Below are 55184 nucleotides of genomic sequence, written 5' to 3' on the forward strand. Positions count from 1 at the left end.
TAGTGTGGGGTTTCCCCATGTGAGAGTAGGTCATCGTCAAGATTAAATTCCGAAACCCCTATCTGCGCATGCAGGTAGGGGTTTTGTTTTTGTCCGCAGGAAAATCCGACCCCCAGGTTTTCTATGCAACGGCTCGGGGCATGGCTATCATGCAGGCCTCATTGTGAGGCGAGACTTGCATGCTGACGTTGTTAGAGCTTCTTAAAGATGGGCGGTTTCATTCCGGCCAGGCCCTGGGCATCGCCTTGGGTATCAGTCGTAGCGCGGTATGGAAGCAGCTTCAGCATCTGGAGGCTGAACTTGGCTTGTCCATTCACAAGGTGCGCGGGCGCGGGTATCAGCTGGCTGCACCCTTGACGCTGCTTGATCCTCTCGCCATCAGAGAGCAGGCCCCTTCCTGCGACTGGCCTGTTCTGGTCTTCGACTCAATTGACTCCACCAACGCCGAAGCCTTGCGCGCCATAGAGTGCGGCCAGGCTGCGCCATTCCTGGTGCTTGCCGAGCGGCAAACTGCCGGGCGAGGGCGACGCGGGCGAAAGTGGGCCAGTCCTTTTGCGGAAAACGTCTATTACAGCCTGGTGTTGCGCATCGAGGGTGGAATGCGCCAGCTCGAGGGCTTGAGTCTGGTCGTCGGGCTTGCGGTAATGCAGGCCTTGCGAGAGCTTGGTATTCCCGCAGCGGGGCTGAAGTGGCCCAATGATGTTCTGGTGGGGCAAAAAAAGATCGCAGGGATATTGCTCGAGCTGGTTGGGGATCCTGCCGATGTCTGCCATGTGGTCCTGGGTGTAGGGATTAATGTGAACATGCAGATGACCGATGAGGTTGATCAGCAGTGGACGTCCATGCGGCTTGAATCGGGCAAGGCCTTTGATCGCAATTACCTCGTCGCCGTCTTGGGGGAGAAACTCCAGGCCTATTTGAGTCGTCATCAAGTCGGCGGATTTTCAGCTATCCAGGCGGAGTGGGAGCAAAATCATCTTTGGCAGGGGCGCGCTGTGTCGCTGATTGCTGGTGTTAACCAAATAGATGGCGAAGTACTGGGAATTGATAGTCAGGGTGCCTTGCGCTTGAAGGTGGATGGTGTGGAAAAAGTCTTTAGTGGTGGTGAGCTCAGCCTGAGGTTGCGTGATGATTCTTGAGCTGGACTGCGGAAACAGTTTCATCAAGTGGCGGGTGCTCGATGCGGATGTCCGTCGGGTGGTGGGCGAGGGCGTCGTTGATTCGGACCTCGCTCTGCTGGAGAGCCTGAAGGCGCTCAAGGGGCTCGCGCTCAAGTTTTGCCGATTGGTCAGTGTCAGGACCCCTGAAGAAACCCATGCATTGATTGCGCTGCTGACGCAGGCTTTCGGTATATCGGTAGCTTGCGCAGCGCCAGCTCGCGAAATGTCCGATGTTCGTAACGGGTATGAGGAGTTCGAGCGGCTGGGGCTCGATCGTTGGCTGGCGATGCTGGGCGGCTATCACCTGGCGTCGGGTGCTTGCCTGGTGCTCGATTTCGGTACCGCGGTCACTGCTGACTTCATTGCCGCCGATGGGGAGCATCTCGGCGGATTCATATGCCCGGGAATTCCCCTGATGCGCAATCAGCTGCGGACCCATACCCGTAGAATCCGCTACGGGGATCTCGCTGCCGAGCGTGCGCTGGAAAGTCTTGTCCCGGGTCGCACCACTGTCGAAGCGGTGGAGCGAGGGTGCTCACTGATGCTCAGGGGCTTTGTCCTGACCCAGCTGGAGATGGCGCGCAGCTATTGGGGGGATGATTTTACTTTGTTCCTCACTGGGGGGGATGCAGACCTGGTCTCCGGGATCGTGCCAGAGGCCAGGGTGGTTCCGGACCTGGTGTTCGTAGGCTTGGCTATGGCATGTCCCTTGTCCTGAGGTATTTATGCGTTGGTTGTTCCTGCTGCTGCTCGTTCTCAATGTGTTCTATTACATCTGGCATCAACAAGAGGCGCCTCTGCGTGCCAAAGATGTTACGCCGTTGAGCTTGTATCGAGGTTCGCAGCAGGATATCCGCCTGTTGAGCGAGACGACCGAGGCGATACGAGACAAAGAAAAATCGCCCCGGCCAAATGACGGTTGCCTGTATCTGGGAGGTTTTACGCGCCAGGAACCCGCTCAAGCGGTCGAGCGGCGATTGAATGGCATGGAAATCAAATTCCAGTCATTGCCGAAGGATTCTGCCGAATCCGCGGGTTACTGGGTGCGTGTGGCGCCCGAAAGCCGGCGCTGGCTGGATGATTCGCAGCTGAAAAACCTTTCCAGAGAATTCAATGAGTTAAAACATAAAATAATGCCCTGTGAGGGGGTTGCACCGACTCAATAGTTTGCATAGAATGGCGCCCGCTCCGCAGTGAACACCTTTAACGGTTAACGCTACGGAGCGAGGTCAACGCAGCTAACCTCAGGTTTTTAATGAGAAAATGCTTGACAGAAGGCCGGCGTAGTATAGAATGCCGGCTCGCTTAGGAGGGGTTCCCGAGCGGCCAAAGGGATCAGACTGTAAATCTGACGTCTACGACTTCGAAGGTTCGAATCCTTCCCCCTCCACCATTTTTAGCGAGAGCTGCAAGCCTCGCGGGTATAGTTTAGTGGTAGAACCTCAGCCTTCCAAGCTGATGATGCGGGTTCGATTCCCGCTACCCGCTCCAAGTTTGCAGATTTTGCAAAGTGTTACGCTCTTGTAGCTCAGTTGGTAGAGCACACCCTTGGTAAGGGTGAGGTCAGCGGTTCAAATCCGCTCAAGAGCTCCATATAACAAGGCAGATATGAAAATATCTGCCTTTGTTTTAAGTGGTCAGGGTTGCCGTTAGTTGTTCGCGGTGACGGCCGTGCCGCCAGAATGGGTGTCGCAGCCAGGGCTGCTGAGTAAATTGTTGTAAAGTCTTCTTCAGGCCGGCATAATGGTCGGCCTGATTTTGTTTTAGGTCAGTAGCTCAATTGGCAGAGCGACGGTCTCCAAAACCGTAGGTTGGGGGTTCGATTCCCTCCTGACCTGCCAGATTCACTTGGTGGGTTTGGCTTTCTTTTCACAGGATCTTCATAGATGACTCCTAAAGCTGAAGCTCAAGGCTCTCGCTTCGATCTGCTCAAGTGGCTAGCAGTAGCTGCTTTGGTGGTTGTTGGCGTTGTTGGCAATCAGTATTACTCTGCTTCGCCGATCCTGTACCGCGTACTTGCATTGCTTGTCATTGCTGCTGTAGCTGCCTTTGTAGGCCTGCAGACAGCCAAGGGCAAGTCTTTCTTTGTGCTGGTGAAGGAAGCTCGCACCGAGATTCGTAAAGTCGTATGGCCAACTCGCCAAGAAACCACGCAGACCACGTTGATCGTTGTGGCTGTTGTCCTGGTTATGGCGTTGCTGTTGTGGGGGCTTGATTCCCTGCTCGGCTGGCTTGTTTCCTTGATTGTCGGCTAAGGGTGTCCCGTGGCTAAGCGTTGGTACGTTGTGCATGCTTACTCCGGTTACGAGAAGCATGTCATGCGCTCGCTGGTAGAGCGCGTAAAGCTGGCTGGCATGGAAGATGGCTTTGGCGAAATTCTGGTTCCCACTGAAGAAGTGGTTGAAATGCGTAATGGCCAGAAACGCAAAAGCGAGCGCAAGTTCTTCCCAGGTTATGTGCTGGTCCAGATGGACATGAACGAGGGTACTTGGCACTTGGTCAAGGATACGCCTCGGGTGATGGGTTTCATCGGCGGTACTGCTGATAAGCCTGCACCGATCACAGACAAAGAGGCAGAAGCGATTCTGCGTCGTGTTGCTGACGGTAGCGACAAGCCGAAGCCGAAGACATTGTTCGAGCCAGGTGAGTCGGTACGGGTCAACGACGGACCGTTTGCCGATTTTACCGGCACGGTTGAAGAAGTTAACTACGAAAAAAGCCGGATCCAAGTGGCAGTGCTTATTTTCGGACGCTCTACTCCGGTAGAGCTTGAGTTCAGTCAGGTCGAAAAGGTCTAGCTGAGCAAGCATCCCAACCCCGCAGCCTCAGGCTGTGGGGTTTTGTCGTCACTGGGATAAACGCGCAAGTAACCGGGGAGCCTTTCGAGGCGTTTGAACCCGTAATTGGAGTGCCTCATGGCCAAGAAAATTACCGCTTACATCAAGCTGCAAGTGAAGGCCGCTCAGGCTAACCCAAGCCCACCTGTTGGTCCTGCCCTGGGTCAGCACGGCGTGAACATCATGGAATTCTGCAAGGCTTTCAACGCCCGTACCCAAGGTATTGAACCAGGCCTGCCGACTCCAGTGATCATCACTGTCTACAGCGACCGTAGCTTCACTTTCGAAACCAAATCCACCCCTGCTTCGGTTCTGCTGAAGAAGGCGGCTGGTCTGACTAGCGGTTCCGCTCGTCCGAACACCGTTAAGGTTGGCACCGTGACCCGTGCTCAGCTGGAAGAAATCGCGAAAACCAAAAACGCGGATCTGACTGCAGCTGATATGGATGCAGCCGTGCGTACTATCGCCGGTTCTGCTCGTAGCATGGGCCTTAACGTGGAGGGTGTGTAATGGCTAAGCTGACCAAGCGTCAAAAGGCTATCGCCGGCAAAATCGAAGCAGGCAAGGCCTACAACTTTGTAGACGCTGCTGCCCTGCTGGCCGAGCTGTCGACTGTCAAGTTCAGCGAGTCGTTCGACGTTGCTGTAAACCTGGGCGTTGACCCGCGTAAATCCGACCAGGTCGTTCGTAGCGCTACTGTGCTGCCACACGGCACTGGCAAGACCGTTCGCGTTGCCGTGTTCACCCAGGGTCCAGCTGCCGAGGCCGCTCTGGCTGCCGGCGCTGACCGTGTAGGCATGGACGACCTGGCTGCCGAAATGAAAGGCGGCGACCTGAACTATGACGTAGTGATCGCATCCCCGGATGCCATGCGCGTTGTAGGCCAGTTGGGTCAGATCCTCGGTCCACGTGGCCTGATGCCTAACCCTAAAGTCGGCACCGTAACCCCAGACGTAGCTACCGCGGTTAAAAACGCCAAGGCTGGTCAGGTTCGTTATCGCACCGACAAAAACGGCATCATCCACACCTCCGTTGGCAAAGTCGGCTTCGATGCCGTCAAGCTGAAGGAAAACGTTGAAGCCCTGATCGCTGATCTGAAGCGTATCAAGCCTGCTTCCTCGAAAGGTATTTACGTCAAGCGCGTTACCCTGAGCACCACCATGGGTCCAGGCCTGGTCATCGACCAAGGTTCGCTCGACGCGTAAGACACAGGTTGGCGCAAGCGATTGCGCCAATTGAAAGATTGGGGTCCCTGCCTGGCGGGGGCTATCCAAGACCGTAGGCGACGCAAGTCTTAAACCTCAAGCCTACGCAGATGGTGCTCCCGGTTCCTTACCGAATCAGACACCAAAACGACATCCGGCTTCGGTTGGATGAAACGGTAACAAGCAGGAGTTTTTCCCGTGGCAATTAAACTTGAAGACAAGAAGGCCATCGTCGCTGAAGTCAACAAGGCTGCCCAAGTTGCTCTGTCCGCTGTCGTGGCTGATGCCCGTGGCGTAACAGTAGGCGCTATGACCGGACTCCGTAAAGAGGCTCGTGAAGCTGGCGTTTACGTACGTGTTGTACGTAACACCCTGCTCAAGCGCGCCGTTGCTGGCACTCAATATGACGTGCTCAACGACGTGTTCACCGGCCCGACCTTGATTGCATTCTCCAAAGACCATCCGGGCGCTGCTGCCCGTATTTTCAAAGAGTTCGCAAAAGGTCAGGACAAGTTCGAGATCAAGGCAGCTGCGTTCGAGGGCAAGTACCTCGCAGCTAATCAGATCGACGTACTGGCAAGCCTGCCGACCCGTGACGAAGCAATTTCTCAGCTGATGAGCGTGATTCAAGGCGCAACCAGCAAGTTGGCTCGTACTCTGGCGGCTCTTCGCGACCAGAAAGAAGCTGCTGCAGCCTAAGGCTGAGCGTCTCCTTTCAGCGTTTATTGTTTATTTCGATGGCCGCGTAGGCTGTCACCCCAATACAGGAATTTATAGTCATGTCTCTGACTAACGACCAAATCATCGAAGCAATCGGCGAAAAATCCGTTCTGGAAATCGTTGAGCTGATCAAGGCCATGGAAGAGAAGTTCGGCGTTTCCGCTGCCGCTGCTTCCGCAGGTCCAGCCGCTGTTGCTGCCGTTGTTGAAGAACAAACTGAATTCAACGTCATGCTGCTGGAAGCTGGCGAGAAGAAAGTTAACGTGATCAAGGCAGTACGTGAACTGACCGGTCTGGGCCTGAAAGAAGCCAAGGCTGTAGTTGACGGCGCTCCTGGCATGGTTCTGGAAGCTGTTTCGAAAGACGCAGCTGACAAAGCCAAGGCCACTCTGGAAGAAGCAGGCGCTAAAGTCGAGCTGAAGTAAGCATCGACCTTGCGTCTCCAGCCCGAGCGTTAAGCGAAAGGCTGATGGCTGGTGGCTCTTGCCACCGGCCTTTTTCCGTTATTGGCAGCCGACTGGGTCGGTGCTGGTAACGAGCTGTAACCACCCGATGCGGTGGCGCAAACCATGGGGTTTGCACGATTTTCTGGCTGCTCCCGTCGGGAGGGGCCAAACAAGCAGGTGACCAAGCTGGGGAACGCTGATGGCTTACTCATATACTGAGAAAAAACGTATCCGCAAGGACTTTAGCAAGTTGCCGGACGTCATGGATGTGCCGTATCTCCTGGCAATCCAGCTGGATTCGTATCGTGAATTCTTGCAGGCGGGAGCGACTAAAGATCAGTTCCGCGACGTGGGCCTGCATGCGGCCTTCAAATCCGTTTTCCCGATCATCAGCTACTCCGGCAATGCTGCGCTGGAGTACGTCGGTTATCGCCTGGGCGAACCGGCATTTGATGTCAAAGAATGCGTATTGCGCGGTGTAACTTACGCCGTACCTTTGCGGGTAAAAGTGCGCCTGATCATTTTCGACAAAGAATCGTCGAACAAAGCGATCAAGGACATCAAAGAGCAAGAAGTCTACATGGGTGAAATCCCCCTGATGACTGAAAACGGTACCTTCGTAATCAACGGTACCGAGCGAGTAATCGTTTCCCAGCTGCACCGTTCCCCGGGCGTGTTCTTCGACCACGACCGTGGCAAGACGCACAGCTCCGGCAAACTGCTGTACTCCGCGCGCATCATTCCTTACCGCGGTTCGTGGCTGGACTTCGAGTTCGACCCGAAAGACTGCGTGTTCGTGCGTATCGACCGTCGTCGCAAGCTGCCTGCATCGGTACTGCTGCGTGCGCTCGGCTATACCACCGAAGAAGTGCTCGACGCGTTCTACACCACCAACGTTTTCCACCTGAGCGGCGAAACCCTCAGTCTGGAACTGATTGCTTCGCGTCTGCGTGGTGAAATCGCGGTTCTTGATATTCAGGACGAGAAGGGCAAGGTCATCGTTGAGGCTGGTCGCCGTATTACTGCGCGCCACATCAACCAGATCGAAAAAGCCGGTCTCAAGACCCTGGAAGTGCCTCTGGACTACGTCCTGGGTCGCACTACCGCCAAGGCCATCGTGCATCCGGCAACCGGCGAAATCCTGGCAGAGTGCAACACCGAGCTGAACACCGAGATCCTGGCAAAAATCGCCAAGGCCCAGGTTGTTCGCATCGAAACTCTGTACACCAACGATATCGACTGCGGTCCGTTCGTCTCCGACACCCTGAAGATCGACTCCACCAGCAACCAATTGGAAGCGCTGGTCGAGATCTATCGCATGATGCGTCCAGGCGAGCCGCCAACCAAAGACGCTGCCGAGACTCTGTTCAACAACCTGTTCTTCAGCCCTGAGCGCTATGACCTGTCTGCGGTCGGCCGGATGAAGTTCAACCGTCGTATCGGTCGTACCGAGATCGAAGGTTCGGGCGTGTTGTGCAAGGAAGACATCGTCGCGGTACTGAAGACTCTGGTCGACATCCGTAACGGCAAAGGCATCGTCGATGACATCGACCACCTGGGTAACCGTCGTGTTCGCTGTGTAGGCGAAATGGCCGAGAACCAGTTCCGCGTTGGCCTGGTACGTGTTGAGCGTGCGGTCAAAGAGCGTCTGTCGATGGCTGAAAGCGAAGGCCTGATGCCGCAAGACCTGATCAACGCCAAGCCAGTGGCTGCGGCGGTGAAAGAGTTCTTCGGTTCCAGCCAGCTGTCCCAGTTCATGGACCAGAACAACCCGCTGTCCGAGATCACCCACAAGCGTCGTGTGTCTGCACTCGGCCCTGGCGGTCTGACTCGTGAGCGTGCCGGCTTTGAAGTTCGTGACGTACACCCGACTCACTACGGTCGTGTATGCCCGATTGAAACGCCGGAAGGTCCGAACATCGGTCTGATCAACTCCCTGGCTGCTTATGCGCGCACCAACCAGTACGGCTTCCTCGAGAGCCCGTACCGTGTGGTGAAAGACGCTCTGGTCACCGACGAGATCGTGTTCCTGTCCGCCATCGAAGAAGCTGATCACGTGATCGCCCAGGCTTCGGCCACGATGAACGACAAGAAAGTCCTGATCGACGAGCTGGTAGCTGTTCGTCACTTGAACGAGTTCACCGTCAAGGCGCCGGAAGACGTGACCTTGATGGACGTTTCGCCGAAGCAGGTAGTGTCGGTTGCAGCGTCGCTGATCCCGTTCCTCGAGCACGATGACGCCAACCGTGCGTTGATGGGTTCGAACATGCAGCGTCAAGCTGTACCTACCCTGCGCGCTGACAAGCCGCTGGTCGGTACCGGCATGGAGCGTAACGTAGCCCGTGACTCCGGCGTTTGCGTCGTGGCTCGTCGTGGCGGCGTGATCGACTCCGTCGACGCCAGCCGTATCGTGGTTCGTGTTGCCGATGACGAAGTTGAAACCGGCGAAGCCGGTGTCGACATCTACAACCTGACCAAATACACCCGCTCCAACCAGAACACCTGCATCAACCAGCGTCCGCTGGTGCGTAAAGGTGATCGGGTTCAGCGCAGCGATATCATGGCCGACGGCCCGTCCACCGACATGGGTGAACTGGCGCTGGGTCAGAACATGCGCATCGCGTTCATGGCGTGGAACGGCTTCAACTTCGAAGACTCCATCTGCCTGTCCGAGCGTGTGGTTCAGGAAGACCGCTTCACCACGATCCACATCCAGGAACTGACCTGTGTGGCACGTGACACCAAGCTTGGGCCAGAGGAAATCACTGCCGACATCCCGAACGTGGGTGAAGCGGCACTGAACAAGCTGGACGAAGCCGGTATCGTTTACGTAGGTGCCGAAGTAGGCGCAGGCGACATTCTGGTCGGCAAGGTCACTCCGAAAGGCGAGACCCAACTGACGCCGGAAGAAAAGCTGTTGCGTGCCATCTTCGGTGAAAAAGCCAGCGACGTTAAAGACACCTCCCTGCGCGTGCCTACCGGCACCAAGGGTACTGTCATCGACGTACAGGTCTTCACCCGTGACGGCGTCGAGCGTGATGCTCGTGCACTGTCGATCGAGAAGACTCAACTCGACGAGATCCGCAAGGACCTGAACGAAGAGTTCCGTATCGTTGAAGGCGCGACTTTCGAACGTCTGCGTTCCGCTCTGGTCGGCCACAAAGCCGAAGGCGGCGCCGGCCTGAAGAAAGGTCAGGACATCACCGACGAAGTGCTCGACGGTCTTGAGCATGGCCAGTGGTTCAAACTGCGCATGGCTGAAGATGCTCTGAACGAGCAGCTCGAGAAGGCTCAGGCCTACATCGTCGATCGTCGCCGTCTGCTGGACGACAAGTTCGAAGACAAGAAGCGCAAACTGCAGCAGGGCGATGACCTGGCTCCAGGCGTGCTGAAAATCGTCAAGGTTTACCTGGCAATCCGTCGCCGCATCCAGCCGGGCGACAAGATGGCCGGTCGTCACGGTAACAAAGGTGTGGTCTCCGTGATCATGCCGGTTGAAGACATGCCGCACGATGCCAATGGCACCCCGGTCGACGTCGTCCTCAACCCGTTGGGCGTACCTTCGCGTATGAACGTTGGTCAGATCCTTGAAACCCACCTGGGCCTCGCAGCCAAGGGCCTGGGCGAGAAGATCAACCGCATGATCGAAGAGCAGCGTAAAGTTGCCGATCTGCGCAAGTTCCTGCACGAGATCTACAACGAGATCGGCGGTCGCAACGAAGATCTGGACAGCTTCTCCGACCAGGAAATCCTGGATCTGGCGAAGAACCTGCGTGGCGGCGTTCCAATGGCCACTCCAGTGTTCGACGGTGCCAAGGAAAGCGAAATCAAGGCCATGCTGAAACTGGCGGACCTGCCGGAAAGTGGCCAGATGCAGCTGACCGACGGCCGTACCGGCAACAAGTTCGAGCGCCCGGTGACTGTTGGCTACATGTACATGCTGAAGCTGAACCACTTGGTAGACGACAAGATGCACGCTCGTTCTACCGGTTCGTACAGCCTGGTTACCCAGCAGCCGCTGGGTGGTAAGGCGCAGTTCGGTGGTCAGCGTTTCGGGGAGATGGAGGTCTGGGCACTGGAAGCATACGGTGCTGCTTACACTCTGCAAGAAATGCTCACAGTGAAGTCGGACGATGTGAACGGCCGGACCAAGATGTACAAAAACATCGTGGACGGCGATCACCGTATGGAGCCGGGCATGCCCGAGTCCTTCAACGTGTTGATCAAGGAAATTCGTTCCCTCGGCATCGATATCGATCTGGAAACCGAATAACACGTGACGCGAATCGAGAGCGGGGCAGGATTGCCCGCTCTCTGCTCCGCCAGGAGGAAAGGCCTTGAAAGACCTACTGAATTTGCTGAAAAACCAGGGTCAAGTCGAAGAGTTCGACGCCATCCGTATTGGATTGGCATCGCCTGAGATGATCCGTTCGTGGTCGTTCGGTGAAGTTAAAAAGCCGGAAACCATCAACTACCGTACGTTCAAACCTGAACGTGACGGCCTGTTCTGCGCCAAGATCTTTGGCCCGGTAAAGGATTACGAGTGCCTGTGCGGTAAGTACAAGCGCTTGAAGCACCGTGGTGTGATCTGCGAGAAGTGCGGCGTTGAAGTCGCGCTGGCCAAGGTTCGTCGTGAGCGCATGGCGCACATCGAACTGGCTTCGCCGGTTGCCCACATCTGGTTCCTGAAATCGCTGCCGTCGCGTATCGGCTTGCTGATGGACATGACCCTGCGTGATATCGAACGCGTTCTCTACTTCGAGAGCTATGTCGTTATCGATCCAGGCATGACCACCCTTGAAAAAGGTCAGCTGCTCAACGACGAGCAGTACTTCGAAGCGCTGGAAGAGTTCGGCGACGATTTCGATGCCCGCATGGGTGCCGAAGCTGTCCGTGAACTGTTGCACGCTATCGACCTGGAACACGAGATTGGCCGTCTGCGTGAAGAAATTCCGCAAACCAACTCCGAAACCAAGATCAAGAAGCTGTCCAAGCGTCTGAAGTTGATGGAAGCCTTTCAGGGTTCCGGCAACCTTCCAGAATGGATGGTGCTGACCGTTCTGCCGGTTCTGCCGCCAGATCTGCGTCCACTGGTCCCGCTGGATGGCGGTCGCTTCGCGACTTCCGACCTCAACGATCTGTATCGTCGAGTGATCAACCGTAACAACCGCTTGAAGCGTCTGCTCGATCTGTCCGCTCCGGACATCATCGTGCGCAACGAAAAGCGTATGTTGCAGGAAGCTGTCGATGCACTGCTCGACAACGGTCGTCGTGGCCGCGCTATCACCGGTTCCAACAAGCGTCCTCTGAAATCCCTGGCTGACATGATCAAGGGTAAGCAGGGTCGTTTCCGTCAGAACTTGCTCGGTAAGCGTGTTGACTACTCCGGTCGTTCGGTAATTACCGTAGGTCCGACCCTGCGTCTGCACCAGTGCGGTCTGCCGAAGAAGATGGCTCTGGAGCTGTTCAAGCCGTTCATTTTCGGCAAGCTGGAAATGCGTGGTCTCGCGACCACCATCAAAGCCGCCAAGAAGATGGTCGAGCGCGAGCTGCCAGAGGTTTGGGACGTTCTCGCTGAAGTGATCCGTGAACACCCGGTTCTCCTCAACCGTGCACCGACCCTTCACCGTCTGGGTATCCAGGCGTTTGAACCGGTTCTGATCGAAGGTAAGGCTATCCAGCTGCACCCTCTGGTCTGTGCTGCGTACAACGCCGACTTCGACGGCGACCAAATGGCCGTGCACGTACCGCTGACACTGGAAGCCCAGTTGGAAGCGCGTGCGTTGATGATGTCGACCAACAACATTCTGTCGCCAGCCAACGGTGAGCCAATCATCGTTCCGTCGCAGGACGTTGTATTGGGTCTGTACTACATGACACGTGAAGCGATCAACGCCAAGGGCGAAGGTCGTGTGTTCGCGGATCTGCAGGAAGTTGACCGTGTGTTCCGTGCCGGCGAAGCCGCACTGCACGCCAAGGTCAAAGTGCGGATCAACGAAACCGTCAACGATCGTGATGGTGGCAGCGTCAAGAACACCCGTATCGTCGACACCACTGTTGGCCGTGCGCTGTTGTTCCAGGTTGTTCCACCTGGCCTGTCGTACGACGTCGTCAACCAGCCGATGAAGAAAAAGGCGATCTCCAAGCTGATCAACCAGTGCTATCGCGTGGTTGGTTTGAAAGAGACCGTGATCTTCGCTGACCAGTTGATGTACACCGGTTTTGCCTATTCGACCATCTCCGGCGTTTCCATCGGTGTTAACGACTTCGTTATCCCGGATGAAAAAGCCCGCATCATCAATGCTGCTACTGATGAAGTGAAAGAGATCGAAAGTCAGTACGCCTCCGGCCTGGTAACCCAGGGCGAGAAGTACAACAAAGTGATCGACCTTTGGTCCAAGGCGAACGACGAAGTTTCCAAGGCGATGATGGCCAACCTCTCGAAAGAGAAAGTCATCGACCGTCATGGCGTCGAAGTCGACCAGGAGTCCTTCAACTCGATGTACATGATGGCCGACTCGGGCGCACGGGGTTCTGCTGCGCAGATCCGTCAGCTCGCCGGTATGCGTGGCCTGATGGCCAAGCCGGACGGTTCCATCATCGAAACGCCGATTACTGCGAACTTCCGTGAAGGTTTGAGCGTACTTCAGTACTTCATCTCCACTCACGGTGCTCGTAAAGGTTTGGCGGATACCGCGTTGAAAACGGCGAACTCCGGTTACCTGACTCGTCGTCTGGTAGACGTGGCGCAGGATCTGGTCGTGACCGAGATCGATTGCGGCACCGAGCATGGCCTGGTCATGACGCCGCACATTGAAGGCGGTGACGTTGTCGAGCCGCTGGGTGAGCGCGTATTGGGTCGAGTCATTGCCCGTGACGTATTCAAGCCGGGTACCGAGGAAGTTATCGTTCCTGGCGGCACTCTGGTAGACGAGAAGTGGGTCGAGTTCATCGAGCTGAACAGCATCGACGAAGTGATCGTGCGTTCGCCGATCAGCTGCGAAACCCGCTACGGCATTTGCGCCAAGTGCTACGGCCGTGATTTGGCTCGTGGTCACCAGGTGAACATCGGTGAAGCGGTCGGCGTTATCGCTGCCCAGTCCATCGGTGAGCCGGGTACCCAGCTGACCATGCGTACGTTCCACATCGGTGGTGCGGCAAGCCGGACCTCCGCAGCCGACAGCGTTCAGGTGAAGAATGGCGGTACCGTCCGTCTGCATAACCTGAAGCACGTTGAGCGAGTGGATGGTTGCCTGGTTGCCGTGTCCCGTTCCGGTGAGCTGGCGATCGCTGATGACTTCGGTCGTGAGCGCGAGCGCTACAAGCTGCCGTACGGTGCCGTGATTTCGGTTAAAGAAGGTGACAAGGTCGACGCTGGCGCAATCGTGGCCAAGTGGGATCCGCACACTCACCCGATCGTTACCGAAATGAAAGGTACCGTGACCTACGTGGGCATGGAAGAAGGCATCACGATCAAGCGTCAGACTGACGAATTGACCGGTATGACCAACATTGAAGTACTCGACGCCAAAGACCGTCCAGCCGCCGGTAAAGATATCCGTCCTGCTGTGAAGATGGTTGATGACAACGGCAAGGATCTGTTGCTGCCAGGCACTGACGTTATCGCTCAGTACTTCCTGCCAGCCAACGCCCTGGTCGGTGTTGCGGATGGTGCGAAGATTGCGATCGGTGATGTTATCGCTCGTATCCCGCAAGAGACTTCGAAGACCCGTGACATCACCGGTGGTCTGCCGCGTGTTGCCGACTTGTTCGAAGCGCGTCGTCCGAAAGAAGCCTCGATTCTGGCTGAAGTCAGCGGCACCATCGCGTTCGGTAAAGAGACCAAAGGCAAGCGCCGTCTGGTTATTACCCCGAACGACGGTACCGATCCGTACGAAGAGCTGATTCCGAAGTGGCGTCACCTGAACGTCTTCGAAGGCGAACAGGTAAACCGCGGCGAAGTTATCTCCGACGGCCCGAGCGATCCACACGACATCCTGCGTCTGCTGGGTGTGAGTGCGCTGGCCAAGTACATCGTGAACGAGATCCAGGACGTTTACCGTCTGCAAGGCGTGAAGATCAACGACAAGCACATCGAGACCATCCTGCGTCAGATGCTGCGTAAAGTTGAAATCGCTGAATCCGGCGATTCCAGTTTCATCAAGGGCGACCAGATGGAATTGACTCACGTTCTGGTAGAGAACGAGCGTCTGGCTGGCGACGAGAAATTCGTTTCCAAGTTCACTCGTGTGTTGCTGGGTATTACCAAGGCGTCGCTGTCCACCGAATCGTTCATCTCGGCGGCTTCCTTCCAGGAAACCACCCGCGTACTGACCGAAGCGGCGGTAACCGGCAAGCGCGATTACCTGCGCGGCCTGAAAGAAAACGTGGTCGTGGGTCGTCTGATCCCGGCCGGTACCGGTCTGGCTTACCACAGCGAGCGCAAGCGCCGCCGTGATGCTGACAAACCGTTGCGCGTAAGCGCCAGTGAAGTGGAAGCTGCACTGACCGAAGCGCTGAACTCGAGCGGTAACTGAGTTCTGCGATAAATGAGCATGGGCCCTGGCCGTTCCGTTCATCGAATCGAGACAATTTGTCGAGGTTGGATGAGCGGGGAGGTCGGGGCCTTGCCTTGACTGGGGACAAGATCCTCTTTAGACTCTTGTACCCCTAAATTTGGCGGGAATTCGTTCCTGCCATTTTGCTTTTCTTGCAAGACAATAGCGTCGCAAGACAACAGTGGAGCTAGTAGATGGCAACTATCAACCAGCTGGTACGTCAGCCGCGTAAGCGTATCGTCGAGAAATCCGACGTGCCTGCGCTGCAGAACTGCCCGCAACGTCGTGGCGTATGCACCCGTGTGTATACCACCACGCCGAAAAAACCTAACTCGGCACTGCGTAAAGTATGCCGTGTGCGCCTGACCAACGGTTTCGAGGTTTCCTCGTACATCGGCGGTGAAGGCCACAACCTGCAAGAGCACAGCGTGGTACTGATCCGCGGCGGTCGTGTAAAAGACTTGCCAGGTGTTCGTTATCACACCGTACGCGGTTCTCTGGATACTTCCGGCGTTAAAGGTCGTAACCAGGGTCGTTCGAAGTACGGTACCAAGAAGCCTAAGTAGTAGCGGCTTTTTGTAAAACTGATTCTCCATTTTTCTGAGTCGATAAGAGTAAGGTCGGAGGCGTCCCGAAAGGGCACCGATTCCGAGCGAACCTGAAGACCGTTTGAGGGCTTATCCATGCCAAGAAGACGCGTAGCAGCCAAGCGCGAAGTGCTTGACGATCCAAAATACGGCAGCCAGATCCTGGCCAAGTTCATGAACCACGTAATGGAAAGCGGCAAGAAAGCCGTTGCCGAACGTATCGTTTATGGCGCGCTGGAAAAGGTTAAAGAACGCAAGAACAGCGACCCCCTGGAAATCTTCGAGAAAGCTCTCGACGCCATCGCTCCGCTGGTCGAAGTAAAGTCGCGCCGTGTAGGCGGTGCTACTTACCAGGTTCCGGTTGAAGTTCGTCCGTCCCGTCGTAACGCTCTGGCAATGCGCTGGTTGGTAGACTTCGCCCGCAAGCGCGGCGAGAAGTCTATGGCTCTGCGTTTGGCTGGCGAACTGCTGGACGCTGCCGAAGGCAAAGGTGCTGCAGTTAAGAAGCGTGAAGACGTGCACCGTATGGCTGAAGCCAACAAGGCTTTCTCGCACTACCGCTTCTAATTTTAGCGTCACTAATTTTGCGAGGGCTTTATGGCTCGTACTACACCGATTAACCGCTACCGTAACATTGGTATCGTTGCTCACGTGGATGCTGGTAAAACCACCACCACCGAGCGCGTCCTTTTTTACACTGGCAAAAGTCACAAAATGGGCGAGGTGCATGACGGCGCCGCGACCACAGACTGGATGGTGCAGGAGCAGGAGCGTGGTATTACCATTACTTCTGCTGCCATCACCGCCTTCTGGCAGGGTTCCGAGAAGCAGCACAAGGACCAATACCGCTTCAACGTCATCGACACCCCGGGCCACGTTGACTTCACTATTGAAGTTGAACGTTCCCTGCGTGTTCTCGACGGCGCGGTCGTTGTGTTCTGCGGCACCTCGGGCGTTGAGCCTCAGTCGGAAACCGTATGGCGTCAAGCCAACAAGTACGGCGTTCCACGTCTTGTTTACGTAAACAAGATGGACCGTGCCGGTGCGAACTTCCTGCGCGTGATCGGTCAGATCAAGCAGCGTCTGGGTCACACTCCGGTGCCAATCCAGTTGGCTATCGGTTCCGAAGACAACTTCCAGGGTCAGATCGATCTGATGGCCATGGAAGCTGTTTACTGGAATGATTCTGACAAAGGCATGGTTCCAGTTCGCAAGCCTATCCCTGCTGAACTGCAGGAACTGGCTGACGAATGGCGCGGCAACATGGTGGAGGCTGCGGCCGAAGCCAGCGAAGAGCTGATGAACAAGTACCTCGAAGGTGAAGAACTCACCAACGCGGAAATCAAGGCCGCTCTGCGTCAGCGTACTATCGCTGGCGAAATCGTCCTGGCTGTTTGCGGTTCTTCCTTCAAGAACAAGGGTGTTCCCCTGGTTCTCGACGCCGTTATCGATTACCTGCCTGCTCCAACCGACATTCCTGCCATCAAGGGTACTGACCCGGATGACGAGGAAAAGCAAATGGAGCGTCACGCAGATGACAGCGAGCCGTTCTCGGCTCTGGCTTTCAAAATCGCTACCGACCCATTCGTGGGTACCTTGACCTTCGTCCGCGTTTACTCGGGCGTGTTGGCCTCCGGCGACGGCGTGATCAACTCGGTTAAGGGCAAGAAAGAGCGCGTGGGTCGTATGGTGCAAATGCACGCAAACGCCCGTGAAGAAATCAAGGAAGTACGCGCTGGTGACATCGCGGCCTTGATCGGCATGAAGGACGTCACCACTGGCGAAACCTTGTGCAGCGCTGACAAGCCAATCATCCTGGTTCGCATGGACTTCCCGGAGCCGGTTATTTCGGTTGCCGTAGAGCCTAAGACCAAGGACGACCAGGAAAAAATGGGTATCGCTCTGGGCAAGCTTGCTCAGGAAGATCCATCTTTCCGCGTTAAAACCGACGAAGAGACTGGTCAAACGATCATCTCTGGCATGGGCGAGTTGCACCTGGACATCCTGGTTGACCGGATGCGCCGTGAGTTCAACGTCGAAGCCAACATCGGTAAGCCTCAAGTTTCGTACCGTGAGCGCATCACGAAGAACTGCGAAATTGAAGGCAAGTTCGTTCGCCAGTCCGGCGGTCGTGGCCAGTTCGGTCACTGCTGGATTCGCTTTGCTCCTGCTGACGAAGGTCAGGAAGGTCTGCAATTCGTGAACGAAGTAGTGGGTGGTGTGGTTCCTAAGGAATACATCCCGGCTATCCAGAAGGGTATCGAAGAGCAGATGAAGAACGGCGTTGTCGCCGGCTATCCGCTGATCGGCCTGAAGGCTACCGTGTTCGATGGTTCCTACCACGACGTCGACTCCAACGAGATGGCGTTCAAGGTGGCTGCTTCCATGGCGACCAAGCAACTGGCCCAGAAGGGCGGTGGTGAGTTGCTTGAGCCGATCATGGCGGTAGAGGTTGTTACACCTGAAGACTATATGGGTGACGTGATGGGCGACCTTAACCGTCGTCGCGGCATGATCCTGGGTATGGAAGACACGGTCTCCGGCAAAGTAATTCGTGCCGAAGTTCCGTTGGGTGAGATGTTCGGTTATGCGACCGACGTCCGTTCCATGTCCCAAGGTCGCGCAAGCTACTCTATGGAATTCAAAAAATACAATACAGCTCCGTCGCACATCGTCGAAACTGTTACCAAAAAACAAGGCTGATTCAGCCCCCTTTAGGCTAGGAGTTAATTGTCGTGGCTAAAGAAAAATTTGACCGTACCCTCCCGCACGTCAACGTTGGCACCATCGGTCACGTCGACCACGGTAAAACCACGCTGACCGCTGCTCTGACTCGCGTCTGCTCCGAAGTTTTCGGTTCGGCCGTTGTTGCTTTCGACAAGATCGACAGCGCTCCGGAAGAAAAGGCTCGTGGTATCACCATCAACACCGCGCACGTTGAATACAACTCGCTGATCCGTCACTACGCTCACGTTGACTGCCCAGGTCACGCTGACTATGTGAAGAACATGATCACCGGTGCTGCTCAGATGGACGGCGCTATCCTGGTTTGCTCGGCCGCTGATGGTCCGATGCCACAAACCCGTGAGCACATCCTGCTGTCCCGCCAGGTTGGCGTACCGTACATCGTTGTCTTCCTGAACAAGGCTGACATGGTTGACGACGCTGAGCTGCTGGAACTGGTTGAGATGGAAGTGCGCGATCTGCTGAGCACTTACGACTTCCCAGGCGACGACACCCCGATCATCATCGGTTCGGCTCTGATGGCTCTGAACGGCCAAGACGACAACGAAATGGGCACCACTGCCGTTCGTAAACTGGTTGAGACTCTGGACAGCTACATTCCAGATCCAGTCCGTGTTATCGACAAGCCGTTCCTGATGCCAATCGAAGACGTATTCTCGATCTCCGGTCGCGGTACTGTTGTAACTGGCCGTATCGAGCGCGGTATCGTCAAGGTTCAGGATCCACTGGAAATCGTTGGTCTGCGTGACACTACCGTCACCACCTGCACCGGTGTTGAAATGTTCCGTAAGCTGCTCGACGAAGGTCGTGCTGGCGAGAACTGCGGCGTTCTGCTGCGTGGTACCAAGCGTGACGACGTTGAGCGTGGCCAGGTTCTGGTCAAGCCAGGTTCGGTCAAGCCGCACACCAAGTTCGAAGCTGAAGTGTACGTTCTGAGCAAAGAAGAAGGCGGTCGCCACACTCCGTTCTTCAAAGGCTACCGTCCACAGTTCTACTTCCGTACTACTGACGTGACTGGTAACTGCGAACTGCCGGAAGGCGTTGAAATGGTAATGCCAGGCGACAACATCAAAATGGTTGTCACCCTGATCAAGACCATCGCAATGGAAGACGGTCTGCGTTTCGCTATCCGTGAAGGCGGTCGTACCGTCGGCGCTGGCGTCGTAGCCAAAATCATCGAGTAAGCTCTTTTTTGAGTTGGCTTCGATGAGTTGAAGAGGCCCCCGCTCAGCGGGGGCTTTTTTATTGGGTTGACACCCATATGGGGCGTCTATAGAATTGCGCCTCCTTTTAACGGGCGTATTGCGCTCGGTGGGAATAGCAGCCGGAGTCTGAAATCCAATGCAAAATCAGCAAATCCGTATCAGGTTGAAGGCTTTTGACCATCGCCTGATCGACCAATCCACCCAGGAAATCGTGGAAACCGCGAAACGTACTGGTGCTCAAGTGCGTGGTCCAATTCCACTGCCTACCCGTAAAGAGCGGTTCACCGTTCTGGTCTCCCCGCACGTCAACAAAGACGCGCGTGACCAGTACGAGATCCGTACTCATAAGCGCGTACTGGACATCGTCCAGCCAACGGATAAAACCGTTGATGCTCTTATGAAGCTTGATCTTGCGGCCGGTGTGGAAGTGCAGATCAGCCTCGGCTAAGACTCGGTCTTAGTCGTGTAACGCTCTGAAATGGGCGGCCATAGCGGGTGAAAGCCCCGTACACTCATGAGGTTTACAACATGACTATTGGTGTAGTCGGTCGTAAATGCGGTATGACCCGTATTTTCACCGAAGAAGGTGTCTCCATTCCGGTCACGGTCATTGAGATCGAGCCGAATCGCGTCACCCAGTTCAAAACTGAAGAGACCGATGGCTATCGTGCAGTGCAAGTCACTGTCGGCGAGCGTCGTGCTTCGCGTGTAACAGCAGCTCAGGCTGGCCACTTCGCTAAAGCGAACGTTGCCGCTGGTCGTACCGTAATGGAATTCCGCCTTGAAGAAGGCGAGTACCAGGCCGGCGATCTGATCAACGCTGAAATCTTCGCCGCTGGCCAACTGGTTGATGTAACCGGTCAGTCCAAGGGTAAAGGCTTCCAGGGTACGATCAAGCGTTGGAATTTCCGCGGGCAAGATAACACCCACGGTAACTCCGTATCCCACCGCGTTCCAGGCTCTATCGGCCAGTGCCAGACTCCTGGTCGTGTATTCAAGGGCAAAAAAATGTCCGGTCATATGGGCGCTGAGCGCGTGACCGTGCAGTCCCTCGAAGTAGTGCGCGTGGACGCTGAACGCAATCTGTTGTTGGTCAAGGGTGCTGTTCCTGGCGCTACTGGCGGCAACTTGGTTGTACGTCCAGCAGCCAAGGCTCGCGGTTAAGGGGAAGCTGACATGCAATTAAATGTAAATGACGCTCAAGCGATCGAAGTTTCCGAACTGACATTTGGCGGCGAATTCAACGAGACGCTGGTTCACCAAGCAGTCGTGGCCTACATGGCCGGCGGCCGTCAAGGTAGCAAGCAGCAAAAGACCCGTTCCGACGTTCGTGGTGGCGGTAAGCGCCCATGGCGTCAGAAAGGTACTGGCCGTGCTCGTGCCGGTACTATCCGTAGCCCAATCTGGCGTGGCGGCGGTACCACTTTCGCAGCTCGTCCTCAGGATCACACCCAGAAGCTGAACAAGAAGATGTACCGCGCAGCAATGCGTTCCATCCTTGCTGAGCTGGTGCGTACTGATCGTCTGGTAGTGGTTCAGGACTTCGCTGTTGATGCACCGAAGACCAAAGATCTGCTGAACAAACTGACCGGCATGGGCCTGACTGACGTCTTGATCGTGTCTGAAGTTGTTGATCAGAACCTGTACCTGGCTGCTCGTAACCTGCCACACGTTGATGTACGTGACGTGCAAGGTTCCGATCCAGTTAGTCTGATCGCATACGACAAGGTGTTGATCACCGTGTCGGCCGTGAAGAAATTCGAGGAGCTGCTGGGATGAACCAGGAACGCGTATTTAAAGTTCTGCTTGGCCCGCACGTTTCCGAAAAGGCTACGGTTCTGGCTGACAAGAAAGGCCAGTTCGTTTTCAAGGTTGCAACTGACGCAACCAAGCTGGAAATCAAGAAGGCCGTCGAAAGCCTGTTCAGCGTGAAAGTAGAGCGTGTTACTACCCTGAACGTTCTGGGTAAGAGCAAGCGCACTGCTCGCGGTCTGGGCAAGCGTAATGACTGGAAGAAGGCAGTTATCTCCCTTCAGCCAGGCCAAGATCTCGATTTCAGCAGCAGTGCTGAGTAAGGAAGGGGTGCATCATGGCAATCGTTAAATGCAAACCGACTTCCCCTGGCCGCCGTTTTGTGGTCAAGGTGGTCAACCAGGAGCTGCATAAAGGCGCTCCTCACGCACCGCTGCTCGAGAAAAAATCGAAGACTGGTGGTCGTAACAACAATGGTCGCATTACCACTCGTCACATCGGTGGTGGCCATAAGCAGCATTATCGTCTGGTCGATTTCCGTCGCAACGACAAAGATGGCATCGCTGCCACTGTCGAGCGTATCGAATACGATCCAAACCGTACTGCTCACATCGCTCTGCTGCTGTACGCAGATGGCGAGCGTCGCTACATCATCGCCCCTAAAGGCGTGAGTGCTGGCGACCAGCTGATCGCAGGTGCCCTGGCACCGATCAAGCCGGGCAACGCTCTGCAACTGCGTAACATTCCAGTTGGTAGCACCGTACACGGCATCGAATTGAAGCCAGGTAAAGGCGCACAGATCGCTCGTTCCGCTGGTGCTTCGGCTCAGCTGATCGCTCGTGAAGGTGTCTACGTGACCCTGCGTCTGCGTTCTGGTGAGATGCGTAAAGTGCTGGCTGAATGCCGCGCGACCCTGGGTGAAGTCTCGAACTCCGAGCACAGCCTGCGTTCGCTGGGTAAAGCTGGTGCCAAACGCTGGCGTGGCGTTCGCCCAACCGTTCGTGGTGTTGCCATGAACCCGGTTGACCACCCACATGGTGGTGGTGAAGGTCGTACCTCTGGTGGTCGTCATCCGGTATCGCCATGGGGCTTCCCGACTAAGGGCGCGAAGACTCGTGGTAATAAGCGTACCGACAAAATGATCGTCCGTCGTCGCAAGTAAATAGAGGGATACGACAGTGCCACGTTCTCTGAAAAAAGGTCCTTTTATTGATCTTCACCTACTGAAGAAGATCGAAGTGGCGGCGGAAAAGAACGATCGCAAACCGGTGAAAACCTGGTCGCGTCGTTCGATGATCCTGCCACAAATGGTCGGTCTGACCATTGCAGTGCATAACGGTCGTCAACATGTTCCAGTTCTCGTGAACGAAGACATGGTCGGCCACAAACTGGGCGAGTTTGCCGGTACCCGCACATATCGTGGGCACGTGGCAGACAAGAAAGCCAAGCGTTAAGGGGTAAGGAACGATGGAAGTAGCCGCTAAGTTGTCGGGCGCTCGAATCTCCGCCCAGAAAGCCCGCTTGGTCGCCGACCAGATCCGCGGGAAGAAGGTGGGCGAAGCGCTCAACCTGTTGGCTTTCAGCAGTAAGAAAGCCGCCGAGATCATGAAGAAAGTGCTGGAGTCGGCCGTAGCCAACGCCGAGCATAACGAAGGCGCAGACGTTGATGACCTTAAAGTCAGCACCGTTTTCGTCAACGAAGGGCGTTCGCTGAAGCGAATCATGCCACGTGCCAAAGGCCGTGCTGATCGCATCGTCAAGCGGTCTTGCCATATCACTGTCAAGGTTGCTGACAAGTAACGGAGTCGAAGAGATGGGTCAGAAAGTACATCCCATTGGCATTCGCCTGGGAATCGTCAAGGAGCACACCTCCGTCTGGTACGCAGACGGTCGGACTTATGCGGACTATTTGTTCGCTGATCTGAAGGTGCGTGAGTATCTCCAAGACAAACTAAAAAGCGCGTCCGTAAGCCGTATCGATATCCATCGTCCGGCTCAAACTGCACGTATCACCATCCACACCGCTCGTCCAGGTATCGTTATCGGGAAGAAAGGTGAAGATGTTGAGAAACTGCGTCAGGACCTGACCAAGCAAATGGGTGTGCCTGTGCACATCAATATCGAAGAAATCCGCAAGCCGGAACTCGACGGTATGTTGGTTGCGCAGAGCGTAGCTCAGCAGCTGGAGCGTCGCGTAATGTTCCGTCGCGCTATGAAGCGCGCTGTACAGAACGCCATGCGCATTGGTGCCAAAGGCATCAAAATCCAAGTGAGCGGTCGTCTCGGCGGTGCTGAAATCGCACGTACTGAATGGTATCGCGAAGGTCGTGTGCCACTGCACACCCTGCGTGCCGACATCGACTATGCCAACTACGAAGCTCACACCACTTACGGTGTGATCGGTGTAAAGGTTTGGATCTTCAAAGGCGAAGTAATTGGTGGTCGCCAAGAAGAACTGAAACCACAAGCACCAGCGCCTCGTAAAAAAGCTGCTAAGTAAGGGGTACGCCAAATGTTGCAACCAAAGCGTACGAAGTTCCGCAAGCAGATGACTGGCCACAACCGTGGCTTGGCTCAGCGCGGTAGCAAAGTCAGCTTCGGCGAATATGCGCTGAAGTCTGTAGCTCGTGGTCGTCTCACCGCTCGTCAGATCGAGTCAGCGCGTCGTGCACTGACCCGTCACGTTAAACGTGGCGGCAAGATCTGGATCCGTGTATTCCCGGACAAGCCGATCTCCAAAAAGCCCCTCGAAGTTCGGATGGGTAAAGGTAAGGGTTCTGTGGAGTACTGGGTTGCCCAGATTCAGCCAGGCAAAGTCCTGTATGAAATCGAGGGCGTTTCTGAAGAGCTGGCGCGTGAGGCTTTTGCCCTGGCTGCTGCAAAGCTGCCGCTCGCCACCGCTTTTGTTAAACGGACGGTGATGTGATGAAAGCGAACGAACTTCGTGAAAAAGACGCGCCGCAGCTTAACGAGCAACTGCTCGGCCTGCTGCGCGACCAGTTCAATCTGCGCATGCAGAAAGCAACTGGCCAGTTGGGGCAGTCTCACCTGCTCCGGCAAGTTAAGCGTGACATCGCTCGCGTGAAGACTGTGCTCAAACAGCAGGCAGGTAAGTAATCATGGCTGAAGCCGAAAAAACCGTCCGTACGCTGACTGGCCGTGTTGTCAGCGACAAAATGGACAAGACCATCACCGTTCTGATCGAGCGTCGCGTAAAGCACCCGATCTACGGTAAATACGTTAAGCGTTCGACTAAGCTGCACGCGCACGACGAAACCAATCAGTGCCACATCGGCGACAAAGTCACTATTCGTGAAACTCGTCCTTTGGCCAAGACCAAGTCTTGGGCGCTGGTTGATGTTCTCGAACGCGCTGTGGAAGTCTAAGGACTAGGGGTCGGAGAAATTATATGATTCAGACTCAATCCATGCTCGATGTGGCCGATAACAGCGGCGCACGCCGCGTTATGTGCATCAAGGTGCTGGGTGGCTCCCATCGTCGTTACGCTGGTATCGGTGACATCATCAAGGTTACCGTGAAGGAAGCAATTCCTCGCGGTAAAGTGAAAAAAGGCCAAGTGATGACTGCTGTTGTAGTCCGCACTCGTCACGGCGTACGTCGTGCTGATGGCTCCATTATCCGCTTTGATGGCAACGCTGCTGTTCTTCTGAACAACAAGCAAGAGCCGATCGGCACCCGTATCTTTGGGCCAGTGACCCGTGAACTTCGTACTGAGAAGTTCATGAAGATCGTCTCGCTCGCCCCAGAAGTGCTGTAAGGAGATCCGACATGCAAAAGATTCGTCGTGACGACGAGATCATCGTGATCGCCGGCAAAGACAAAGGTAAGCGCGGTAAGGTGCTTAAGGTTCTCGCTAACAACCGTCTGGTTATTGGCGGTCTGAACCTGGTAAAGCGTCATACCAAGCCTAACCCTATGTCGGGCGTGCAAGGCGGTATCGTCGAAAAAGAAGCTCCACTGGATGCTTCTAACGTCGCCATTTTCAACGGCGAAACCAACAAGGCTGATCGCGTTGGTTTCAAAGTAGAAGACGGCAAGAAAATTCGTGTCTTCAAGTCGACCCAAAAAGCGGTTGATGCTTGAACACTGCTAGGTAGATGAGACCATGGCACGACTAAAAGAGATTTACTGGAAGGAAATCGCACCGAAGCTTAAGGAAGAACTTAAGCTTTCGAACGTGATGGAAGTTCCACGCGTTACAAAAATCACCCTGAACATGGGTCTGGGCGAAGCGGTCGGTGACAAAAAAGTCATCGAGCACGCTGTTGCCGACCTGGAAAAGATCACCGGTCAGAAAGTCGTTGTGACTTACGCTCGGAAATCCATCGCTGGCTTTAAAGTCCGTGAAGGTTGGCCGATCGGCGTCAAAGTGACCCTGCGCCGTGAGCGTATGTACGAATTCCTGGATCGTCTGCTGTCGATCTCCCTGCCTCGGGTTCGCGACTTCCGCGGCCTGAATGCCAAGTCCTTCGATGGTCGTGGTAACTACAGCATGGGCGTTAAAGAGCAGATCATCTTCCCGGAAATCGACTACGACAAGATCGATGCTCTCCGCGGTCTGGACATTACCCTGACCACCACTGCCAAGAACGATGATGAAGGTCGCGCCCTGTTGCGTGCTTTCAAATTCCCGTTCCGCAACTGATTGGAGTAGGAAAATGGCCAAGATGAGCATGAAAAACCGCGAGCTGAAGCGTCAGCTCACGGTTGCCAAGTACGCCAAGAAGCGTGCAGCACTGAAAGCTATCATCGTGGATCTGAACGCAAGTCCAGAAGCACGTTGGGAAGCTACAGTTGCTCTGCAGAAGCAGCCACGTGACGCAAGCGCTTCGCGCATGCGTAACCGCTGCCGCCTGACCGGTCGTCCACACGGCGTTTACCGCAAGTTCGGCCTCGGCCGTAACAAACTGCGTGAAGCTGCAATGCGTGGTGACGTACCTGGTCTGGTTAAAGCCAGCTGGTAAGCACTGTCAAAGTCTCGGTGTCCAGGATCGCAAGATCCTGACCACCGGTGACCTTGAACTTGAATCAAGCCCCTTTTGGGGCTTGATTCATTTGTGGGGTGTGTCTAGAATACCCGGCTCGCCTGAGCCCGTGCTTTTTTCGCATGGATGTACTCGGCGACACGTAGTAGCCGCAAGGCTAATTTTTTGTGTATTAGGAGCGTCTAGCCCATGAGTATGCAGGACCCGTTAGCGGACATGCTAACTCGAATCCGTAATGCCCAGATGGCTGAAAAGTCCGTCGTAAGCATGCCATCTTCTACTTTGAAGGTAGCTGTTGCCAAAGTCCTGAAGGACGAAGGTTACATTGCGGGTTATCAGATCAGCAGCGAAATCAAGCCACTGCTGTCTATCGAGCTGAAATATTTCGAAGGCCGTCCGGTCATCGAAGAAGTGAAGCGCGTTAGCCGTCCAGGCCTGCGTCAGTACAAGTCCGTCGATGATCTGCCGAAAGTTCGTGGCGGTCTCGGTGTGTCTATCGTCTCCACCAACAAAGGTGTGATGACGGATCGTGCTGCGCGCGCTGCCGGTGTCGGCGGCGAAGTTCTTTGCACTGTGTTCTAAGGGGGGATAAGCATGTCACGCGTCGCTAAGAACCCCGTTAAGCTGCCAGCCGGTGTCGAAGTCAAATTCGCAGGCCAACAGCTTTCGGTGAAGGGTGCCAAGGGCACTCTCGAACTGAACATCCATTCGTCCGTTGAGATTGTTGAAGAAGCCGGTGAGCTGCGTTTCGCTGCTCGCAATGGCGATCAACAGACTCGCGCAATGGCTGGTACCACTCGTGCGTTGGTAAACAACATGGTCCAAGGCGTAAGCCAAGGCTTCGAGCGCAAGCTCCAGCTGGTCGGTGTTGGTTACAAAGCGCAAGCAAAAGGCACAGTGCTGAACCTGGCTCTTGGCTTCTCGCACCCAGTGGATTATGAACTGCCGGAAGGCATCACCGCTGAGACTCCTAGCCAGACCGATATCCTGATCAAGGGCATCGATAAGCAGCTGGTAGGTCAAGTGGCCGCCGAGATCCGCGACTTCCGTCCACCAGAGCCGTACAAAGGCAAAGGTGTGCGCTACGCGGACGAAGTCGTCCGTCGTAAAGAAGCCAAGAAGAAGTAGGGCATAGCAAATGACCGACAAAAAAGTTACTCGACTGCGTCGCGCTCGCAAAGCACGCCTGAAAATGCACGAACTCGAAGTCGTGCGTCTCTGCGTGTTCCGCTCGTCGCAGCACATCTACGCCCAGGTCATTTCGGCCGACGGCAACAAAGTCCTGGCATCTGCCTCGACTTTGGATAAAGAACTGCGTGATGGCGCCACTGGCAACATCGACGCGGCCACTAAGGTTGGCCAGCTGGTCGCTACGCGTGCAAAAGCCGCTGGCGTCTCGCAGGTGGCTTTCGACCGCTCTGGCTTCAAGTACCACGGCCGCGTCAAGGCGCTGGCTGATGCTGCTCGTGAAGCTGGGCTGGAGTTCTAAGTTATGTCAAATAACGACCAAAAGCGCGACGAAGGCTACATCGAGAAGCTGGTTCAAGTTAACCGCGTAGCCAAAACCGTTAAAGGCGGCCGTATCTTCACTTTCACCGCGTTGACCGTGGTGGGTGATGGTAAAGGGCGTGTTGGCTTCGGCCGTGGCAAGTCACGTGAAGTGCCTGCCGCGATCCAGAAGGCAATGGAAGCTGCTCGCCGCAACATGATCCAAGTTGATCTGAACGGCACCACGCTGCAGTACGCAATGAAGTCCGGTCACGGCGCTTCGAAGGTGTACATGCAGCCTGCTTCTGAAGGTACCGGTATCATCGCTGGCGGCGCTATGCGTGCTGTCCTCGAGGTTGCTGGCGTTCAGAACGTTCTGGCCAAGTGCTACGGCTCGACTAACCCGGTAAACGTGGTTCACGCCACTTTCAAAGGTTTGAAGGCCATGCAGTCTCCTGAATCCATTGCCGCCAAGCGTGGCAAAAGCGTCAAGGAGATCTTCTGATCATGGCTACCGTTAAAGTTACGCTGATCAAAAGCATGACCGGCCGCATCCCTAACCACAAACTGTGCGTTAAGGGTCTGGGTCTGCGTCGCATCGGTCACACTGTAGAAGTACTTGATACTCCCGAGAATCGCGGGATGATCAACAAGGCTTACTACATGCTGCGTGTCGAGGGTTAATCGATGAAACTCAATGATCTGAGTCCAGCGCCGGGTTCCCGTCGCGAAAAGCATCGTCCGGGCCGTGGTATCGGTAGTGGTTTGGGCAAGACCGGTGGCCGTGGCCACAAAGGTCAGTCCTCCCGCTCCGGTGGCACCATTGCTCCAGGCTTTGAAGGCGGTCAACAGCCGCTGCATCGTCGCCTGCCGAAATTCGGTTTCGTTTCCCTGAAGGCCATGGACCGCGCAGAAGTGCGTCTGTCCGAGCTGGCTAAAGTGGAAGGTGACATCGTCTCCGTGCAGTCCCTGAAAGATGCCAACGTGATCAACGTCAACGTACAGCGTGTGAAAATCATGCTGTCCGGCGAAGTTACTCGCGCTGTCACCATCGGAAAGGGAATCGGCGCCACCAAAGGTGCGCGTGCGGCTATCGAAGCAGCTGGCGGCAAGTTCGAGGAATAAATGGCTAAGCAAGGTGCTCTCTCTGCGCTCGGCAAAGGCGGTATGTCTGAACTCTGGGCTCGTCTGCGTTTTCTGTTCCTGGCGATTATCGTCTACCGAATAGGCGCACACATCCCGGTTCCAGGTATCAACCCGGACCGACTCGCGGACCTGTTTCGACAGAATGAGGGGACCATTCTTAGCTTGTTCAACATGTTTTCCGGCGGTGCGCTGGAACGGATGAGCATCTTTGCACTGGGGATCATGCCGTACATTTCGGCATCTATCATCATGCAACTGATGTCCGCCGTCAGCCCGCAGCTGGAGCAGTTGAAGAAGGAAGGTGAAGCTGGGCGTCGCAAGATCGCCCAGTACACCCGCTACGGCACTGTCGTCCTCGCTCTTGTTCAGGCCATTGGCATGTCCATTGGGCTGGCGGGGCAGGGCGTATCGTTCACTGGTGACTTTGGCTTCCATTTCGTCGCGGTATCCACTTTTGTGGCTGGTGCGATGTTCATGATGTGGCTGGGTGAGCAGATTACTGAGCGTGGTGTTGGCAACGGTATCTCGATGTTGATTTTCGCAGGTATCGTCGCCGGTCTTCCGAGAGCGATCGGGCAGTCTTTCGAGTCTGCGCGTCAGGGTGATATCAACATTTTCGCCCTGGTTGCCATCGGTTTGCTGGCAGTAGCGATTATCGGTTTCGTGGTGTTCATTGAGCGTGGTCAGCGTCGTATTGCTGTTCACTACGCCAAGCGCCAGCAGGGCCGCAAGGTCTTCGCTGCGCAGACCAGCCACTTGCCGCTGAAGGTGAACATGGCCGGTGTTATTCCGGCCATTTTCGCGAGCAGCATCTTGCTGTTCCCGGCTTCGTTGGGTACCTGGTTCGGCCAGTCCGAAGGTTTGGGCTGGTTGCAGGACATCTCGCAGTCGATCGCTCCTGGTCAGCCGTTGAATATTCTGCTGTTTAGTGCAGGGATTATTTTCTTCTGCTTCTTCTATACGGCGTTGATGTTCAATCCGAAAGACGTAGCGGAAAACCTGAAGAAGTCCGGTGCCTTTATTCCGGGCATCCGTCCAGGCGAGCAGTCTGCGCGCTACATTGATGGCGTTCTGACTCGTTTGACCCTGTTCGGTGCTCTTTACATGACGGCCGTCTGCTTGCTTCCCCAGTTTCTGGTGGTTGCGGCAAACGTACCGTTCTACCTTGGCGGGACCTCGTTGCTGATCGTGGTCGTGGTTGTGATGGACTTCATGTCCCAAGTACAATCGCACCTCGTTTCGCACCAGTACGAATCCCTGATGAAGAAAGCCAACCTGAAGGGCTACGGCAGCGGCATGTTGCGCTGAGTAGCGTCCATAAGGTTCGAGGAGTTGGTGATGAAAGTTCGTGCATCGGTGAAAAAGCTGTGCCGTAACTGCAAGATTATTCGCCGCGAAGGTGTTGTTCGAGTAATTTGCAGCGCGGAACCGCGTCACAAACAGCGCCAAGGCTGAGTGTGATCCGCTTGAAGCCCGGCAGCTAGTGCGCTGCCGGGTTGATTATTTGTTATTACAGCGATATTATCTCGCGCCCTATTTCTTGGCTTCCGGGGCGTAGGTAGCTGTCAATTGGAGTCCCACTGAATGGCCCGTATTGCAGGCGTTAACATTCCAGATAACAAGCACACTGTTATCTCGCTGACCTACATCTATGGTGTTGGTCGCACTACTGCACAGAAAATTTGTGCAGTGACTGGGGTAAACCCAGCCGCAAAGATCAAGGATCTGAGCGACGAGCAGATTGAACAGCTGCGTGGCGAAGTGGCGAAGTTCACCACTGAAGGTGACCTGCGTCGCGAAATCAACATGAAAATCAAGCGTTTGATGGACCTCGGTTGCTATCGCGGTCTGCGTCATCGTCGTGGTCTTCCAGTACGCGGTCAGCGTACCAAGACTAACGCGCGTACCCGTAAAGGTCCGCGTAAGCCGATCCGCAAGTAATCGCCCCAGCGAATCGACAGGAAATTAATCATGGCAAAACCTGCTGCTCGTCCTCGTAAAAAAGTTAAAAAGACAGTGGTTGATGGCATCGCCCACATCCATGCTTCTTTTAACAACACAATCGTGACCATCACCGACCGTCAAGGTAACGCGCTTTCTTGGGCTACCTCCGGTGGTTCGGGTTTCCGCGGTTCCCGCAAGTCCACCCCGTTCGCTGCTCAAGTAGCTGCTGAACGTGCTGGTCAAGCTGCGCTGGAATACGGCCTGAAAAACCTCGACGTTAACGTCAAGGGTCCAGGTCCAGGTCGTGAGTCTGCTGTCCGTGCTTTGAACGGCTGTGGCTATAAGATCGCCAGCATCACCGACGTGACGCCAATCCCGCACAACGGGTGCCGTCCGCCGAAGAAGCGCCGCGTGTAATCCAGGAGATTGTAAAGAATGGCTCGTTACATTGGTCCAAAATGCAAACTCGCTCGTCGCGAAGGCACCGATCTCTTCCTGAAGAGCGGCGTGCGCGCGATCGAATCGAAGTGCAACATTGAAGCAGCACCTGGTATCCACGGCCAACGCCGCGGTCGCCAGTCCGATTACGGCACCCAACTGCGTGAAAAGCAGAAGGTCCGTCGTATCTACGGCGTTCTCGAGCGTCAATTCAGCGGCTACTACAAAGAAGCTGCTGGCAAGAAAGGTGCAACCGGCGAAAACCTGTTGCAACTGCTCGAATGCCGTCTGGACAACGTTGTATACCGTATGGGTTTTGGCTCTACTCGTGCCGAATCCCGTCAGCTGGTATCGCACAAATCCGTCAGCGTTAACGGTCAGACCGTAAACGTACCGTCGTACCAGGTTCGTGCTGGTGACGTGGTCGCGATTCGCGAGAAAGCAAAGAACCAACTTCGCATTGTCCAAGCTCTCGATCTGTGTGCCCAACGTGGCCGCGTAGAATGGGTAGAAGTAGACACTGAGAAGAAGTCGGGCGTTTTCAAGAACGTTCCAGCTCGCAGTGATCTGTCCGCCGACATCAACGAAAGCCTGATTGTCGAGCTCTACTCCAAGTAAGGGCTAGAAAATAGGTGCATCCATGCAGATTTCGGTAAATGAGTTCCTGACACCCCGCCATATTGATGTGCAGGTTGTCAGTCCAACCCGCGCCAAAATCACTCTCGAGCCTCTCGAGCGTGGTTTTGGCCACACCCTGGGCAACGCGCTGCGACGCATCCTGTTGTCCTCAATGCCCGGCTGTGCAGTAGTCGAGGCCGAGATTGACGGTGTGCTCCACGAGTACAGCGCCATCGAAGGTGTACAGGAAGACGTAATTGAAATCCTGTTGAACCTTAAAGGTCTGGCTATCAAGCTGCACGGCCGTGACGAAGTTACGCTGACCTTGTCGAAGAAGGGTTCGGGGGTGGTTACCGCTGCCGATATTCAGCTGGATCATGATGTCGAGATCGTTAACCCCGATCACGTAATCGCTAACCTGGCGTCTAACGGCGCCCTGAACATGAAGCTCACCGTAGCTCGTGGTCGTGGTTATGAACCGGCAGACTCGCGTCAGAGCGATGAAGACGAAAGCCGCAGCATCGGTCGCTTGCAGCTTGATTCTTCGTTCAGCCCGGTTCGCCGTATCGCATACGTGGTGGAAAACGCCCGTGTCGAGCAGCGTACTAACCTGGACAAGCTGGTTATTGATCTGGAAACCAACGGTACCCTGGATCCTGAAGAGGCTATCCGTCGTGCTGCAACCATCCTGCAACAGCAGTTGGCTGCGTTCGTCGACCTCAAAGGTGACAGTGAGCCAGTGGTTGTCGAGCAGGAAGACGAGATCGATCCGATCCTGCTTCGCCCGGTTGACGATCTGGAACTGACTGTACGTTCGGCTAACTGCCTTAAGGCGGAAAACATCTACTACATCGGTGACCTGATTCAGCGTACCGAAGTAGAGCTGTTGAAGACTCCGAACCTTGGCAAGAAATCCTTGACTGAAATCAAGGACGTTCTGGCCTCCCGCGGTCTGTCCCTCGGCATGCGCCTCGACAACTGGCCGCCTGCAAGTCTTAAGAAGGACGACAAGGCGACTGCCTGATCGTCGTAATCACCGAACGTTGTGTTTGGTAAGGAATGAACCATGCGTCATCGTAAAAGTGGTCGTCACCTGAGCCGCACTAGCTCGCACCGCAAGGCCATGTTTCAAAACATGGCAGTGTCGCTGTTCGAGCACGAGCTGATCAAAACTACACTGCCAAAAGCTAAAGAACTGCGTCGCGTTGCTGAGCCGCTGATCACTTTGGCCAAGACAGACAGCCTGGCTAACCGCCGTCTGGCTTTCGACCGTACTCGTTCGAAAGCTATCGTTGGTAAGCTCTTCAACGACCTGGGCAAGCGTTACGCTACCCGTGAGGGTGGCTACCTGCGCATCCTCAAGTGCGGCTTCCGCACTGGCGACAACGCGCCTATGGCGTACGTCGAGTTGGTTGATCGTCCTGCCGGTGGTGAAGCTGTATCCGCTGAGTAAGACGTCAGTCTGAAACAAAGAACCGGGCCTCGCGCCCGGTTTTTTGTGTCTGCAGGAAACGCGCTTTTTGTACAAGCGTCCCTGCGGATCATGCCGTCATGATGCGAACGGGAATGTTGGTAGTATTTTTCTATTGATCTCCACAGCTTAATGAATTTGTAGCTTTACTGATCAATGGTCAATACTCCGTCCCAAGCCGATTAGCCGGCAGTTCAAGACTGACAAAGGATGAGATCGCATGAGCCAAAGTAAAACGCTTACCACCGCCAGTGGCGCTCCTGTCGCCGATAACCAGAATTCCCGTTCCGCCGGCCCTCGTGGCCCGCTGCTGCTCGACGACTTTCACTTGATCGAGAAGCTTGCCCATTTCAACCGTGAAAACATCCCTGAGCGCCGTGTACACGCCAAAGGCTCGGGTGCTTACGGTACGTTCACCGTGACACGCGACATCACCGAGTACACCAGCGCCAAGCTGTTTGAGTCCGTTGGCAAGCAAACCCCGACCTTCCTGCGGTTCTCCACCGTCGGCGGTGAGCGCGGCTCGGCCGACACTGAGCGCGACCCACGCGGCTTCGCCCTGAAGTTCTATACCGAGGAAGGTAACTGGGACATTGTCGGCAACAACACGCCGGTATTCTTCATCCGTGACCCACTCAAATTCCCCGACTTCATCCACACCCAAAAGCGCCTGCCGCAAAGCAACCTGAAAAGTGCGCAGATGATGTGGGACTTCTGGTCGCATTCGCCTGAGGCGCTGCACCAGGTGACTATCCTGTTCTCGGACCGGGGCATTCCTGACGGCTATCGTCACATGCACGGCTTCGGTAGCCACACCTACAGCCTGATCAGCGCCAATGGCGAGCGGCACTGGGTGAAATGGCACTACAAGACCCAACAAGGGATCAAGAACCTGGCGCCGGCAGAGGCGGCACGCTTGGCCGGTACCGATCCGGATTACGCACAGCGTGACCTGTTCGAAGCCATCGAGCGCGGTGATTTTCCTAAATGGCGCGTATGCATTCAGATCATGACCGAGGCCCAAGCTGCGGCGCACTATGAGAATCCTTTCGACGTGACCAAGACCTGGTCGCAGAAAGAGTTTCCGCTGATCGAAGTCGGAGAGCTGGAACTCAACCGCAATCCGCTGAATTACTTCGCTGAAGTGGAGCAGGCTGCGTTCGGTCCGAGCAACATGGTACCCGGCGTCGGGCTGTCGCCAGACCGTATGCTGCAAGGTCGGGTGTTCGCTTACGCAGATGCTCACCGCTACCGTATCGGCACCAACCACCAGCAACTGCCGGTGAACGCGCCTCGCAGTCCGGTGAACAGCTACCAGCGTGATGGGTCGATGGCGTTCGGCACCAATGGCGGTGCGGCACCTAACTATGAGCCCAACAGCTACGTCGAGTCGCCCAAGCAGGCACCTCGTTATGCCGAGCCCGCTCTGCCCCTGAACGGCGCGGCGGATCGTTACGATCACCGCGAAGATACCGATTACTACAGCCACGCCGGTGCGCTGTTCCGTCTGATGAGTGCCGAGCAGCGAACTCTGCTGGTCAACAACATAGCCGGTGCCATGGCAGGTGTTTCCGGTGATCTTATTGACCGCCAGTTGCAGCATTTCTTCAGGGCCGACCAGGCGTATGGAGAAGCAATCGCAAAGGCCTTGGGTGTACAGCTTAACGAAGTCTAAACGAGAAGCAGAACCGCCCTCATTTGGGCGGTTTTTGCGTTATTTAAGCTGCTTTTCTCAGAATATCTTCGCTTTTATAGCGTCAAGTGAGTGACCTTGCGCTCAGGTTGGTTCAAACTACAGACTTTAAAGCAGGGAGATGTAGGGCGATGCAAGGCCACCCAGACGTAATCGATTACCTCAACACGTTGCTGACCGGCGAGCTGGCGGCGCGTGATCAATATTTCATCCATTCGCGGATGTACGAGGACTGGGGTTTCACCGAGCTCTACGAACGTATCAACCACGAGATGGAAGAAGAAGCAGGGCACGCCGATGCCTTGATGCGCCGAATCCTGATGTTGGAAGGCACGCCACGTATGCGTCCGGATGACCTGGATGTCGGTACCACCGTGCCCGACATGCTCGCTGCCGACCTGCGCCTGGAATACAAAGTGCGCGCGGCACTCTGCAAGGGCATTGAGCTCTGCGAGCAACACAAAGACTACGTCAGCCGCGAGATGCTGCGTATTCAGCTCAATGACACCGAAGAAGATCACACCTACTGGCTTGAGAAGCAGCTGGGTCTGATCAAGCTGATCGGACTGGAGAATTACCTGCAATCGCAGTTCTGAATTTCCGGAACCTGAAGATCGCCTGTACCTGTAGGAGCGAGCTTGCTCGCGATGGACTACAGAACGCCGCGTATATTCATGGATCACGCATTATCGTCAACCACCATCGCGAGCAAGCTCGCTCCTACAGTCGATACAAAAAAGCCCCTGTCACTGTTAAAGTGACAGGGGCTTTTTCATCGGCCTGATTCAGGCCCTGTCGCGCTCCAGCAGCGGCTTGAGGTAGAAGCCGGTATGCGATTGCTTCATCTCGGACACTTCCTCCGGTGTACCGACGGCAATGATCTGCCCGCCCTTGGAGCCGCCTTCCGGCCCCAAGTCCACCAACCAGTCGGCTGTCTTGATAACGTCAAGGTTGTGCTCGATGACGACCACGGTATTACCGTGATCGCGCAGACGATGCAGGACGTCCAGCAGTTGCTGGATATCCGCGAAGTGCAGGCCGGTGGTCGGCTCATCAAGGATGTACAGCGTCTTGCCAGTATCACGCTTGGACAATTCCCGGGACAATTTCACCCGCTGGGCTTCGCCGCCCGACAGCGTTGTCGCCGATTGCCCCAGCTTGATGTACGACAGGCCCACGTCCATCAGCGTCTGAAGCTTGCGCGCCAACGCCGGCACCGCGTCGAAGAACACCCGGGCTTCCTCGATGGTCATCTCCAGGGTTTCGTGAATGCTCTTGCCCTTGTACTTGATCTCCAGCGTTTCGCGGTTGTAGCGCTTGCTCTTGCAGACGTCGCACGGGACGTAGATGTCCGGCAGGAAGTGCATTTCTACCTTGATCAGGCCATCGCCCTGGCAGGCCTCGCAGCGCCCACCCTTCACGTTGAAAGAGAATCGCCCTGGACCGTATCCACGGGAGCGGGATTCCGGCACGCCGGCGAACAGTTCGCGAATCGGCGTGAACAGCCCGGTATAGGTCGCCGGGTTGGAGCGCGGCGTGCGACCGATCGGGCTCTGGTCGATGTCGACCACCTTGTCCAGATGCTCGAGGCCCTTGATGCTGTCGTGGGCGGCAGCCTCCAGGGTCGTGGCACCGTTGAGTGCCGTGGCGCTCAACGGAAACAGCGTGTTGTTGATCAGCGTCGACTTGCCCGAACCGGACACGCCGGTCACGCAGGTGAGCAGGCCGATCGGGATGTCCAGGTCGACATCGCGCAAGTTGTTGCCGCGAGCGCCCTTGAGCGACAGCGACAATTTTTTATTTCGTGGAGTGCGTTTGGCTGGGACGGCGATCTTCACCCGTCCCGACAGATACTTGCCCGTCAGCGAGTCAGGGTGAGCCATGACCTCGGCCGGCGTGCCTTCGGCGACGATATGCCCGCCGTGCACGCCAGCGCCAGGGCCAATGTCGACCACGTAGTCGGCCAGGCGAATCGCATCTTCGTCGTGCTCGACCACAATGACCGTGTTGCCGATATCCCGAAGGTGCTTGAGCGTACCGAGCAACCGGTCATTGTCCCGCTGGTGCAGGCCAATCGACGGCTCATCGAGGATGTACAGAACCCCCACCAGGCCGGCACCGATCTGGCTGGCCAAGCGAATCCGCTGGGCCTCACCGCCAGACAGCGTATCCGCACTGCGATCCAGCGATAGATAATCAAGGCCCACGTTAACCAGGAACTGCAGGCGCTCGCGGATTTCCTTGAGAATCTTGTCGGCAATTTCGCCGCGGCGACCGGTCAGCTTCAGCACGCCAAAATATTCGCACGCATCGCCGATCGGCAGATTGGTCACCGCCGGCAGCGTTTTCTCGCCGACCCAAACGTGCCGCGCTTCACGACGCAGACGGGTGCCACGGCAGTCCGGGCAGGGCTGGGTGCTGAGGAACTTGGCCAGTTCCTCACGGACCGAAGCCGACTCGGTTTCGCGGTAGCGACGCTCGAGGTTCGGCACGATGCCTTCGAACGGGTGCGAACGTTTGACGATGTCGCCACGGTCGTTCAGGTACTTGAAATCGACGTTTTGCGAGCCACTGCCATGCAGGATGAATTTCTGCTGGTCGGCCGGCAGTTCGTTGAATGGCACTTCCAGGCTGAATTTGTAATGCGAGGCCAGCGACCCGAGCATCTGGAAGTAGTAGACGTTGCGCCTGTCCCAGCCGCGAATCGCACCTTCGGCCAGGGTCAGTTCGCCATTGACCAGTCGCTTGATGTCGAAGAACTGCTTCACCCCCAGGCCATCGCAGGTCGGGCAAGCACCGGCCGGGTTGTTGAAAGAGAACAGCTTGGGTTCGAGCTCGCTGATGGCGTGGCCGCAGATCGGGCAGGCGAAGCGCGCGGAGAAGATGATCTCTTCGCCGGGCTCGTCGTCCATCGGCGCCACCAGCGCAATGCCGTCCGCCAGCTTCAGCGCGGTCTCGAACGACTCGGCCAGACGCTGTTGCAGATCGGCGCGCACCTTGAAGCGGTCGACCACCACATCGATCGTGTGCTTCTTCTGTTTATCCAGCTTCGGCAACTCGTCCAGCTCGCACAGCCTGCCGTTGACCCGGGCCCGGACGAAGCCTTGTGCGCGCAGCTCTTCGAAAACCGACAGATGTTCGCCTTTACGCTCGCGGATCACCGGGGCCAACAGCATCAGCTTGCTGCCCTCCGGCTGCGCGAGGACCAGGTCGACCATCTGGCTGACGGTCTGGGCTTCCAGCGGAATGTCGTGATCCGGGCAGCGCGGAATGCCCACGCGAGCATAAAGCAGGCGCAGGTAGTCGTAGATTTCAGTGATGGTGCCGACCGTCGAACGCGGGTTGTGCGAGGTCGATTTCTGTTCGATGGAAATGGCTGGCGACAAGCCTTCGATAGTGTCGACGTCCGGCTTTTCCATCATCGAGAGGAACTGCCGGGCGTAGGCCGACAGCGATTCGACGTAGCGGCGCTGGCCCTCGGCGTAGAGCGTGTCGAATGCCAGGGACGATTTGCCGGATCCGGACAGGCCGGTGATAACGATCAGTTTGTCCCGTGGCAGGGTCAGGTCGATGTTCTTCAGGTTGTGGGTTCGGGCCCCACGAATCAGGATCTTGTCCAAAGTGGCCTCGCTTGGCGGGCGTCGAAAACGTAGGAGTATACGGCCAAATACTGGATGGATGCACACTATCAAACGAGCGGATTGTTGCCTTGCATGAAGAGTCTGTCAGCGAAGCGCGTCAAAGCGTCGCGATATACCCCGTCAACCGATGGGACTGGTAGAATCGCCGCCGGTTCACATGAGGTTTTTCCATGCACGATCCCCACAGCGAACGCATGAGTGGCAGTGAGACACGCGCAGCGAGCGGTCTGGCCCTGGTGTTCGCGTTCCGTATGCTTGGCATGTTCATGGTGTTGCCGGTACTGGCGACCTATGGCATGGATCTGGCGGGAGCGACCCCGGCCCTCATCGGGCTGGCGATTGGCGCTTATGGCCTGACCCAGGCGATCTTCCAGATTCCTTTCGGTTTCATTTCCGACCGCATCGGCCGCCGACCGGTGATTTACCTGGGATTGATAGTCTTCGCCCTCGGCAGCGTGCTGGCGGCCAATGCCGATTCGATCTGGGGCGTGATCGCCGGACGCATCCTGCAAGGCGCCGGGGCGATTTCGGCGGCGGTGATGGCGCTGTTGTCGGACCTGACCCGGGAACAGCACCGGACCAAGGCGATGGCCATGATCGGCATGACCATAGGCCTGTCTTTCGCTGTCGCCATGGTGGTGGGGCCGCTGCTGACGCGCGCCTTCGGTCTGTCCGGGCTGTTCCTGGCCACGGGCGGCATGGCGCTGTTCGGCATCCTGATCGTGATGTTCATGGTGCCGCGCTCCACCGGACCGTTGCAGCACCGCGAGTCCGGTGTCGCGCGACAGGCGCTGCTGCCGACGCTCAAGCACCCGGACCTGCTGCGCCTGGACCTGGGCATTTTTGTGTTGCACGCGATGTTGATGTCGAGCTTCGTTGCATTGCCCCTGGCCTTGGTCGAAAAGGCCGGTCTGCCCAAGGAGCAGCACTGGTGGGTGTACCTGACCGCGCTGCTGATTTCCTTCTTCGCCATGATCCCGTTCATCATCTACGGCGAGAAGAAACGCAAAATGAAACGAGTTTTATTGGGCGCAGTGCTGACGCTGATGCTCACTGAGCTATTCTTCTGGCAGTTCGGCGATAGCTTGCGGGCTCTGGTGATCGGAACGGTGGTGTTCTTTACCGCGTTCAACTTGCTGGAAGCTTCATTGCCATCGCTGATCAGCAAGGTTTCACCGGCAGGCGGCAAAGGTACGGCGATGGGGGTTTATTCCACCAGCCAGTTCCTCGGTTCGGCGTTGGGCGGGATCCTCGGCGGCTGGCTGTTCCAGCATGGCGGTTTGTCGGTTGTCTTCCTTGGATGCGCCGGCCTGGCTGCCCTCTGGTTGGCCTTTGCTGTTACCATGCGCGAACCTCCCTACGTCACGAGCCTGCGCTTGCCGCTGTCGCCCGAGGCAATCCGCGAAGCGGGTCTGGTCGAGCGCCTGATGGCCGTCGTAGGGGTAACAGATGCAGTGATAGTCGCGGATGAAGCGGCCATTTACATCAAATTGGACACAGAACTATTGGATCGCACCACCCTCGAGCGTCTGGTGAACAACCCGGCCGCGACAGCGTGCGAAGCCTAGGAGAACGTTATGGCCCGTGGGGTTAACAAAGTCATATTGGTCGGCACTTGCGGCCAGGATCCCGAAGTTCGCTACCTGCCGAACGGTAACGCCGTGACCAACCTGAGTCTGGCGACCAGCGAACAGTGGACCGACAAGCAAACCGGTCAGAAAGTCGAGAAAACCGAATGGCACCGTGTGTCGATGTTCGGCAAGGTGGCGGAAATCGCCGGCGAATACCTGCGTAAAGGTTCGCAGGTCTACATCGAAGGCAAGCTGCAGACCCGCGAGTGGGAAAAAGACGGTATCAAGCGTTACACCACTGAAATCGTGGTCGATATGCAAGGCACCATGCAATTGCTGGGCGGCCGTCCACAGCAGGGCGATCAACAAGGCGGGGGCAATAACTACCAGCAGTCCGCTCCAGCCCCACGCCAACAGGCTCCGCGTCCACAGCAGTCGGCACCGCAACAGTCGCGCCAGGCTCCGCCTCCACAGCAGGCCGCGCCGCAACCGGCTCCGGATTTCGACAGCTTTGATGATGATATTCCGTTCTAAGAGTCGGCTCAGACTTTCTTGTAAGGTTTAGCCGCGAAACCCCCGATCGGTCCTCTGGACTGGTCGGGGGTTTTCTTTTGCACACCGTTTTGTAGGAGCCGGCTTGCTGGCGATTCAAACACCTCGGTTTAGCAGATAAACCGCGTAATCGTTCATCGTCGGAGCGCCGCCCGCAGCAAGCCGGCTCCTACAGGATTGCGGTCAACGGGATGAAGTCGTTACGTTGGCCCGTGCCGAGTGCAGTTTCTTGTAACTCTCGATCAACCGCAGGTGCCGATCGAGGCCTTCCAGTTTCATGCTGGTTGGCGTCAAGCCATGGAAGCGCACGCTGCCGTTGACCGATCCGATCACAGCATCCATCCGCTCGTTGCCAAACATCCGGCGGAAGTTGGCCTCGTAGTCTTCCAGTTCCAGGTCTTCGTCCAGCTTCATCTCCAGCACCACGTTGATGGCCTGGTAGAACAGGCCGCGCTCAACCGTGTTGTCGTTGTACTGCAGGAACATTTCCACCGCTTCTTTCGCCTCTTCATATTGCTGCAGGGCGAGATAAATCAGCAGCTTCAGCTCCAGGATCGTCAGCTGACCCCAAGCGGTATTGTCATCGAATTCGATGCCGATCAAGCTGGTGATGTCGGTGTAGTCGTCCAGCTCGCTTTCCACCAGACGCTCGACCAGCGCTTGCAGTTCTTCTTCGTCCAGGCGATGCAGGTTCAGGATGTCGGCGCGGAAGAACAGCGCTTTGTTGGTGTTGTCCCAGATCAGATCGTCTACCGGATAAATCTCCGAATAGTCCGGCACCAGGATGCGGCAGGCCTTTGCGCCGATATGCTCGTAGACCGCCATGTACACTTGCTTGCCCATGCCTTCGAGAATGCCGAACAAGGTCGCGGCTTCCTCGGCGTTCGAGTTTTCACCCTGGCCGGAAAAGTCCCACTCCACGAACTCGTAGTCCGACTTCGAGCTGAAGAAGCGCCACGACACCACGCCGCTGGAGTCGATGAAGTGCTCGACGAAGTTATTCGGCTCGGTCACCGCATGGCCTTCAAACGTTGGCTGGGGCAGGTCGTTGAGGCCTTCGAAGCTGCGGCCCTGCAGCAGTTCGGTCAGGCTGCGTTCCAGCGCCACTTCCAGGCTCGGGTGCGCACCGAAAGAGGCGAACACACCGCCGGTACGCGGGTTCATCAGCGTGACGCACATCACCGGGAACTCACCACCCAGGGACGCATCCTTCACCAGCACCGGGAACCCCTGTTCCTCCAGCGCCTGGATGCCGGCCAGGATCCCGGGATACTTTGCCAGCACGTGGGCCGGCACATCCGGCAGGGCAAACTCACCTTCGATGATTTCGCGTTTTACCGCGCGCTCGAAGATCTCCGACAGGCACTGCACCTGGGCTTCTGCCAGCGTGTTACCGGCACTCATGCCGTTGCTCAGGAACAGGTTTTCCACCAGGTTGGACGGGAAATACACCACCTCGCCGTCCGACTGGCGCACGTACGGCAGCGAGCAGATGCCGCGCTCTTCGTTGCCCGAGTTGGTATCGATCAGATGAGAACCACGCAGCTCGCCGTCGCGGTTGTAAATCTTCAGGCAGTACTCGTCGAGAATCTCCGCCGGCAGTGCATCTTTACGGCCAGGCTTGAACCAGCGCTCATCCGGGTAGTGCACAAACGCTGCGTTGGCGATGTCTTCGCCCCAGAACTGATCGTTGTAGAAGAAGTTGCAGTTGAGTCGCTCGATAAACTCGCCCAACGCCGACGCCAACGCGCCTTCCTTGGTCGAGCCTTTGCCGTTGGTGAAGCACATCGGCGAGTGCGCATCGCGGATATGCAGCGACCACACATTGGGCACGATATTGCGCCACGAGGCGATTTCAATCTTCATGCCCAGGTCCGCCAGGATGGCCGACATATTGGCGATGGTTTGCTCCAGCGGCAGATCCTTGCCGGCAATATAAGTGCTCGCCGCTGAGTCAGCAGCAGGCATCAGCAACGCCTGGGCATCGGCGTCGAGGTTGTCCACCTCTTCGATGACAAACTCGGGCCCGGCTTGCACCACTTTTTTCACGGTGCAACGGTCGATGGAGCGCAGGATGCCCTGGCGGTCCTTGTCCGAGATATCCGCCGGCAACTCGACCTGAATCTTGAAAATCTGGTTGTAGCGGTTTTCCGGATCAACAATGTTGTTCTGCGACAGGCGGATGTTTTCGGTGGGGATACTGCGAGTGTCGCAGTACAACTTCACGAAATAGGCCGCACACAAAGCCGATGAAGCCAGAAAGTAGTCGAACGGACCCGGTGCCGAGCCATCGCCCTTGTAGCGGATAGGTTGATCGGCCACCACCGTGAAGTCATCGAACTTGGCTTCAAGTCGAAGGTTGTCGAGAAAGTTGACCTTGATTTCCATGGGGGATTACCAGAATAACGGCTAGACATTTGGCCGCCATTATCCGGCTTTTCAGCGGTAAGTCTTGTAGTTGTCCGGTCCTGAGCCAGGTTTACACCTGCTTAACCCTGCCGGCCGATGCACGGCACCGGCCTTTTCATGAGCGATCAATTGTTCAGTCGAGGATCAGGTGTGGCAGGAAACGGCTCGAATCCTTGGTAATCAAGCTGTTGTCCTCACGCACACCAATCCCCGCGGCCTGATCGCCGATTACCCACGAGCCGATCAAGGTGTAGCTGTCGCCAAATTGCGGCAGTGGCGCAAATTCTTGAAGGATAAACGGCGCGTCCGTATAGGGACCGTCCTCTTTGACGATCAGGCCGTCGGCGGTTTGCAATTCGATGTTGGCGCCTTCCCGCGAGAAAAACGGCTTGCGCACCCAGCCCTTGGGCACCGCTTTGGTGGCGTCGGTATCCAGGTGCGCGGCGAGCAGATTCGGGTGACCTGGGTTGAACGACCACAGCAGCGGCAGGATGCCTTTGTTGGAGAGGATGGATTTCCAGGCCGGCTCGAAAAACTGCGTGTCACTCCGGGCAATCGCTGCCCCAAAGGGCTCGTGAAAGATGAACTCCCAGGCGTGTAGCTTGAACAGGTGGGGAATCCAGCGATCTTCAAGATCGACGAAGCGTCCGTCACTGGTGAGGCCAATGTCTTCTATGTCGATGTGGCGCGATTCAATGCCGACCTTCTCTGCGATCAGGCGCAGGTAGTCGGTGGTGCCCTTGTCTTCGACCGAGTCTTTCATCGAAGCGAAATAGAAGGGTTGCTGGAGTTGCAGTTGCGCAAAGGCCTGATGCAGCTTGGTATCGATGCTGTTGAACTGGTCGGCATGCCCGGGCAGCAAACCGCGCTCGATGCATTGTTCCAGCCAGCCCCACTGAAACGCAGCGGCCTCATACAGGCTGGTCGGCGTGTCGTAGTTGAGCTCCAGCAACTTGGCCGGCCCGGTGCCGTCGTAGGAGAAATCCATGCGCCCATACAGGTGCGGGTGGCCTTCGAGCCATGAAGTACGAATCATGTCGAAGAATGGCGCGGGAATGCTCAGGCGCTCCAGCAGCTCTTCGCTCTGCACTACGCGGGCCACCAGATCCATGCACATCTCATGGATCTCGGTGGTCGGGTCCTCGAGGTCGTTCTCGATCTGCTTGAGCGTGAACTGGTAATACGCGCTCTCGTCCCAATAAGGTTCGTCATCGATGGTATGGAACAGAAAGCCAAGGCTGTCGGCGGTCTGTTTCCAGTCATGTCGCTCTGCGCAGAGGATTTTCTTCATGGCACGGTTTCCTTAACTGCTCGAGCCGCCAAAACTCTTGCCCGAGCCGCCCCAGCCACTGCGTGCACTGGCCTTGCTGCCGAAACCGCCACGGGAGGTGGACGAGGCAACGGAAACCGGTTTGCTGGCGGAACGAATGGAGTCGGCGTAGTTGCTGCTGCCGTATCGCGCCTGATTGGATTTGGTAAAGGTCGAGCCCTTGGCAATCCGCTGGCCGAGCGTCGAAGACGCATAACTGCCGCGGTCATCGCGGTAGCGGTACACCGGTTGGGAGTGATAGCTGTTGCGGTTGTTGCTCAGCATGTTGCCGATCAGCAAGCCGGTCAACAGGCTGGTGCCAGAGAACCCCGAACCGCCACTGTTCGCTTCCGAGGCTGGCAATTGAGCCTTGGCAGCGTCCACCTGGGATTGCGTCACCTCGCCATCGGCGCTCAGTTCGAAGCCTCCGAGCTTGGGGATGAACTTGCCGGCGGAGTCCTGCTGGCACCAGTCGGCGACAAAGTCGGCATCGCAGTCGGCCTGGTTGTCGTATACCGGCGCAAGGCGGCGATGCTCAGCCATGGCGGCCATGTAGGCGTCGGAGCAGACGTCGACCGGAAGCTTTTCATCGGCACATTGCTGAACGGACTGGAAGTTGTACTTCTTCTGCACCGGGTAGGTTTTTTCAGCCACCCCGCAGCCTGATATCGCCATGGCGACCGACGCTGCCAGTGACAGCTGAACGTACTTGCTTCGTTTCATCGGGAGCTCCGTGCGCAATCAGTTCTGGGAAGGGGTCATGCAGGCGGCGTTCAACATGCCGACGCTGATGGCCACGGCAGCGACATAGATGCCCGCCGCGATTTCGCCTTTTTTGATGCGTTCAGAAGTGCCTTTGAGCACCAGACTGGTCATCAGGAATGCCAGCAATTGCACGAGCGCGGCGATTACCGTCCAAACAACGAAATCCAGAATGCTGATCGAGTAGGCGATCACATTGCTGGCCGGAATCGCGAATCCAATGATGGCGCCGCCGAAGGCGATTGCGGCCGCCACGTTGCCTGCACGGATCAGTTGGAACTCTTTGTGCGGGGTGATTCGGGTGTAGACGAACTGGAATAGCGCAAACAGCACCGCGGCACCCAGGATGTACAACACAAACCCGAGCACGGCGGCTTTGTTCAGGGAGATGGAGAGTGCTTCTAGCATGGACTGTTTCCTTTTTAAATAATGCTCAGGTCGGTGGTGTACAGCGACATCCCCAGCGAAGTACTCAGGCTGACGGTGCCCTCGGCGTCCTCTTCGACGGAAAACAGCAGGAACTCCCGGCGCTCGGTCAGGCCGGTTTCGCGGGCATACAACATCGAACGGTGCTCGATGCTGTAGGACTCGTCCGGATTGCGCAGCTGTTCGCTCATTGCCACCAATTCCGTCTGACCGTTCTCGGTGCCCCATTCGCGGGTGTATTCGACGCCGTTGTGGGTGTAGGTCGGCAGCCCGATCAGGCTTTCAGGGCCTGCCAACCGACGCAGCTCCGCTTCGCTGCCGAGGGTGAGGTAACTGAGGTAATTGAACAGGATCACCGACTCGACCTGGCCGGCGATGTCGCCGGTGGTGTGCACTTGCAGCCAGTAGTCTTCGTCGTTCATGTAATAGCGCGACAGCCAGGTCGACTGCCCGAGGTCGATGGTGCCTGTGCTCCAGATCTGCTGGGAGTCCGGGATGACCACCGTGGTTTTTTCGTCGAGCAGCAATTTCAGGGTGCTGTCGAACATCACGCCCTTGCCCATTGCCAGTCCCAGTGGGCCGGTGGTCGGCAGGGTATCGTAGGAAGTCCATTTCGATTCTGTCTTCGCTTTCGGCGCTTCAAGCCCCATCAGCTGTTTAAACCATCCCATTGGAGATTTCCTTCCCTGTAGGAGCGAGCTTGCTCGCGATGGACGTTAACGATTACGCGTGCTGTCTGGATTGACGCGTAGTCCTCACGTTTTTCGTCGGAACGCCGCCCGGAGCAAGCTCGCTCCTACAGGGATCCGCGCTGTTTACTGGGTCGTTTTTTGCTTCAGGCGCTCAAGAATCGCATTGGCGCTGCCGGTGTCCGGGGTGATGCCGGCTTCGCGCAGCTTGCGCTCCAGGTCGGTGCCGGTCGACGCCTCGGCCAATTGGTCCTGGGCTTGCAACTCTGCGGCGCGTTGCTGCTGCTTTGCCTGCAGACGGTTCAATGTACCGACGGCGGTTTCCAGCTTGCCATTGGCGCCGCCGCTGGCGATCGAAGCGCTGACCTGGGCGTTCTGGACGCTTTCGCGCGCCTTGGCCATGTCCACTTGCTGGCGCAGGCTTTTGATGCGGCTTTCGGCCTTGGTGATGTCTTTACGCATGCTGTCCGCGTAACCGCCAAATTCGGTGGCCTGTTTTTGCTCGACTTCCAGTTCGCCGGTCAGGGTCGAAATGGCTTCGGCCACTTCCAGTGCCAGGTCTTCGCGGTTGGCCTGGATCGCGGCCATGGCCTTGGATTCCAGGTCCTTGATCTTGGCGTTGTGCTCGCTGACGCGGTCGGTCGACAGTTTGTGCTTGGCCATGATGGTGACCAGCTGGCGCTTGGCGTTGGCCAGGGCGCTGTCAGCATCGCGAATTTCCTGGTCGAGGATGCGCAGGGCCTGTTGGTCGGCGATGGCCTCGCCGGCTTCGTTGGCACCGCCGCGCAGCGCGGTGAACAATTTGCTCCAGATGGACTGAGTCATTGGGATTCCCGAATTAATTGAAGAAACGTTCAAAGGCTTCGCTGGCGCGCTGGACGTTGTCGACGATGGCTTTGACCTCGGTCACGACGTTGGTCAGGCTCGAGTCGGAGCTCAGCGCGCCGAACATGTTGTAAACGACCTGCCCGTTGGGCATGGTTTCGATCCCGATCGAAGACAGCGGGAACATTTCCCTGCTGCGCAGCACGGCATCATTGAAGGCCGGCACATCTTTGATCGACTCGACATCAACCAGAACGGTATCCACGATGATCTGATCGCCCACCACTGCGATGTAAATCGGCAAGCCACCGAAGTCGTTCATTTGCAGCTTGATGCTGGGCTCGGAGCCTTGAGCGAGGGAGAGGGTGATGTCGTTCGAGACCACTTCGTCCAGAACTTGAAGGGCGCTGTAAAGGCGATCGATGTTCCAGTTGTTTCCTGCGCTCATGTAATTCTCCGATATGAATGAGCCAGCCCGAATCGGTTGGCGTAGCTGTTTCTCCATCTGCTTGAGCAGGCTCCGGTTTTCGGGAAGCACCCAAGTCTCGTGTTTTACGTAACCGGCAGCACCCAGGCCCGCACGCATCTGCTTCATGTAGAAACTCGACGGTTTTTTTGCGGAGGATTTCGAGCGCTCTCCCTTACGGCTCGCTGAATCGGGTGCAGACCCGTCAGGCGGATCTGATGGGGAGCTGCAGTTCATGGTGCCGACCTCGTTGTGCACACTCACGCGTCAAGACACTACAGGCAATATTTTCCGCCCTCAACAACTCACGCGTGAGATTTTATGACAGGCGTGCGGGCATAAAAAAAGGCCAGTAGCGTGCGAACGCAACTGACCTGTGGGTGTTGAGGGCCTTTTTAGTCGCGAGCGGCCAGGAATTCGTCAGTAGACACCACGCTGGCGTAGGCAAAGCCCAGGGCCGACATGAAGGCCGCATGCACGTGGGCAGCCGGAACGGTAAGACCGTTGAATTCCAGGTCGCGGGAGGCACAGGCGTCGTGAATGACCGTGACGGTGTAACCCATGTCGGCAGCCGCACGGGTAATGCCGTCGACGCACATGTGGCTCATGCTGCCGACCACCACCAGTTCCTTGATGCCTTGCTCGTCGAGGATCGATTTCAGTTCGGTTTCGCGAAACGAATTGACGAAGTGCTTGAGCACGACCGGCTCGTCGGCGCGGTTGAGGACTTTGGGATGCAACTTCGCGCCATCGGAACCGGGCGTGAAAAACGGCGCGTCGTCGGAGGTGAATTCGTGACGGATGTGTACCACCGAATCACCGGCGTCACGGAAGGCTTTGATCAAGCGTACAGCGTTGTCCGCCGCGGCATCGGCGCCGACCAATGGCCACTTGCCTTGGGGGAAGTAGTCGTTCTGGATATCGACTACGATGAGTGCTTGTCGGGTCATGACTGTTTCCTCGAAGTGTATGTTGGTGTGCAATGGAGTATCGGGTCTGGCCGGCCGCTCGAGGATTGGCCGCACCGACAATAGCAGGGGGAAAACTGACAATGGACGCAGAAAGGGCAATCGTCGAACTGGCTGTGTTGATCTATCCCGGCGCGCAAATGGCGGCGGTGCATGGGCTGACGGACTTGTTCGCCGTGGCGAACCGGATTGCCGCCGAGCACCAGAGTGCGCAGTTGCCGCAGTTGCGGATCAGCCATTGGCAGGTCGATGGCGAGCAGGTGCCCGAACGGGTTTATGACAGTCATCCGGTCCTGGACAGCCCTTTGGTTGCAGTGTTGATCCCCCCGTCGATCGCCGGTTTCTCCGAAGGTCAGGCGCCGCTGGCGTTGATCCGCTGGCTTCGCCAGCAACATGCCAATGGCGCGATCCTGGGCGGCGTCTGCGTGGGCTCGATTCTGTTGGCCGAAAGCGGTTTGCTCGACGGTCGTAGCGCCACCACGCACTGGACCTCGGCCAAGACGTTCGCCGACCGTTACCCGGCGATCAGGCTCAAGGCCGACACGCCCATCGTCGATGACGGCGACTTGATTACGACTGCCGGTTTGATGGCCTGGTCCGAACTGGGTCTGCGTCTGGTGAATCGTTTGCTCGGGCCGAGTATCGCCACCAGCACCGCACGCTTCCTGGTGGTGGAACACAGCGACAGCGCCAGCGAGTGCGGCAGCAATTTTTCACCGATTCTCAGCCATGGCGATGCGTCGATACTCAAGGTTCAGCATTGGCTGCAAGGCACTGGCGCGACCGATGTGTCGCTGACGGGGATGGCCGAGCGGGCAGGGCTGGAAGAGCGCACCTTCCTGCGCCGGTTCCGCACGGCGACCGGCTTGAAACCTACCGAGTATTGCCAGCATTTGCGGGTGGGCAAGGCTCGGGAAATGCTTGAGTTCACCAACGCTACAATCGATCACATCGCCTGGACGGTCGGGTATCAGGATCCCGGGGCATTTCGGGCGACGTTCAAGAAGATTACCGGGTTGGCGCCGAGTGATTATCGGGCGCGATTTGGGGTGTCTCCGACTGCGGCGTTGACTCGGTAGCCAGTATCACAGCGGATCAACTGTGGGAGCGAGCCCGCTCGCGAAGAGGGAGTGTCAGTCAACTGAAATATTGACTGACACACCGCTTTCGCGAGCAGGCTCGCTCCCACATTTTTGATTCGTGCCAATCGTGCCAATCGTGCCAATCGTGCAAAATGCAGGAGTTTTGAAAGGTTTCGTGCAGATTAAAGCAGGCCTGGTGCCACTATCTTCAGCGTATCTGTTTGATTCGAAGGCTTTTTCTTCCTGGCCACCCTTGGCCTGATCTCTGCACCTTAACAACCACATTCATCACGTGCCGACTGAAGGGGGATGCATGACCCCAACAAACCGTAACAGACTGGTGGTCGCCCATTCGGTGCGCCCCGACGCTCCACTGCACGAAGTCGAAACCAATCGCGCGCTGGCCCGTTGGCTGGCGCAAATCCTCGGGCTCAAATTCGGTGACAGTTACGACCCTGAATTACACCGCGGCCACGACCTTTATCTGTTACCGACCCAGACCCTGGTAGGGGCCGCGGCCGCCCTAGAGCTGGGCGTGAGGGGGCCGGATGATATGTGGGGCGGTTACGTCGACCACGACTTCATCTGCACCAAGGCCATCAGCCACGGGTTGCGCAGTAAAAACGCCCACGCCCCGCAAGGCTGGTCGCCGCTGTTTTCCGAACGCGTGCGTAACGTAGTGCTTGATGGCCTCAGTGTGTTTTCGCTGGACGATGCGCGTCCCGCGGCAGAACATCTCCTCTACGCCGGCCCCATTCGCCTCAAGCCCATCCATGCCTGCGCCGGCCGCGGTCAGGAAGTGATCAGAAGCCTCGACCAGTTTGATGCGGTTCTTGCCAGGCCCGATGCCAAGGCGCTGTTCACCGATGGCGTGGTGCTGGAGCAGGATCTGGACGATGTCATTACCCACAGCGTCGGCCAGAGCTTCTTCGGCGACAGAGTATTGAGTTACTGCGGTGATCAATACTTGACCACGGATGGTCAAGGCGAGCAGGTTTATGGAGGCTCCAATCTGCTCGTGGTGCAGGGTTATTATGACGACTTGCTTGAATTGGCACTGCCGGACGATGTGCGGCTGGCGATTCAGCAAGCGCAGGTTTTCGACAGTGCCGCGGATGAATCGTATCCAGGTTTCTACGCCTCCCGGCGCAACTACGACATCGCGCAGGGACTGGACAGTAACGGCAAACGGCGCAGCGGCGTGCTGGAACAATCCTGGCGCATGGGCGGTGCCAGCAGCGCCGAAGTGGCAGCGTTGCAGAGCTTCATCAACGATCCGGGGATGCGTGCGATTCGCGTGTCTTCGGTGGAGAAGTACATCGATCAGCCCCTGCCCGCGGACGCCATCGAGGTCTACCGTGGGCCGGCGCAGAACAGTGATTTTCTACTCAAGTACGTAACGGTTAAATCCTATGACGGCTAGAAGCGAAACCATTCAGATCGACATCGACGATGAACAGATGACCGGGACCTTTCTCAGTCCCAAATCGAAAGTCCCTGGCGTGTTGTTCGTGCACGGTTGGGGCGGCAGCCAGGAGCGGGATCTGGAGCGGGCGAAAGGCATTGCCGGCCTTGGCTGTGTGTGCCTGACGTTCGACTTGCGCGGACACACGGGTGGCACCGGGATTCCACTGACACGGGTGACACGTGAGGACAACCTGCGCGACCTGCTGGCGGCCTATGACCGGTTGCTCGCCCATCCGGCGCTCGATACCTCGGCGATTGCCGTCGTGGGCACCAGCTATGGCGGTTATCTGGCGTCGATCCTGACCTCCTTGCGCCCCGTTCGCTGGTTGGCGCTGCGGGTGCCGGCGCTGTATCGCGACGATCAATGGAACACCCCCAAGCGTGACCTGGACAAGCTTGACCTGCGTGACTATCGCAGTACGCTGGTTCGCGCCGACACTAATCGCGCGCTGCATGCCTGTTCGCAATTTACCGGGGATGTGCTGCTGGTCGAGTCCGAAACCGATGACTATGTGCCGCACGCCACCATCATGAGTTACCGGGCGGCGTGTCAGCAGACGCATTCCCTGACACACCGGATTATCGACGGTTCGGATCACGCCTTGAGCGACCCGGTGTCGCAACAGGCGTATACCTCGATCCTGGTGGACTGGATTACCGAGATGGTGGTGGGTGAGCGGTTGAGCATTATTCAATCCAGTTGAGGTTGCGGCGTTCCGACGAAGGCGGCATCCGCTCCACCACAACGCTCAAGATGGTTTCTTTGCAATCCGCAGCGACTTGGCCTTGGCTTCGACAACCAGATACATCACCACCGTAATCAACAGCGGCAAGATGAAATAGATCGCCCGATACGCCAGCAGTCCCGCCACCAGACTCCCCCGTGAAACCTCATGTTGCAGCAGCGCCACGAACACCGCCTCCAACACCCCGAGCCCGGCAGGAATATGCGTGATCACGCCGGCGATGGCACTGATCAACAGCACCCCAAGCACCAGCGGATAATCCAGTTTGCTCGGCAGCAGGGTGAAAATCACGGCAGCCATCAGCGACCAGTTCAGCGCGCCAAGAGCCAATTGCAGGATCGCCATGCGCAGCGATGGCAGGTTGATTTCCACCCCGCGGATCGACCATTCCCGACGCCGGGAAAACTGACAGGCCACCAGGTATCCCGCGCTCACCAACAGCAACAACACCCCCACACCTTGCAACGCGCCGGTGCTCAGCTTCCAGCCCGGCGGCATCCGCACCAGCCCGCTGGTGAACACTGCACCGGCAATGACCATGTAACCGAACCAGTTGGTCGCCAGACTCAGGCCGAGGATCTTCGCGATGTTGCCTTTGCTCACCCCGAGACGTGAGTACAGGCGATACCGCATGGCAACGCCACCGACCCAGGCGCTCAGGTTGAGGTTGAAGGCGTAGCTGATAATGCCCACCGGCAGTATTTGTTTCCAGGTCAGGTCCTGGCGAATGTAAGTTCGGCCGATCAGGTCGAAGCAGGCGTAAACCAGAAAGCTCACCAGCGTCAGCCCGGACGCGATGATCAGCGTGCGCACCTTGAAATCAGCGAGGTTGTTGAACACTTCGTCCCATTCGATTCGCTGGGCGAGCATCGTGAACAGTACGATCAGCGCGAGGAAAAACAGCATCGTCAGCGGTTTTTTCCAACGGCTCCAGCGCGACTTGTGCGGATGGTCGGCGTGGGTCGCCGGCTGTGTTTCAGAGTGGCTCATCAGGTGTCACTCCGGGCGGTGTGGGAAAAAGGTTTAAGGCGCGGCTTGTGCGCCGGCAGCCAACCGGCCCAGGCCGGAAAGTGCCGCAGGAAGTGGAACACCAGGAAGCCGACGGTCATGTGCCAGACCCGTCCACGGGGGGACTTGTCTGCGGACATGGCCTTGCAGTGATTGTCACTCAGGTCCTCGAGGCGCTCGGACAGTATCCGGTTAAAGGCGCGATCGCGGATCAACACGTTGGCTTCCAGGTTCATGGACAGGCTCAATGGATCGAGGTTGCTCGAACCCACCGTGCTCCAGTCCTCATCCACCAGCGCGACTTTGCCGTGCAGTGGGCGGTCGCAATACTCAAATATCTGCACACCGGACTTGAGCAGGTAGTCATAGGTCATGCGCGCCGCAAGTTTGGCCACCAGCATGTCGGGCTGGCCTTGCAGAATCAGGCGCACATCGACGCCACGCCGGGCCGCGTTGCGGATTTCGCGCAGCAGGCGATACCCCGGAAAGAAGTAGGCGTTGGCGATCACAACCCGCCGTTGGGCGCTGCGCAGCACCTGGCGATAAACCTCTTCGATATCGGTCGTATGCTCGCCATTATCGCGATAGACAAGACGCACCTGGCCGTCGTGATCGGTGAAGGCCAGTTCCTGGCGCCGCTGCCGGCGACGTTGCCACCAGTATTTGGCCCGGGCCGGCCGGCCGCTTTGCAGCAGGGCGAAGTGATGGATATCGGCTACTGCCGGGCCTTGCACTTCCACCGAGTAATCCTGTTTGGCCTCGGGGCCGAAGTCAGCCAGGTGGTCGGCGGAAAAGTTGATCCCGCCAATGAACGCAATCGTGCCATCGACCACCACTATCTTGCGGTGCAGGCGACGGAACCAATTGGTACGAATGCCGAAGTGCTTGGGCGCGGGATCGAATATCTGGATACGCACGCCGGCCTCGCTCAACGCCGCGAGAAAGGCGGTGCTCAATTCGCCGCAGCCAAAACCGTCGAGACTGGCGGTGACCCGCACGCCGCGTTTGGCGGCATCGATCAGCACCTGTTGCAGTTCATTGCCGACCTTGTCCTCGAAGACGATGAAGGTTTCCAGGAGGATTTCACTCTTGGCCTGGCGCATGACCTCGAACACCCGGGGGAAATACGCTTCGCCATTTTCCAGCAGCTCCACGAGATTGTTGCCTTGCCAGCCGTACTCGACGTCGACCGTGCCGGGTGCATGGGCGGGCGGGGTTGTGGATAAGTGTTCCACACTGGTCTTTTCCATCGACGGGCTGCTCATAGCTCGATCTCCACCGATAACGGTGCGTGATCGGAAAGGTGGGACCAGGGACGTGCCGCCAGCACTTGCGGGCGACTGGCCTTGAGGTTGCGCACATAGATGCGGTCCAGGCGCAATGCTGGCAGGCGTGCAGGGAAACTGCGCGCCGGTTTGCCGTGCAGTTCGGCGAACACTTCTCGCAGACCACAGGGTTTGAGCAGCGCATCGGCGCGCTGGCGCCAGTCATTGAAGTCACCGGCAACCACCACCGGGGCATCGGCCGGCAGCTCTGCAAGACGGCTGGCCAATAGCTTGAGCTGTGCATTACGGTGACTTTCGCGCAGGCCCAGGTGGACGCAAATGGCGTGCACTTCCTGACCGTCGCCGGGCAGGCGCAGCACGCAATGCAGGATGCCCCGGTTCTCATGACCGCTGATGGACACATCGAGATTGTCATGGCGAATGATCTGGAATTTCGACAGCAGCGCATTTCCGTGATCGCCCGCCGGGTAGACTGCATTGCGCCCGTAGGCGAACTGCGGCCACAGGGTGTCGGCGAGGAATTCATACTGCGGTATTTCGGGCCAGTTGCTGTATCGCGCCGGATGATGTTCGTGGGTGCCGTGAACCTCCTGCAAGAACACCACGTCGGCCGACACGCTACGCACCGCTTCGCGCAATTCGGGCAGGATGAAGCGTCGGTTCAAGGCGGTGAAGCCCTTGTGGGTGTTGACTGTCAGTACGGTGAACCGACTGACCGGCTCAATGGTTTGTGCCTGGTCATCCGCTACGCTGAGCTGCTCGGAACTGTTCATGGCAGCACTCCTTCGGCAGCAGGCTCGCCGGGGGCTGTGGTGAGGGTTTTATCTAGATGGAAGCGCTGCAGCAGGCTGCGCGCGTCGAAGGGCGCGCGGACCTTGATGTCGTTATCGAAATAGCAGAACACCTCGCGGGATTTGCGCACCTTGGGCTTTTGCTTCGGCGCGATCAACTGTGGATC

General features: G+C 56.9%; 63 protein-coding genes and 4 tRNA genes (1 of these 67 running past the window's edge). 54 read left to right on the forward strand and 13 right to left on the reverse strand.

The features are described from left to right. Positions 1 to 179 precede the first annotated feature (179 nt). The 49 genes from birA (at position 180) to bfr (ending at position 35615) form a co-directional block, all read left to right on the forward strand. The gene (birA, locus tag J2W17_RS25115; protein WP_307341044.1) at positions 180 to 1139 is read left to right on the forward strand and encodes a bifunctional biotin--[acetyl-CoA-carboxylase] ligase/biotin operon repressor BirA; all 960 of its coding nucleotides are present in this window, start codon (positions 180 to 182) and stop codon (positions 1137 to 1139) included. Continuing rightward, complete coding sequence (locus J2W17_RS25120) at positions 1129 to 1878, forward strand: pantothenate kinase (RefSeq protein ID WP_307341048.1); 750 nt, start codon at positions 1129 to 1131, stop codon at positions 1876 to 1878. Before birA ends, J2W17_RS25120 begins: the two co-directional genes overlap by 11 nt. 7 nt (positions 1879 to 1885) lie before the next feature. After that, complete coding sequence (locus J2W17_RS25125) at positions 1886 to 2326, forward strand: hypothetical protein (protein ID WP_307341051.1); 441 nt, start codon at positions 1886 to 1888, stop codon at positions 2324 to 2326. A 142-nt stretch (positions 2327 to 2468) separates the two neighbouring features. Next, positions 2469 to 2553 (forward strand) — tRNA-Tyr (locus J2W17_RS25130). Between the two features lie 24 nt (positions 2554 to 2577). After that, positions 2578 to 2651 (forward strand) — tRNA-Gly (locus J2W17_RS25135). A gap of 26 nt (positions 2652 to 2677) precedes the next feature. Further along, a tRNA-Thr gene (locus J2W17_RS25140) sits at positions 2678 to 2753 on the forward strand. A gap of 172 nt (positions 2754 to 2925) precedes the next feature. Beyond that, positions 2926 to 3001, forward strand: a tRNA-Trp gene (locus tag J2W17_RS25145). A 45-nt stretch (positions 3002 to 3046) separates the two neighbouring features. Then, positions 3047 to 3415: a preprotein translocase subunit SecE gene (secE, locus tag J2W17_RS25150; protein ID WP_064680062.1), complete on the forward strand. Its 369-nt coding sequence runs from the start codon at positions 3047 to 3049 to the stop codon at positions 3413 to 3415. A 9-nt stretch (positions 3416 to 3424) separates the two neighbouring features. Next, positions 3425 to 3958: a transcription termination/antitermination protein NusG gene (gene nusG, locus J2W17_RS25155; RefSeq protein ID WP_007896622.1), complete on the forward strand. Its 534-nt coding sequence runs from the start codon at positions 3425 to 3427 to the stop codon at positions 3956 to 3958. A 117-nt stretch (positions 3959 to 4075) separates the two neighbouring features. Beyond that, on the forward strand, positions 4076 to 4507 hold the full coding sequence (rplK, locus tag J2W17_RS25160) for a 50S ribosomal protein L11 (protein ID WP_003210097.1): 432 nt from the start codon (positions 4076 to 4078) through the stop codon (positions 4505 to 4507). Beyond that, positions 4507 to 5202: a 50S ribosomal protein L1 gene (gene rplA / locus J2W17_RS25165; protein WP_019693883.1), complete on the forward strand. Its 696-nt coding sequence runs from the start codon at positions 4507 to 4509 to the stop codon at positions 5200 to 5202. The genes rplK and rplA overlap by 1 nt, the downstream gene beginning before the upstream one ends. Before the next feature lie 198 nt (positions 5203 to 5400). Further along, entirely contained in the window at positions 5401 to 5901 is a 501-nt protein-coding gene (gene rplJ / locus J2W17_RS25170; protein ID WP_064680061.1) for a 50S ribosomal protein L10, read from the forward strand. Positions 5902 to 5981: 80 nt separating this feature from the next. Continuing rightward, positions 5982 to 6347, forward strand: a complete 366-nt coding sequence (gene rplL / locus J2W17_RS25175) for a 50S ribosomal protein L7/L12 (RefSeq protein ID WP_010467258.1) — start codon at positions 5982 to 5984, stop codon at positions 6345 to 6347. Positions 6348 to 6567: 220 nt separating this feature from the next. Next, positions 6568 to 10641, forward strand: coding sequence for a DNA-directed RNA polymerase subunit beta (gene rpoB / locus J2W17_RS25180; RefSeq protein ID WP_064680059.1), 4074 nt, complete (start codon positions 6568 to 6570; stop codon positions 10639 to 10641). 64 nt (positions 10642 to 10705) lie between these two features. Next, positions 10706 to 14905 carry a DNA-directed RNA polymerase subunit beta' gene (rpoC, locus tag J2W17_RS25185; protein WP_307341065.1) on the forward strand — a complete coding sequence of 1400 codons (4200 nt, stop codon included), beginning with the start codon at positions 10706 to 10708 and terminating at the stop codon, positions 14903 to 14905. 215 nt (positions 14906 to 15120) lie between these two features. Next, positions 15121 to 15492: a 30S ribosomal protein S12 gene (gene rpsL, locus J2W17_RS25190; RefSeq protein WP_002555494.1), complete on the forward strand. Its 372-nt coding sequence runs from the start codon at positions 15121 to 15123 to the stop codon at positions 15490 to 15492. Between the two features lie 117 nt (positions 15493 to 15609). Then, a complete protein-coding gene (gene rpsG / locus J2W17_RS25195) occupies positions 15610 to 16080 on the forward strand; it encodes a 30S ribosomal protein S7 (protein ID WP_002555493.1) in 471 nt (156 codons plus the stop codon). Positions 16081 to 16110: 30 nt separating this feature from the next. Continuing rightward, on the forward strand, positions 16111 to 18216 hold the full coding sequence (fusA, locus tag J2W17_RS25200; RefSeq protein ID WP_150582440.1) for an elongation factor G: 2106 nt from the start codon (positions 16111 to 16113) through the stop codon (positions 18214 to 18216). 32 nt (positions 18217 to 18248) lie between these two features. Then, positions 18249 to 19442: an elongation factor Tu gene (tuf, locus tag J2W17_RS25205; protein ID WP_007896660.1), complete on the forward strand. Its 1194-nt coding sequence runs from the start codon at positions 18249 to 18251 to the stop codon at positions 19440 to 19442. Between the two features lie 157 nt (positions 19443 to 19599). Beyond that, complete coding sequence (gene rpsJ, locus J2W17_RS25210; RefSeq protein WP_003186070.1) at positions 19600 to 19911, forward strand: 30S ribosomal protein S10; 312 nt, start codon at positions 19600 to 19602, stop codon at positions 19909 to 19911. Between the two features lie 80 nt (positions 19912 to 19991). After that, a complete protein-coding gene (rplC, locus tag J2W17_RS25215) occupies positions 19992 to 20627 on the forward strand; it encodes a 50S ribosomal protein L3 (RefSeq protein WP_003186059.1) in 636 nt (211 codons plus the stop codon). Positions 20628 to 20639: 12 nt separating this feature from the next. Continuing rightward, entirely contained in the window at positions 20640 to 21242 is a 603-nt protein-coding gene (gene rplD, locus J2W17_RS25220; protein WP_007896707.1) for a 50S ribosomal protein L4, read from the forward strand. After that, the gene (rplW, locus tag J2W17_RS25225; RefSeq protein ID WP_002555488.1) at positions 21239 to 21538 is read left to right on the forward strand and encodes a 50S ribosomal protein L23; all 300 of its coding nucleotides are present in this window, start codon (positions 21239 to 21241) and stop codon (positions 21536 to 21538) included. Before rplD ends, rplW begins: the two co-directional genes overlap by 4 nt. Before the next feature lie 14 nt (positions 21539 to 21552). Beyond that, entirely contained in the window at positions 21553 to 22377 is an 825-nt protein-coding gene (gene rplB, locus J2W17_RS25230; protein WP_003210080.1) for a 50S ribosomal protein L2, read from the forward strand. Between the two features lie 16 nt (positions 22378 to 22393). Continuing rightward, positions 22394 to 22669: a 30S ribosomal protein S19 gene (gene rpsS / locus J2W17_RS25235; RefSeq protein ID WP_002555486.1), complete on the forward strand. Its 276-nt coding sequence runs from the start codon at positions 22394 to 22396 to the stop codon at positions 22667 to 22669. A 13-nt stretch (positions 22670 to 22682) separates the two neighbouring features. Further along, a complete protein-coding gene (gene rplV / locus J2W17_RS25240) occupies positions 22683 to 23015 on the forward strand; it encodes a 50S ribosomal protein L22 (protein WP_003103908.1) in 333 nt (110 codons plus the stop codon). A 13-nt stretch (positions 23016 to 23028) separates the two neighbouring features. Continuing rightward, positions 23029 to 23715, forward strand: coding sequence for a 30S ribosomal protein S3 (rpsC, locus tag J2W17_RS25245; RefSeq protein WP_003176422.1), 687 nt, complete (start codon positions 23029 to 23031; stop codon positions 23713 to 23715). A 12-nt stretch (positions 23716 to 23727) separates the two neighbouring features. Next, a complete protein-coding gene (gene rplP, locus J2W17_RS25250; protein ID WP_007943783.1) occupies positions 23728 to 24141 on the forward strand; it encodes a 50S ribosomal protein L16 in 414 nt (137 codons plus the stop codon). Continuing rightward, entirely contained in the window at positions 24141 to 24332 is a 192-nt protein-coding gene (gene rpmC / locus J2W17_RS25255) for a 50S ribosomal protein L29 (protein WP_008030901.1), read from the forward strand. Before rplP ends, rpmC begins: the two co-directional genes overlap by 1 nt. Positions 24333 to 24334: 2 nt before the next feature. Continuing rightward, positions 24335 to 24601, forward strand: a complete 267-nt coding sequence (rpsQ, locus tag J2W17_RS25260; protein ID WP_003176419.1) for a 30S ribosomal protein S17 — start codon at positions 24335 to 24337, stop codon at positions 24599 to 24601. A 23-nt stretch (positions 24602 to 24624) separates the two neighbouring features. Beyond that, entirely contained in the window at positions 24625 to 24993 is a 369-nt protein-coding gene (gene rplN / locus J2W17_RS25265; RefSeq protein WP_002555479.1) for a 50S ribosomal protein L14, read from the forward strand. A gap of 11 nt (positions 24994 to 25004) precedes the next feature. Beyond that, on the forward strand, positions 25005 to 25319 hold the full coding sequence (gene rplX, locus J2W17_RS25270) for a 50S ribosomal protein L24 (protein WP_003176416.1): 315 nt from the start codon (positions 25005 to 25007) through the stop codon (positions 25317 to 25319). Positions 25320 to 25341: 22 nt separating this feature from the next. After that, positions 25342 to 25881, forward strand: a complete 540-nt coding sequence (rplE, locus tag J2W17_RS25275) for a 50S ribosomal protein L5 (protein WP_003176415.1) — start codon at positions 25342 to 25344, stop codon at positions 25879 to 25881. A gap of 13 nt (positions 25882 to 25894) precedes the next feature. Beyond that, positions 25895 to 26200 (forward strand): 30S ribosomal protein S14, encoded by a 306-nt coding sequence (rpsN, locus tag J2W17_RS25280; RefSeq protein WP_003176414.1) that lies wholly within the window; start codon positions 25895 to 25897, stop codon positions 26198 to 26200. 210 nt (positions 26201 to 26410) lie between these two features. Further along, a complete protein-coding gene (gene rpsH, locus J2W17_RS25285; RefSeq protein ID WP_003186040.1) occupies positions 26411 to 26803 on the forward strand; it encodes a 30S ribosomal protein S8 in 393 nt (130 codons plus the stop codon). 12 nt (positions 26804 to 26815) lie between these two features. Continuing rightward, positions 26816 to 27349 carry a 50S ribosomal protein L6 gene (rplF, locus tag J2W17_RS25290; protein ID WP_003176412.1) on the forward strand — a complete coding sequence of 178 codons (534 nt, stop codon included), beginning with the start codon at positions 26816 to 26818 and terminating at the stop codon, positions 27347 to 27349. Positions 27350 to 27359: 10 nt separating this feature from the next. After that, a complete protein-coding gene (rplR, locus tag J2W17_RS25295) occupies positions 27360 to 27710 on the forward strand; it encodes a 50S ribosomal protein L18 (RefSeq protein ID WP_003186037.1) in 351 nt (116 codons plus the stop codon). A gap of 3 nt (positions 27711 to 27713) precedes the next feature. After that, entirely contained in the window at positions 27714 to 28214 is a 501-nt protein-coding gene (gene rpsE / locus J2W17_RS25300) for a 30S ribosomal protein S5 (protein ID WP_007943782.1), read from the forward strand. Between the two features lie 2 nt (positions 28215 to 28216). Beyond that, positions 28217 to 28393, forward strand: coding sequence for a 50S ribosomal protein L30 (gene rpmD, locus J2W17_RS25305; RefSeq protein WP_003186033.1), 177 nt, complete (start codon positions 28217 to 28219; stop codon positions 28391 to 28393). 3 nt (positions 28394 to 28396) lie between these two features. Beyond that, positions 28397 to 28834 (forward strand): 50S ribosomal protein L15, encoded by a 438-nt coding sequence (gene rplO / locus J2W17_RS25310; protein ID WP_064680056.1) that lies wholly within the window; start codon positions 28397 to 28399, stop codon positions 28832 to 28834. Continuing rightward, complete coding sequence (gene secY / locus J2W17_RS25315) at positions 28835 to 30163, forward strand: preprotein translocase subunit SecY (RefSeq protein WP_064680055.1); 1329 nt, start codon at positions 28835 to 28837, stop codon at positions 30161 to 30163. Between the two features lie 30 nt (positions 30164 to 30193). Then, positions 30194 to 30310 carry a 50S ribosomal protein L36 gene (rpmJ, locus tag J2W17_RS25320; protein ID WP_002555468.1) on the forward strand — a complete coding sequence of 39 codons (117 nt, stop codon included), beginning with the start codon at positions 30194 to 30196 and terminating at the stop codon, positions 30308 to 30310. A gap of 129 nt (positions 30311 to 30439) precedes the next feature. Then, on the forward strand, positions 30440 to 30796 hold the full coding sequence (gene rpsM / locus J2W17_RS25325) for a 30S ribosomal protein S13 (protein WP_003186020.1): 357 nt from the start codon (positions 30440 to 30442) through the stop codon (positions 30794 to 30796). A gap of 30 nt (positions 30797 to 30826) precedes the next feature. Beyond that, positions 30827 to 31216: a 30S ribosomal protein S11 gene (rpsK, locus tag J2W17_RS25330; RefSeq protein ID WP_002555466.1), complete on the forward strand. Its 390-nt coding sequence runs from the start codon at positions 30827 to 30829 to the stop codon at positions 31214 to 31216. An 18-nt stretch (positions 31217 to 31234) separates the two neighbouring features. Further along, entirely contained in the window at positions 31235 to 31855 is a 621-nt protein-coding gene (gene rpsD, locus J2W17_RS25335) for a 30S ribosomal protein S4 (RefSeq protein ID WP_003210056.1), read from the forward strand. 22 nt (positions 31856 to 31877) lie between these two features. After that, positions 31878 to 32879, forward strand: a complete 1002-nt coding sequence (locus tag J2W17_RS25340; RefSeq protein WP_003186012.1) for a DNA-directed RNA polymerase subunit alpha — start codon at positions 31878 to 31880, stop codon at positions 32877 to 32879. 42 nt (positions 32880 to 32921) lie between these two features. Beyond that, a complete protein-coding gene (gene rplQ / locus J2W17_RS25345) occupies positions 32922 to 33308 on the forward strand; it encodes a 50S ribosomal protein L17 (RefSeq protein WP_008145500.1) in 387 nt (128 codons plus the stop codon). 238 nt (positions 33309 to 33546) lie between these two features. Next, positions 33547 to 35001 carry a catalase gene (locus J2W17_RS25350; protein WP_307341103.1) on the forward strand — a complete coding sequence of 485 codons (1455 nt, stop codon included), beginning with the start codon at positions 33547 to 33549 and terminating at the stop codon, positions 34999 to 35001. Positions 35002 to 35150: 149 nt separating this feature from the next. Continuing rightward, positions 35151 to 35615, forward strand: coding sequence for a bacterioferritin (bfr, locus tag J2W17_RS25355; protein ID WP_059402166.1), 465 nt, complete (start codon positions 35151 to 35153; stop codon positions 35613 to 35615). 189 nt (positions 35616 to 35804) lie between these two features. On the opposite strand, the gene uvrA is transcribed toward bfr, so the two are convergent. Further along, entirely contained in the window at positions 35805 to 38639 is a 2835-nt protein-coding gene (gene uvrA / locus J2W17_RS25360) for an excinuclease ABC subunit UvrA (RefSeq protein WP_064680053.1), read from the reverse strand. Positions 38640 to 38830: 191 nt separating this feature from the next. Between uvrA and J2W17_RS25365 the strand changes: the two genes are divergently transcribed. Together J2W17_RS25365 and J2W17_RS25370 are read left to right on the forward strand one after the other, a co-directional pair. Further along, positions 38831 to 40228 carry an MFS transporter gene (locus J2W17_RS25365; RefSeq protein ID WP_307341109.1) on the forward strand — a complete coding sequence of 466 codons (1398 nt, stop codon included), beginning with the start codon at positions 38831 to 38833 and terminating at the stop codon, positions 40226 to 40228. A gap of 9 nt (positions 40229 to 40237) precedes the next feature. Then, positions 40238 to 40765, forward strand: a complete 528-nt coding sequence (locus J2W17_RS25370; RefSeq protein WP_010467282.1) for a single-stranded DNA-binding protein — start codon at positions 40238 to 40240, stop codon at positions 40763 to 40765. Positions 40766 to 40966: 201 nt separating this feature from the next. On the opposite strand, the gene J2W17_RS25375 is transcribed toward J2W17_RS25370, so the two are convergent. The 8 genes from J2W17_RS25375 to J2W17_RS25410 all read right to left on the reverse strand — a co-directional run bounded on the left by J2W17_RS25375 (position 40967) and on the right by J2W17_RS25410 (position 48619). Then, entirely contained in the window at positions 40967 to 43171 is a 2205-nt protein-coding gene (locus J2W17_RS25375; RefSeq protein ID WP_307341111.1) for an OsmC domain/YcaO domain-containing protein, read from the reverse strand. Positions 43172 to 43325: 154 nt separating this feature from the next. Next, positions 43326 to 44483 carry a glutathionylspermidine synthase family protein gene (locus J2W17_RS25380; protein ID WP_307341114.1) on the reverse strand — a complete coding sequence of 386 codons (1158 nt, stop codon included), beginning with the start codon at positions 44481 to 44483 and terminating at the stop codon, positions 43326 to 43328. 12 nt (positions 44484 to 44495) lie between these two features. Next, on the reverse strand, positions 44496 to 45224 hold the full coding sequence (locus tag J2W17_RS25385; protein WP_307341116.1) for a DUF1190 domain-containing protein: 729 nt from the start codon (positions 45222 to 45224) through the stop codon (positions 44496 to 44498). 18 nt (positions 45225 to 45242) lie between these two features. Further along, the gene (locus J2W17_RS25390) at positions 45243 to 45671 is read right to left on the reverse strand and encodes a DUF350 domain-containing protein (RefSeq protein WP_307341118.1); all 429 of its coding nucleotides are present in this window, start codon (positions 45669 to 45671) and stop codon (positions 45243 to 45245) included. Between the two features lie 14 nt (positions 45672 to 45685). Beyond that, positions 45686 to 46360 (reverse strand): DUF2491 family protein, encoded by a 675-nt coding sequence (locus J2W17_RS25395; protein ID WP_307341120.1) that lies wholly within the window; start codon positions 46358 to 46360, stop codon positions 45686 to 45688. A gap of 144 nt (positions 46361 to 46504) precedes the next feature. Continuing rightward, a complete protein-coding gene (locus tag J2W17_RS25400; RefSeq protein WP_307341122.1) occupies positions 46505 to 47203 on the reverse strand; it encodes a PspA/IM30 family protein in 699 nt (232 codons plus the stop codon). 13 nt (positions 47204 to 47216) lie between these two features. Then, positions 47217 to 47798: a YjfI family protein gene (locus tag J2W17_RS25405; RefSeq protein WP_307341429.1), complete on the reverse strand. Its 582-nt coding sequence runs from the start codon at positions 47796 to 47798 to the stop codon at positions 47217 to 47219. Between the two features lie 266 nt (positions 47799 to 48064). After that, positions 48065 to 48619: a cysteine hydrolase family protein gene (locus J2W17_RS25410; protein ID WP_307341126.1), complete on the reverse strand. Its 555-nt coding sequence runs from the start codon at positions 48617 to 48619 to the stop codon at positions 48065 to 48067. A 101-nt stretch (positions 48620 to 48720) separates the two neighbouring features. On the opposite strand from J2W17_RS25410, the gene J2W17_RS25415 reads away from it, so the two are divergent. The 3 genes from J2W17_RS25415 (at position 48721) to J2W17_RS25425 (ending at position 51890) form a co-directional block, all read left to right on the forward strand. Next, a complete protein-coding gene (locus J2W17_RS25415) occupies positions 48721 to 49716 on the forward strand; it encodes a GlxA family transcriptional regulator (RefSeq protein ID WP_307341129.1) in 996 nt (331 codons plus the stop codon). A gap of 316 nt (positions 49717 to 50032) precedes the next feature. Further along, the gene (locus tag J2W17_RS25420; protein WP_307341132.1) at positions 50033 to 51142 is read left to right on the forward strand and encodes a DUF3182 family protein; all 1110 of its coding nucleotides are present in this window, start codon (positions 50033 to 50035) and stop codon (positions 51140 to 51142) included. Next, on the forward strand, positions 51132 to 51890 hold the full coding sequence (locus J2W17_RS25425) for an alpha/beta hydrolase family protein (protein ID WP_307341135.1): 759 nt from the start codon (positions 51132 to 51134) through the stop codon (positions 51888 to 51890). The genes J2W17_RS25420 and J2W17_RS25425 overlap by 11 nt, the downstream gene beginning before the upstream one ends. 45 nt (positions 51891 to 51935) lie before the next feature. On the opposite strand, the gene J2W17_RS25430 is transcribed toward J2W17_RS25425, so the two are convergent. The 4 genes in view from J2W17_RS25430 to J2W17_RS25445 are tightly spaced (each overlapping or abutting the next) and all read right to left on the reverse strand, a layout consistent with a single transcriptional unit that may run on beyond the window. Further along, positions 51936 to 52922, reverse strand: a complete 987-nt coding sequence (locus J2W17_RS25430) for a lysylphosphatidylglycerol synthase domain-containing protein (protein ID WP_307341137.1) — start codon at positions 52920 to 52922, stop codon at positions 51936 to 51938. Further along, positions 52922 to 54205, reverse strand: a complete 1284-nt coding sequence (gene clsB, locus J2W17_RS25435; RefSeq protein WP_307341141.1) for a cardiolipin synthase ClsB — start codon at positions 54203 to 54205, stop codon at positions 52922 to 52924. Before clsB ends, J2W17_RS25430 begins: the two co-directional genes overlap by 1 nt. Further along, positions 54202 to 54999: an endonuclease/exonuclease/phosphatase family protein gene (locus J2W17_RS25440; protein ID WP_307341145.1), complete on the reverse strand. Its 798-nt coding sequence runs from the start codon at positions 54997 to 54999 to the stop codon at positions 54202 to 54204. Before J2W17_RS25440 ends, clsB begins: the two co-directional genes overlap by 4 nt. Next, positions 54996 to 55184, reverse strand: the 3' end of a protein-coding gene (locus tag J2W17_RS25445; protein ID WP_307341148.1) for a DUF72 domain-containing protein. Its footprint extends 738 nt past the window's final position; the window shows 189 of its 927 coding nt (coding positions 739-927); the start codon falls outside the window, past its right edge; its stop codon occupies positions 54996 to 54998. The genes J2W17_RS25440 and J2W17_RS25445 overlap by 4 nt, the downstream gene beginning before the upstream one ends.

Source organism: Pseudomonas lini, assembly GCF_030812475.1.
Taxonomy (GTDB): Bacteria; Pseudomonadota; Gammaproteobacteria; order Pseudomonadales; family Pseudomonadaceae; genus Aquipseudomonas; species Aquipseudomonas lini_A.

Excerpts from the sequence above, each read along its gene's own strand:
- birA (WP_307341044.1), top strand. The coding sequence starts at position 180 with ATGCTGACGTTGTTAGAGCTTCTTAAAGATGGGCGGTTTCATTCCGGC.
- J2W17_RS25120 (WP_307341048.1), top strand. The coding sequence starts at position 1,129 with ATGATTCTTGAGCTGGACTGCGGAAACAGTTTCATCAAGTGGCGGGTG.
- J2W17_RS25125 (WP_307341051.1), top strand. The coding sequence starts at position 1,886 with ATGCGTTGGTTGTTCCTGCTGCTGCTCGTTCTCAATGTGTTCTATTAC.
- secE (WP_064680062.1), top strand. The coding sequence starts at position 3,047 with ATGACTCCTAAAGCTGAAGCTCAAGGCTCTCGCTTCGATCTGCTCAAG.
- rplK (WP_003210097.1), top strand. The coding sequence starts at position 4,076 with ATGGCCAAGAAAATTACCGCTTACATCAAGCTGCAAGTGAAGGCCGCT.
- rplA (WP_019693883.1), top strand. The coding sequence starts at position 4,507 with ATGGCTAAGCTGACCAAGCGTCAAAAGGCTATCGCCGGCAAAATCGAA.
- rplL (WP_010467258.1), top strand. The coding sequence starts at position 5,982 with ATGTCTCTGACTAACGACCAAATCATCGAAGCAATCGGCGAAAAATCC.
- rpoB (WP_064680059.1), top strand. The coding sequence starts at position 6,568 with ATGGCTTACTCATATACTGAGAAAAAACGTATCCGCAAGGACTTTAGC.
- rpsL (WP_002555494.1), top strand. The coding sequence starts at position 15,121 with ATGGCAACTATCAACCAGCTGGTACGTCAGCCGCGTAAGCGTATCGTC.
- rpsG (WP_002555493.1), top strand. The coding sequence starts at position 15,610 with ATGCCAAGAAGACGCGTAGCAGCCAAGCGCGAAGTGCTTGACGATCCA.
- fusA (WP_150582440.1), top strand. The coding sequence starts at position 16,111 with ATGGCTCGTACTACACCGATTAACCGCTACCGTAACATTGGTATCGTT.
- rpsJ (WP_003186070.1), top strand. The coding sequence starts at position 19,600 with ATGCAAAATCAGCAAATCCGTATCAGGTTGAAGGCTTTTGACCATCGC.
- rplC (WP_003186059.1), top strand. The coding sequence starts at position 19,992 with ATGACTATTGGTGTAGTCGGTCGTAAATGCGGTATGACCCGTATTTTC.
- rplD (WP_007896707.1), top strand. The coding sequence starts at position 20,640 with ATGCAATTAAATGTAAATGACGCTCAAGCGATCGAAGTTTCCGAACTG.
- rplW (WP_002555488.1), top strand. The coding sequence starts at position 21,239 with ATGAACCAGGAACGCGTATTTAAAGTTCTGCTTGGCCCGCACGTTTCC.
- rplB (WP_003210080.1), top strand. The coding sequence starts at position 21,553 with ATGGCAATCGTTAAATGCAAACCGACTTCCCCTGGCCGCCGTTTTGTG.
- rplV (WP_003103908.1), top strand. The coding sequence starts at position 22,683 with ATGGAAGTAGCCGCTAAGTTGTCGGGCGCTCGAATCTCCGCCCAGAAA.
- rpsC (WP_003176422.1), top strand. The coding sequence starts at position 23,029 with ATGGGTCAGAAAGTACATCCCATTGGCATTCGCCTGGGAATCGTCAAG.
- rplP (WP_007943783.1), top strand. The coding sequence starts at position 23,728 with ATGTTGCAACCAAAGCGTACGAAGTTCCGCAAGCAGATGACTGGCCAC.
- rpmC (WP_008030901.1), top strand. The coding sequence starts at position 24,141 with ATGAAAGCGAACGAACTTCGTGAAAAAGACGCGCCGCAGCTTAACGAG.
- rpsQ (WP_003176419.1), top strand. The coding sequence starts at position 24,335 with ATGGCTGAAGCCGAAAAAACCGTCCGTACGCTGACTGGCCGTGTTGTC.
- rplN (WP_002555479.1), top strand. The coding sequence starts at position 24,625 with ATGATTCAGACTCAATCCATGCTCGATGTGGCCGATAACAGCGGCGCA.
- rplX (WP_003176416.1), top strand. The coding sequence starts at position 25,005 with ATGCAAAAGATTCGTCGTGACGACGAGATCATCGTGATCGCCGGCAAA.
- rplE (WP_003176415.1), top strand. The coding sequence starts at position 25,342 with ATGGCACGACTAAAAGAGATTTACTGGAAGGAAATCGCACCGAAGCTT.
- rpsN (WP_003176414.1), top strand. The coding sequence starts at position 25,895 with ATGGCCAAGATGAGCATGAAAAACCGCGAGCTGAAGCGTCAGCTCACG.
- rpsH (WP_003186040.1), top strand. The coding sequence starts at position 26,411 with ATGAGTATGCAGGACCCGTTAGCGGACATGCTAACTCGAATCCGTAAT.
- rplF (WP_003176412.1), top strand. The coding sequence starts at position 26,816 with ATGTCACGCGTCGCTAAGAACCCCGTTAAGCTGCCAGCCGGTGTCGAA.
- rplR (WP_003186037.1), top strand. The coding sequence starts at position 27,360 with ATGACCGACAAAAAAGTTACTCGACTGCGTCGCGCTCGCAAAGCACGC.
- rpsE (WP_007943782.1), top strand. The coding sequence starts at position 27,714 with ATGTCAAATAACGACCAAAAGCGCGACGAAGGCTACATCGAGAAGCTG.
- rpmD (WP_003186033.1), top strand. The coding sequence starts at position 28,217 with ATGGCTACCGTTAAAGTTACGCTGATCAAAAGCATGACCGGCCGCATC.
- rplO (WP_064680056.1), top strand. The coding sequence starts at position 28,397 with ATGAAACTCAATGATCTGAGTCCAGCGCCGGGTTCCCGTCGCGAAAAG.
- secY (WP_064680055.1), top strand. The coding sequence starts at position 28,835 with ATGGCTAAGCAAGGTGCTCTCTCTGCGCTCGGCAAAGGCGGTATGTCT.
- rpmJ (WP_002555468.1), top strand. The coding sequence starts at position 30,194 with ATGAAAGTTCGTGCATCGGTGAAAAAGCTGTGCCGTAACTGCAAGATT.
- rpsM (WP_003186020.1), top strand. The coding sequence starts at position 30,440 with ATGGCCCGTATTGCAGGCGTTAACATTCCAGATAACAAGCACACTGTT.
- rpsK (WP_002555466.1), top strand. The coding sequence starts at position 30,827 with ATGGCAAAACCTGCTGCTCGTCCTCGTAAAAAAGTTAAAAAGACAGTG.
- rpsD (WP_003210056.1), top strand. The coding sequence starts at position 31,235 with ATGGCTCGTTACATTGGTCCAAAATGCAAACTCGCTCGTCGCGAAGGC.
- J2W17_RS25340 (WP_003186012.1), top strand. The coding sequence starts at position 31,878 with ATGCAGATTTCGGTAAATGAGTTCCTGACACCCCGCCATATTGATGTG.
- rplQ (WP_008145500.1), top strand. The coding sequence starts at position 32,922 with ATGCGTCATCGTAAAAGTGGTCGTCACCTGAGCCGCACTAGCTCGCAC.
- J2W17_RS25350 (WP_307341103.1), top strand. The coding sequence starts at position 33,547 with ATGAGCCAAAGTAAAACGCTTACCACCGCCAGTGGCGCTCCTGTCGCC.
- bfr (WP_059402166.1), top strand. The coding sequence starts at position 35,151 with ATGCAAGGCCACCCAGACGTAATCGATTACCTCAACACGTTGCTGACC.
- J2W17_RS25365 (WP_307341109.1), top strand. The coding sequence starts at position 38,831 with ATGCACGATCCCCACAGCGAACGCATGAGTGGCAGTGAGACACGCGCA.
- J2W17_RS25370 (WP_010467282.1), top strand. The coding sequence starts at position 40,238 with ATGGCCCGTGGGGTTAACAAAGTCATATTGGTCGGCACTTGCGGCCAG.
- J2W17_RS25375 (WP_307341111.1), bottom strand. The coding sequence starts at position 43,171 with ATGGAAATCAAGGTCAACTTTCTCGACAACCTTCGACTTGAAGCCAAG.
- J2W17_RS25380 (WP_307341114.1), bottom strand. The coding sequence starts at position 44,483 with ATGAAGAAAATCCTCTGCGCAGAGCGACATGACTGGAAACAGACCGCC.
- J2W17_RS25385 (WP_307341116.1), bottom strand. The coding sequence starts at position 45,224 with ATGAAACGAAGCAAGTACGTTCAGCTGTCACTGGCAGCGTCGGTCGCC.
- J2W17_RS25390 (WP_307341118.1), bottom strand. The coding sequence starts at position 45,671 with ATGCTAGAAGCACTCTCCATCTCCCTGAACAAAGCCGCCGTGCTCGGG.
- J2W17_RS25395 (WP_307341120.1), bottom strand. The coding sequence starts at position 46,360 with ATGGGATGGTTTAAACAGCTGATGGGGCTTGAAGCGCCGAAAGCGAAG.
- J2W17_RS25400 (WP_307341122.1), bottom strand. The coding sequence starts at position 47,203 with ATGACTCAGTCCATCTGGAGCAAATTGTTCACCGCGCTGCGCGGCGGT.
- J2W17_RS25405 (WP_307341429.1), bottom strand. The coding sequence starts at position 47,798 with ATGAAGCAGATGCGTGCGGGCCTGGGTGCTGCCGGTTACGTAAAACAC.
- J2W17_RS25410 (WP_307341126.1), bottom strand. The coding sequence starts at position 48,619 with ATGACCCGACAAGCACTCATCGTAGTCGATATCCAGAACGACTACTTC.
- J2W17_RS25415 (WP_307341129.1), top strand. The coding sequence starts at position 48,721 with ATGGACGCAGAAAGGGCAATCGTCGAACTGGCTGTGTTGATCTATCCC.
- J2W17_RS25420 (WP_307341132.1), top strand. The coding sequence starts at position 50,033 with ATGACCCCAACAAACCGTAACAGACTGGTGGTCGCCCATTCGGTGCGC.
- J2W17_RS25425 (WP_307341135.1), top strand. The coding sequence starts at position 51,132 with ATGACGGCTAGAAGCGAAACCATTCAGATCGACATCGACGATGAACAG.
- J2W17_RS25430 (WP_307341137.1), bottom strand. The coding sequence starts at position 52,922 with ATGAGCCACTCTGAAACACAGCCGGCGACCCACGCCGACCATCCGCAC.
- clsB (WP_307341141.1), bottom strand. The coding sequence starts at position 54,205 with ATGAGCAGCCCGTCGATGGAAAAGACCAGTGTGGAACACTTATCCACA.
- J2W17_RS25440 (WP_307341145.1), bottom strand. The coding sequence starts at position 54,999 with ATGAACAGTTCCGAGCAGCTCAGCGTAGCGGATGACCAGGCACAAACC.